This window comes from Kineococcus aurantiacus, assembly GCF_013409345.1.
Lineage (GTDB): Bacteria > Actinomycetota > Actinomycetes > Actinomycetales > Kineococcaceae > Kineococcus > Kineococcus aurantiacus.
In genome coordinates this window covers 115,344-171,290 of the sequence record NZ_JACCBB010000001.1, presented here as the reverse complement: position 1 = coordinate 171,290, position 55,947 = coordinate 115,344, and the positions used below count along the sequence as shown (strand labels likewise).

The 55,947-nt window shown below is 75.3% G+C and carries 57 protein-coding genes and 1 pseudogene (2 of these 58 running past the window's edge); 35 read left to right on the top strand and 23 right to left on the bottom strand.

The window, feature by feature from the left end:
• The 3 genes from pafA to BJ968_RS00840 form a co-directional block, all read left to right on the top strand.
• Nucleotides 1-1,139 carry the 3' portion of a Pup--protein ligase gene (gene pafA / locus BJ968_RS00850; RefSeq protein WP_179748385.1) on the top strand. The gene continues 223 nt to the left of window position 1, outside the view, so only the last 1,139 of its 1,362 coding nucleotides appear in the window; its start codon lies beyond the left edge, outside the window; its stop codon occupies nt 1,137-1,139.
• 74 nt (nt 1,140-1,213) lie between these two features.
• The gene (locus tag BJ968_RS00845) at nt 1,214-2,209 is read left to right on the top strand and encodes an FKBP-type peptidyl-prolyl cis-trans isomerase (RefSeq protein WP_179748383.1); all 996 of its coding nucleotides are present in this window, start codon (nt 1,214-1,216) and stop codon (nt 2,207-2,209) included.
• Nucleotides 2,210-2,289: 80 nt separating this feature from the next.
• Nucleotides 2,290-2,667: an FKBP-type peptidyl-prolyl cis-trans isomerase gene (locus BJ968_RS00840; RefSeq protein WP_179748381.1), complete on the top strand. Its 378-nt coding sequence runs from the start codon at nt 2,290-2,292 to the stop codon at nt 2,665-2,667.
• A gap of 69 nt (nt 2,668-2,736) precedes the next feature.
• On the opposite strand, the gene BJ968_RS00835 is transcribed toward BJ968_RS00840, so the two are convergent.
• Nucleotides 2,737-3,825, bottom strand: a complete 1,089-nt coding sequence (locus BJ968_RS00835; RefSeq protein ID WP_179748379.1) for a DUF3866 family protein — start codon at nt 3,823-3,825, stop codon at nt 2,737-2,739.
• 56 nt (nt 3,826-3,881) lie between these two features.
• On the opposite strand from BJ968_RS00835, the gene BJ968_RS00830 reads away from it, so the two are divergent.
• The 7 genes from BJ968_RS00830 to BJ968_RS00800 all read left to right on the top strand — a co-directional run bounded on the left by BJ968_RS00830 (nt 3,882) and on the right by BJ968_RS00800 (nt 11,583).
• Nucleotides 3,882-4,928 carry a helix-turn-helix transcriptional regulator gene (locus BJ968_RS00830; protein WP_179748377.1) on the top strand — a complete coding sequence of 349 codons (1,047 nt, stop codon included), beginning with the start codon at nt 3,882-3,884 and terminating at the stop codon, nt 4,926-4,928.
• Nucleotides 4,925-5,896, top strand: a complete 972-nt coding sequence (locus tag BJ968_RS00825; protein ID WP_343077732.1) for a helix-turn-helix transcriptional regulator — start codon at nt 4,925-4,927, stop codon at nt 5,894-5,896. The genes BJ968_RS00830 and BJ968_RS00825 overlap by 4 nt, the downstream gene beginning before the upstream one ends.
• A 169-nt stretch (nt 5,897-6,065) precedes the next feature.
• Nucleotides 6,066-6,404 carry a hypothetical protein gene (locus BJ968_RS00820; protein WP_179748375.1) on the top strand — a complete coding sequence of 113 codons (339 nt, stop codon included), beginning with the start codon at nt 6,066-6,068 and terminating at the stop codon, nt 6,402-6,404.
• A gap of 249 nt (nt 6,405-6,653) precedes the next feature.
• The gene (tatA, locus tag BJ968_RS00815; protein WP_179748372.1) at nt 6,654-6,938 is read left to right on the top strand and encodes a Sec-independent protein translocase subunit TatA; all 285 of its coding nucleotides are present in this window, start codon (nt 6,654-6,656) and stop codon (nt 6,936-6,938) included.
• 92 nt (nt 6,939-7,030) lie between these two features.
• Complete coding sequence (gene tatC / locus BJ968_RS00810; protein ID WP_246314058.1) at nt 7,031-7,828, top strand: twin-arginine translocase subunit TatC; 798 nt, start codon at nt 7,031-7,033, stop codon at nt 7,826-7,828.
• 4 nt (nt 7,829-7,832) lie between these two features.
• Nucleotides 7,833-8,741 carry a diacylglycerol kinase family protein gene (locus tag BJ968_RS26205; RefSeq protein ID WP_179748368.1) on the top strand — a complete coding sequence of 303 codons (909 nt, stop codon included), beginning with the start codon at nt 7,833-7,835 and terminating at the stop codon, nt 8,739-8,741.
• Nucleotides 8,742-8,775: 34 nt separating this feature from the next.
• Nucleotides 8,776-11,583 (top strand): DEAD/DEAH box helicase, encoded by a 2,808-nt coding sequence (locus tag BJ968_RS00800; protein WP_179748366.1) that lies wholly within the window; start codon nt 8,776-8,778, stop codon nt 11,581-11,583.
• Here the strand turns inward: BJ968_RS00800 and BJ968_RS00795 are convergent.
• Both BJ968_RS00795 and BJ968_RS00790 read right to left on the bottom strand, forming a co-directional pair.
• On the bottom strand, nt 11,570-12,265 hold the full coding sequence (locus BJ968_RS00795) for an amino acid racemase (RefSeq protein WP_179748363.1): 696 nt from the start codon (nt 12,263-12,265) through the stop codon (nt 11,570-11,572). The genes BJ968_RS00800 and BJ968_RS00795 overlap by 14 nt on opposite strands.
• Nucleotides 12,262-13,200 carry a 5'-3' exonuclease gene (locus tag BJ968_RS00790; RefSeq protein ID WP_218884673.1) on the bottom strand — a complete coding sequence of 313 codons (939 nt, stop codon included), beginning with the start codon at nt 13,198-13,200 and terminating at the stop codon, nt 12,262-12,264. The genes BJ968_RS00795 and BJ968_RS00790 overlap by 4 nt, the downstream gene beginning before the upstream one ends.
• Nucleotides 13,201-13,348: 148 nt before the next feature.
• On the opposite strand from BJ968_RS00790, the gene BJ968_RS00785 reads away from it, so the two are divergent.
• The 5 genes from BJ968_RS00785 (at nt 13,349) to BJ968_RS00765 (ending at nt 19,526) form a co-directional block, all read left to right on the top strand.
• A complete protein-coding gene (locus BJ968_RS00785; protein ID WP_179748361.1) occupies nt 13,349-14,230 on the top strand; it encodes an SCO4651 family lipoprotein in 882 nt (293 codons plus the stop codon).
• A 166-nt stretch (nt 14,231-14,396) separates the two neighbouring features.
• Complete coding sequence (locus BJ968_RS00780; RefSeq protein WP_218884672.1) at nt 14,397-15,248, top strand: trypsin-like serine protease; 852 nt, start codon at nt 14,397-14,399, stop codon at nt 15,246-15,248.
• Between the two features lie 172 nt (nt 15,249-15,420).
• A complete protein-coding gene (locus tag BJ968_RS00775) occupies nt 15,421-16,977 on the top strand; it encodes an amidohydrolase (protein ID WP_179755949.1) in 1,557 nt (518 codons plus the stop codon).
• Between the two features lie 378 nt (nt 16,978-17,355).
• Nucleotides 17,356-19,002 (top strand): apolipoprotein N-acyltransferase, encoded by a 1,647-nt coding sequence (lnt, locus tag BJ968_RS00770; RefSeq protein WP_343077731.1) that lies wholly within the window; start codon nt 17,356-17,358, stop codon nt 19,000-19,002.
• Nucleotides 19,003-19,031: 29 nt separating this feature from the next.
• Complete coding sequence (locus BJ968_RS00765; RefSeq protein WP_179748357.1) at nt 19,032-19,526, top strand: FxsA family protein; 495 nt, start codon at nt 19,032-19,034, stop codon at nt 19,524-19,526.
• A 55-nt stretch (nt 19,527-19,581) separates the two neighbouring features.
• Here the strand turns inward: BJ968_RS00765 and BJ968_RS00760 are convergent, their stop codons facing one another.
• The 4 genes from BJ968_RS00760 to BJ968_RS26200 all read right to left on the bottom strand — a co-directional run bounded on the left by BJ968_RS00760 (nt 19,582) and on the right by BJ968_RS26200 (nt 23,579).
• A complete protein-coding gene (locus tag BJ968_RS00760) occupies nt 19,582-19,929 on the bottom strand; it encodes an RNA polymerase-binding protein RbpA (protein ID WP_179748355.1) in 348 nt (115 codons plus the stop codon).
• Between the two features lie 156 nt (nt 19,930-20,085).
• A complete protein-coding gene (locus BJ968_RS00755; protein ID WP_179748353.1) occupies nt 20,086-21,450 on the bottom strand; it encodes an MFS transporter in 1,365 nt (454 codons plus the stop codon).
• Between the two features lies 1 nt (nt 21,451).
• Nucleotides 21,452-22,252, bottom strand: coding sequence for a glycerophosphodiester phosphodiesterase family protein (locus BJ968_RS00750; protein ID WP_425491451.1), 801 nt, complete (start codon nt 22,250-22,252; stop codon nt 21,452-21,454).
• A 28-nt stretch (nt 22,253-22,280) separates the two neighbouring features.
• Entirely contained in the window at nt 22,281-23,579 is a 1,299-nt protein-coding gene (locus tag BJ968_RS26200) for a D-alanyl-D-alanine carboxypeptidase family protein (protein WP_179748350.1), read from the bottom strand.
• Between the two features lie 269 nt (nt 23,580-23,848).
• Here BJ968_RS26200 and BJ968_RS00740 point away from each other — a divergent pair, with 269 nt between their 5' ends.
• The 7 genes from BJ968_RS00740 (at nt 23,849) to BJ968_RS00710 (ending at nt 29,724) form a co-directional block, all read left to right on the top strand.
• The gene (locus BJ968_RS00740; RefSeq protein ID WP_343077729.1) at nt 23,849-25,015 is read left to right on the top strand and encodes a PucR family transcriptional regulator; all 1,167 of its coding nucleotides are present in this window, start codon (nt 23,849-23,851) and stop codon (nt 25,013-25,015) included.
• A 195-nt stretch (nt 25,016-25,210) separates the two neighbouring features.
• Nucleotides 25,211-26,305: a TerC/Alx family metal homeostasis membrane protein gene (locus BJ968_RS00735; protein WP_179755943.1), complete on the top strand. Its 1,095-nt coding sequence runs from the start codon at nt 25,211-25,213 to the stop codon at nt 26,303-26,305.
• A gap of 155 nt (nt 26,306-26,460) precedes the next feature.
• Nucleotides 26,461-26,637, top strand: coding sequence for a DUF1059 domain-containing protein (locus BJ968_RS26195; protein ID WP_179748346.1), 177 nt, complete (start codon nt 26,461-26,463; stop codon nt 26,635-26,637).
• A 44-nt stretch (nt 26,638-26,681) separates the two neighbouring features.
• Nucleotides 26,682-27,005: a hypothetical protein gene (locus tag BJ968_RS00725; RefSeq protein ID WP_179748344.1), complete on the top strand. Its 324-nt coding sequence runs from the start codon at nt 26,682-26,684 to the stop codon at nt 27,003-27,005.
• Nucleotides 27,005-27,862 carry a nitroreductase family protein gene (locus tag BJ968_RS00720; protein WP_179748342.1) on the top strand — a complete coding sequence of 286 codons (858 nt, stop codon included), beginning with the start codon at nt 27,005-27,007 and terminating at the stop codon, nt 27,860-27,862. Before BJ968_RS00725 ends, BJ968_RS00720 begins: the two co-directional genes overlap by 1 nt.
• 61 nt (nt 27,863-27,923) lie before the next feature.
• Nucleotides 27,924-28,874, top strand: a complete 951-nt coding sequence (locus tag BJ968_RS00715) for a nucleoside hydrolase (protein WP_179748339.1) — start codon at nt 27,924-27,926, stop codon at nt 28,872-28,874.
• Nucleotides 28,875-28,917: 43 nt separating this feature from the next.
• Nucleotides 28,918-29,724: a DNA polymerase beta superfamily protein gene (locus BJ968_RS00710; protein WP_218884671.1), complete on the top strand. Its 807-nt coding sequence runs from the start codon at nt 28,918-28,920 to the stop codon at nt 29,722-29,724.
• Nucleotides 29,725-29,757: 33 nt separating this feature from the next.
• Here the strand turns inward: BJ968_RS00710 and BJ968_RS00705 are convergent, their stop codons facing one another.
• The 3 genes from BJ968_RS00705 to BJ968_RS00695 all read right to left on the bottom strand — a co-directional run bounded on the left by BJ968_RS00705 (nt 29,758) and on the right by BJ968_RS00695 (nt 30,947).
• Entirely contained in the window at nt 29,758-30,243 is a 486-nt protein-coding gene (locus tag BJ968_RS00705; RefSeq protein ID WP_179748337.1) for an SRPBCC domain-containing protein, read from the bottom strand.
• A complete protein-coding gene (locus BJ968_RS00700) occupies nt 30,240-30,560 on the bottom strand; it encodes a metalloregulator ArsR/SmtB family transcription factor (RefSeq protein ID WP_179748336.1) in 321 nt (106 codons plus the stop codon). Before BJ968_RS00700 ends, BJ968_RS00705 begins: the two co-directional genes overlap by 4 nt.
• 162 nt (nt 30,561-30,722) lie before the next feature.
• Complete coding sequence (locus BJ968_RS00695; protein ID WP_179748334.1) at nt 30,723-30,947, bottom strand: DUF4287 domain-containing protein; 225 nt, start codon at nt 30,945-30,947, stop codon at nt 30,723-30,725.
• Nucleotides 30,948-31,057: 110 nt separating this feature from the next.
• Between BJ968_RS00695 and BJ968_RS00690 the strand changes: the two genes are divergently transcribed.
• On the top strand, nt 31,058-31,882 hold the full coding sequence (locus BJ968_RS00690; RefSeq protein WP_179748332.1) for a GPP34 family phosphoprotein: 825 nt from the start codon (nt 31,058-31,060) through the stop codon (nt 31,880-31,882).
• Between the two features lie 20 nt (nt 31,883-31,902).
• Here BJ968_RS00690 and BJ968_RS00685 read toward each other — a convergent pair whose 3' ends face one another.
• Complete coding sequence (locus BJ968_RS00685; RefSeq protein ID WP_179748331.1) at nt 31,903-32,085, bottom strand: hypothetical protein; 183 nt, start codon at nt 32,083-32,085, stop codon at nt 31,903-31,905.
• Here BJ968_RS00685 and BJ968_RS00680 point away from each other — a divergent pair.
• A complete protein-coding gene (locus BJ968_RS00680) occupies nt 32,059-32,490 on the top strand; it encodes an MFS transporter (RefSeq protein ID WP_179748329.1) in 432 nt (143 codons plus the stop codon). The genes BJ968_RS00685 and BJ968_RS00680 overlap by 27 nt on opposite strands.
• A gap of 41 nt (nt 32,491-32,531) precedes the next feature.
• On the opposite strand, the gene BJ968_RS00675 is transcribed toward BJ968_RS00680, so the two are convergent.
• Nucleotides 32,532-33,263 (bottom strand): SOS response-associated peptidase, encoded by a 732-nt coding sequence (locus tag BJ968_RS00675; RefSeq protein WP_179748327.1) that lies wholly within the window; start codon nt 33,261-33,263, stop codon nt 32,532-32,534.
• A 152-nt stretch (nt 33,264-33,415) separates the two neighbouring features.
• Here BJ968_RS00675 and BJ968_RS00670 point away from each other — a divergent pair, with 152 nt between their 5' ends.
• The gene (locus BJ968_RS00670; RefSeq protein WP_179748325.1) at nt 33,416-34,588 is read left to right on the top strand and encodes an aldose epimerase family protein; all 1,173 of its coding nucleotides are present in this window, start codon (nt 33,416-33,418) and stop codon (nt 34,586-34,588) included.
• A gap of 133 nt (nt 34,589-34,721) precedes the next feature.
• Here the strand turns inward: BJ968_RS00670 and BJ968_RS00665 are convergent, their stop codons facing one another.
• From BJ968_RS00665 to BJ968_RS00655, 3 genes are all read right to left on the bottom strand, one after another.
• Nucleotides 34,722-35,156 (bottom strand): N-acetyltransferase, encoded by a 435-nt coding sequence (locus tag BJ968_RS00665; protein ID WP_218884669.1) that lies wholly within the window; start codon nt 35,154-35,156, stop codon nt 34,722-34,724.
• 145 nt (nt 35,157-35,301) lie between these two features.
• Nucleotides 35,302-37,047 (bottom strand): EAL domain-containing protein, encoded by a 1,746-nt coding sequence (locus BJ968_RS00660; protein ID WP_179748323.1) that lies wholly within the window; start codon nt 37,045-37,047, stop codon nt 35,302-35,304.
• A gap of 141 nt (nt 37,048-37,188) precedes the next feature.
• On the bottom strand, nt 37,189-37,968 hold the full coding sequence (locus BJ968_RS00655; protein WP_179748321.1) for an SDR family NAD(P)-dependent oxidoreductase: 780 nt from the start codon (nt 37,966-37,968) through the stop codon (nt 37,189-37,191).
• 101 nt (nt 37,969-38,069) lie between these two features.
• On the opposite strand from BJ968_RS00655, the gene BJ968_RS00650 reads away from it, so the two are divergent.
• Complete coding sequence (locus BJ968_RS00650) at nt 38,070-38,957, top strand: MmyB family transcriptional regulator (protein WP_179748319.1); 888 nt, start codon at nt 38,070-38,072, stop codon at nt 38,955-38,957.
• 42 nt (nt 38,958-38,999) lie between these two features.
• On the opposite strand, the gene BJ968_RS00645 is transcribed toward BJ968_RS00650, so the two are convergent.
• From BJ968_RS00645 to BJ968_RS00635, 3 genes are all read right to left on the bottom strand, one after another.
• Nucleotides 39,000-40,052 (bottom strand): DUF4331 family protein, encoded by a 1,053-nt coding sequence (locus tag BJ968_RS00645; protein ID WP_179748317.1) that lies wholly within the window; start codon nt 40,050-40,052, stop codon nt 39,000-39,002.
• Between the two features lie 59 nt (nt 40,053-40,111).
• Nucleotides 40,112-40,696: a thioredoxin domain-containing protein gene (locus tag BJ968_RS00640; RefSeq protein ID WP_179748315.1), complete on the bottom strand. Its 585-nt coding sequence runs from the start codon at nt 40,694-40,696 to the stop codon at nt 40,112-40,114.
• Nucleotides 40,697-40,790: 94 nt separating this feature from the next.
• Nucleotides 40,791-41,336, bottom strand: coding sequence for a carboxymuconolactone decarboxylase family protein (locus BJ968_RS00635; protein ID WP_179748313.1), 546 nt, complete (start codon nt 41,334-41,336; stop codon nt 40,791-40,793).
• 182 nt (nt 41,337-41,518) lie between these two features.
• On the opposite strand from BJ968_RS00635, the gene BJ968_RS00630 reads away from it, so the two are divergent.
• A complete protein-coding gene (locus BJ968_RS00630) occupies nt 41,519-42,217 on the top strand; it encodes a MarR family transcriptional regulator (protein ID WP_218884668.1) in 699 nt (232 codons plus the stop codon).
• 39 nt (nt 42,218-42,256) lie between these two features.
• On the opposite strand, the pseudogene BJ968_RS00625 reads toward BJ968_RS00630, so the two are convergent.
• Nucleotides 42,257-43,182: pseudogene (locus BJ968_RS00625) on the bottom strand (pyridoxal-phosphate dependent enzyme).
• A 668-nt stretch (nt 43,183-43,850) separates the two neighbouring features.
• Nucleotides 43,851-44,330 carry a lipase family protein gene (locus BJ968_RS00620; RefSeq protein WP_218884666.1) on the bottom strand — a complete coding sequence of 160 codons (480 nt, stop codon included), beginning with the start codon at nt 44,328-44,330 and terminating at the stop codon, nt 43,851-43,853.
• A gap of 367 nt (nt 44,331-44,697) precedes the next feature.
• On the opposite strand from BJ968_RS00620, the gene BJ968_RS00615 reads away from it, so the two are divergent.
• Together BJ968_RS00615 and BJ968_RS00610 are read left to right on the top strand one after the other, a co-directional pair.
• Nucleotides 44,698-45,144, top strand: coding sequence for a helix-turn-helix domain-containing protein (locus BJ968_RS00615; protein WP_179748311.1), 447 nt, complete (start codon nt 44,698-44,700; stop codon nt 45,142-45,144).
• The gene (locus tag BJ968_RS00610) at nt 45,134-46,042 is read left to right on the top strand and encodes a haloalkane dehalogenase (RefSeq protein WP_218884665.1); all 909 of its coding nucleotides are present in this window, start codon (nt 45,134-45,136) and stop codon (nt 46,040-46,042) included. The genes BJ968_RS00615 and BJ968_RS00610 overlap by 11 nt, the downstream gene beginning before the upstream one ends.
• Before the next feature lie 97 nt (nt 46,043-46,139).
• On the opposite strand, the gene BJ968_RS00605 is transcribed toward BJ968_RS00610, so the two are convergent.
• Entirely contained in the window at nt 46,140-47,021 is an 882-nt protein-coding gene (locus BJ968_RS00605; protein ID WP_179748309.1) for an NAD-dependent epimerase/dehydratase family protein, read from the bottom strand.
• Between the two features lie 122 nt (nt 47,022-47,143).
• Between BJ968_RS00605 and BJ968_RS00600 the strand changes: the two genes are divergently transcribed.
• Nucleotides 47,144-47,740 (top strand): TetR family transcriptional regulator, encoded by a 597-nt coding sequence (locus tag BJ968_RS00600; protein ID WP_179748307.1) that lies wholly within the window; start codon nt 47,144-47,146, stop codon nt 47,738-47,740.
• A 73-nt stretch (nt 47,741-47,813) separates the two neighbouring features.
• On the opposite strand, the gene BJ968_RS00595 is transcribed toward BJ968_RS00600, so the two are convergent.
• A complete protein-coding gene (locus BJ968_RS00595; protein ID WP_218884664.1) occupies nt 47,814-49,154 on the bottom strand; it encodes an amidohydrolase family protein in 1,341 nt (446 codons plus the stop codon).
• A 113-nt stretch (nt 49,155-49,267) separates the two neighbouring features.
• On the opposite strand from BJ968_RS00595, the gene BJ968_RS00590 reads away from it, so the two are divergent.
• Nucleotides 49,268-50,260: an isopenicillin N synthase family dioxygenase gene (locus BJ968_RS00590; protein ID WP_179748305.1), complete on the top strand. Its 993-nt coding sequence runs from the start codon at nt 49,268-49,270 to the stop codon at nt 50,258-50,260.
• A 5-nt stretch (nt 50,261-50,265) separates the two neighbouring features.
• Nucleotides 50,266-50,910: an FCD domain-containing protein gene (locus BJ968_RS00585; RefSeq protein WP_179748303.1), complete on the top strand. Its 645-nt coding sequence runs from the start codon at nt 50,266-50,268 to the stop codon at nt 50,908-50,910.
• A gap of 17 nt (nt 50,911-50,927) precedes the next feature.
• Here BJ968_RS00585 and BJ968_RS00580 read toward each other — a convergent pair whose 3' ends face one another.
• Nucleotides 50,928-51,878: a sugar phosphate isomerase/epimerase family protein gene (locus tag BJ968_RS00580; protein WP_179748301.1), complete on the bottom strand. Its 951-nt coding sequence runs from the start codon at nt 51,876-51,878 to the stop codon at nt 50,928-50,930.
• An 81-nt stretch (nt 51,879-51,959) separates the two neighbouring features.
• Here BJ968_RS00580 and BJ968_RS00575 point away from each other — a divergent pair, with 81 nt between their 5' ends.
• The 3 genes from BJ968_RS00575 to BJ968_RS00565 all read left to right on the top strand — a co-directional run.
• On the top strand, nt 51,960-53,084 hold the full coding sequence (locus tag BJ968_RS00575; protein WP_179748299.1) for an ROK family protein: 1,125 nt from the start codon (nt 51,960-51,962) through the stop codon (nt 53,082-53,084).
• Between the two features lie 57 nt (nt 53,085-53,141).
• Nucleotides 53,142-54,677, top strand: coding sequence for a GMC oxidoreductase (locus BJ968_RS00570; protein WP_218884663.1), 1,536 nt, complete (start codon nt 53,142-53,144; stop codon nt 54,675-54,677).
• 197 nt (nt 54,678-54,874) lie between these two features.
• Nucleotides 54,875-55,947 carry the 5' portion of an extracellular solute-binding protein gene (locus BJ968_RS00565; RefSeq protein WP_179748297.1) on the top strand. Its footprint extends 244 nt past the window's final position, so the window shows 1,073 of its 1,317 coding nt (coding positions 1-1,073); its start codon is at nt 54,875-54,877; its stop codon lies beyond the right edge, outside the window.

The following is a 55,947-nucleotide window of genomic DNA, read 5'->3' as shown; positions in this document are numbered from 1 at the left end:
TGGTCGTCCACGACCGCGCCGGTGAGCGGACCCTGGAGGGCCTGCTGACCGACGCGGAGCGGCGCCTGGAGGAGGAGGGCATCGCCGGGGAGGTGTTCCTCTTCAAGAACAACACCGACTCGGCAGGCAACTCCTACGGCTGCCACGAGAACTACCTGGTGTCCCGGCACGGGGAGTTCGGCCGGCTCTCGGACGTCCTCATCCCCTTCCTGGTCTCCCGCCAGCTCATCGTGGGTGCCGGCAAGGTCGTGCAGACCCCGCGGGGAGCGGTCTACTCGCTGTCCCAGCGCGCCGACCACATCTGGGAGGGCGTCTCCAGCGCCACGACCCGCAGCCGTCCGATCATCAACACGCGCGACGAGCCGCACGCCGACGCCGAGCGCTACCGCCGCCTGCACGTCATCGTCGGGGACTCGAACATGTCCGAGACGACGACGATGCTCAAGCTGGGCGCCACCGACCTCGTCCTGCGGATGGTCGAGGAGGGCGTGCCCCTGCGCGAGATGACGATGGAGAACCCGATCCGGGCCATCCGGGAGATCTCCCACGACCTGACGGGGCGCAAGCCGGTGCGGCTGGCCAACGGCCGCGAGGCCAGCGCCCTGGAGATCCAGGGGGAGTACCTGGAGAAGGCCAAGGAGTTCGTCGAGCACCGCGGGTTGCAGACGCCGACGGTCAAGCGGGTGCTGGACCTGTGGGAGCGGGCGCTGCGGGCGGTGGAGACGCAGGACTTCTCCCTCGTGGACCGCGAGGTCGACTGGGTGATCAAGAAGAAGCTCCTGGACCGCTACATGGACAAGCACGACCTGGCGCTGACGTCGCCGCGCATCGCGCGGCTGGATCTGGCCTACCACGACATCCACCGCGAGCGGGGCCTGCACTACCTGCTGGCGCGGCGGGGCATGGCCGAGCGGGTCTGCTCGGACATCGAGGTGTTCGAAGCGCTCAGCGTGCCGCCGCAGACGACGCGGGCGAAGCTGCGCGGGGACTTCGTGCGGGCCGCCCAGGAGAAGCGCCGGGACTTCACGGTGGACTGGGTGCACCTGAAGCTGAACGACCAGGCGCAGCGGACGGTGCTGTGCAAGGACCCTTTCAAGGCCGTCGACGACAGGGTGGAACGGCTCATCGACAGCATGTGACGGCTCCGTCGGCGGCGCCCAGGGTCCGCGGTTAGGGTGGTTCAGTTCGCCCCGACCGATGAGTGAGGACCTCCGTGCGCCGCCGTACCGCCGTCCTGTCCGCGTCCGCCGCCCTGGCGGTCTCGTTGCTGCTGGGCGCCTGCGCCTCCGAGGGCGACACCCCCACCCCGAGCGAGCAGACCTCCTCGGCCTCGCAGGCCGCCGACACCATCGAGCCGGCCGTCACCGACGACGCGCTGCCGGTGACGGTGACCGGCGAGGTGAACCCGACGGTCAAGCCCACCGTGACGTTCACCCCGCCCCTGACCGTGCAGGAGACCTCCCGCAAGGTCGTCGCCGCCGGGACGGGCCCGCAGATCGAGGCCGCCGACGAGGTGGAGTTCGCCTACGCGCTGTACGCCGGCTCGACCGGTGAGGAGCTGGACAGCAGCTACGGCGGGACGAACGCCCGCTTCGAGCTGGGGCAGGTCACGATGGGCCTGGCGCGCGGGTTCGTGGGCGCGCACGTGGGCGACCGCATCGTGATGGCCATCGCCCCCGCCGACGGGTTCGGCGAGGCCATCGAGCGCTTCGGCAAGGAGAACGTCGACGCCGAGACGACGATCGTCGTGGTCGCCGACGTCGTGAAGACCGTGCCGAACAAGGCCCAGGGCACCCCGGTGACCCCGCCGGCGAACCTGCCGGTGGTCCAGACCGACGACCAGGACGTCCCGACCGGGTTCACCATCCCGGACCCGACGCCGCCGGCGGACCTCGTCGTGCAGCCGCTCATCGAGGGCACCGGCCCGGCCGTGACGTCGGGGATGAACCTCAAGGTGCAGTACCTGGGGGCGAAGCTGTCCGACGGGTCGATCTTCGACCAGTCCTGGTCCAAGGGCGAGCCGTTCACCTTCGTCGTCGGGCAGGGACAGGTCATCGAGGGCTGGGACAAGGGCCTGGTCGGGCAGAAGGTCGGCAGCCGCGTCCTGCTGGTCATCCCCGCCGCGCAGGCGTACGGGGACGAGCCGGCCAGCCCCGGGGCCCCGGCCGGTGCGCTGGTCTTCGTCGTCGACGTCCTCGACGCCTACTGAGGCAGCCCCCGGAGCGCCCGCTGGGGCGCCCGCCGACACGTCCACCGGGCCGCCCGCGGGCGGCCCGGTAGGGTCGGGGCATGACTGAGCGCACCAAGCCCGAGATCGACTTCCCCGAGGGCGAGCCGCCCACCGACCTCGTGATCGTCGACGAGATCGTCGGGGAGGGCACCGAGGCCACGGCCGGCCGCACCGTCAGCGCCCACTACGTGGGTGTCGCGTTCAGCACCGGCGAGGAGTTCGACTCCTCCTGGAACCGCGGCACGCCGCTGGACTTCCCCGTCGGGGCCGGCATGGTCATCAAGGGCTGGGACCAGGGCCTGCTGGGCATGAAGGTCGGTGGCCGCCGCAAGCTGGTCATCCCCCCGCACCTGGGCTACGGCGACCGCGGCGCCGGCGGCGCCATCAAGGGCGGCGAGACGCTGATCTTCGTCGTGGACCTCGTCGACGTGAAGTGAGCTGACCCCTCCGGACCCCTCCGCGGTCGAGCGCTCCTGTCCACGGGTGCTCGACCGCGGAGGGGTTCGTCACGTCAGCAGGGTCGCGGCGTGACGGCCGGCGGCGGCGGCGACCAGGAAGCTCGCGCGGTCCTGCTCCAGGCCCCGGCCCATGGTCGACAGGCGCACCGGGCTGGCCGCGAGCGCCTCGTCCAGGCCCGCCGCGGGCACCTCCACGTAGCGGTGCCGCCCGCACAGCGAGCGCGCCTGCTCCCGGACCCCGTCGTAGAAGGCGCCCGGGGCGTCGGGGACGGGCACGTCCACCGGGGCCAGGGCCACGCGGCCCACGGCGGTCAGCGTGTGGTGCGACACCCCGCGGTGGCGGGCGCGGGCGTCGGCCTCGGAGACCCGCAGCGCGGCCACGGGCCGCCCGCCCAGGACGGCCGCGGCGTTCAGCGCCTCCCCGGCGGCCACCCCCGAGAACCCCCAGCGCGACCCGGTGCCCAGGTTGCCCGGGCCCTGGGCGACGACGACGACGTCGGCGCGCGCCACCAGCGTCGCGGCCAGCAGGCCCGTGTGGACGGTCGTGGCCTCCAGGTCCCCGCCGAAGGACTGCCCCGTGGTGACGCAGCCGGTGATCCAGCCCGCCTCCCGCAGCCCGGCCACGGCGCGGGAGAACGCCGCGGGCAGCGCACCCCCGTCGGTCATGACGTAGGTGACGCGGGCGCCGGGGGCCTGGGCGCGGACCCCGGCCACGACCGCCGGCAGCGCGGAGTGCAGGTCGGCCACCACGACGGGGGTGCCGGCGAGGTCGTCGGCCTCGGCGAGCAGGTCGTGGTGCGGCGACTCCTGGTCGTCGACCCCCAGGACCATCGTCTGCAGGGGCGTGTAGCGGGCCTTGACCAGGTGGCCGGGGCCGGGGGCGGGGTCGGGCGGCAGCCGGTCGGGCAGGGCCACGACCAGGGCGTACCCGCCGGTGCCCAGCCCGCGGGCCAGGGCGGAGACGTTGAGCAGCACCCGGTCCCCGGCGGCGGGTTCGCCCACGAGGTCCGGGTGGGCCAGGGCCTTGACCCGCTCACCGGCCCGGGGACCGTCCAGGAGGGTGGCGGACAGCTCCACCGAGCCCGCCCAGCGGGCCCCGACCCGGTCGACCGTCGCCGAGCGCCACGTGATCGTCACGCTGGGAGCGTACGCAGGCTGCGTCCGGGCGCGGTTCCGGTAGCGTCCACCGCACCATGACGAGCACCCAGCCGCACCAGCCGAACTCCGCCGCGGCCCCCGGCGGGGCGGCCGCGGCGGCCCGGGGAGCCCGCCGCACCGAGCGCCTGCTGAACCTGGTCATCGCCCTGGCCGCCACGCGCCGCTGGCTGACCAAGGAGCAGATCCGCGCCGCGGTGCCCCAGTACGCCGACTGCGCCACCACCGTCGCCTTCGAGCGCATGTTCGAGCGCGACAAGGAGGACCTGCGCGAGCTGGGGGTGCCGCTGGAGACCGGCGGGGAGGACCCGCTGTTCGAGGACGAGGCCGGGTACCGCATCGACCGGGACGCCTACGCGCTGCCGGAGATCCGCTTCACCCCCGGCGAGCTGGCGGTGCTGTCCCTGGCCAGCCGCGTGTGGCAGCAGGCCAGCCTGGCCGGCCCGGCCACCCGGGCGCTGGTGAAGCTGCGCAGCCTGGGCGTGGAACCGGACGAGAGCTCGCTGATCGGGGTGGAGCCGCGGGTGCGGACGGCCGAGCCGGCCTTCGACCCGCTGTACGCCGCCACCCGCGACCGCACGCCCGTGCAGTTCAGCTACCGCCGCGCCGGGGCCGAGCCGGCCGTCCGGCACGTCGAGCCGTGGGCCATCGTGTCCTGGCACGGGCGCTGGTACCTCGTCGGCCACGACCGCGACCGGGGCGCCTCGCGGGTGTTCCGGCTCTCGCGGGTCGCCTCGGCCGTCAAGCGCATCGGCCGGCCCGGCTCCTACGAGGTGCCCGAGGGCATCGACCCGCGCGAGGTCGTCGCCGGGAGCGTGGGGTCGGTGCCGCCGCGGCAGGCGCGGCTGCTGGTGCGTGCCGGGGCGGGGCTGGCGCTGCGGCGCCGGGCCCGCGCCGTGGAGGAGGGGGCCGGACCGGGGGAGGGCGAGGACGTGGTGGTCGTGGACGTCACCGACGTGGAGGTGAGCGCCGACGAGCTCGCCGCCTTCGGCGCCGACGTCGTCGTGCTGGAGCCGGCGGACCTGCGCGAGGCGGTCCTGCGGCGGCTGCGGGGCGCGGCGGGCGTGCAGGGGGTGGCCCGGTGAGCACCGCCTCCACCGAGCGCCTGTCGCGGCTGCTGGCGATGGTGCCGTACCTGCTGACCCACCAGGGCATCCCGGTGCCCGAGGCCGCGCAGCACTTCGGCATCGGCGAGGACGAGCTCGTGCAGGACCTGGAGCTGCTGTTCGTCTGCGGCACCCCCGGTCACCTGCCCGACGACCTCATCGACGCCCGCTGGGAGTCCGGGCACGTCTACCTGTCCAACGCCGACCCCATCGCCCGGCCCTCCCGGTTGGCGGTGGACGAGGCGGTGGCTCTGCTCGTGGGGCTGCGGACCCTGGCCGAGGTGCCGGGCCTGCACGACCGCGAGGCCCTCGAGGGGGCGATGGCCAAGCTGTCCGAGGCCACCGGGGAGGCCGGCCGCGCCGCGCGCGCGGTGGCCGTCGACGTCAGCGACGCCTCCAGCGCCGTCGTGCTGGAGGCGGCGCGCCGGGCCCTGCGCGAGCACCGGCGCCTGCACCTGAGCTACCTGGTGCCCAGCCGCGACGAGCGCACCGAGCGGGACGTCGACCCCATGCGGCTGGTCAGCGTGGAGGGCCGCTGGTACCTGGAGGCCTGGTGCCACCGCGCCGAGGGCGTGCGGCTGTTCCGCGTCGACCGCGTCGAGACCGCCGAGGTGCTCGACGTCGACGGCACCCCGCCGCCGCAGGCGCGCTCCCGCGACGTCGCCTCGGACCTGTTCCGGCCCAGCCCCGACGACCTGGTCGTGACGATCGACCTGGCCCCGCAGGCGGCCTGGGTCGTGGACTACTACCCCGTGGAGTCGGTCCAGGAGGCCCCCGAGGACGCCTGGGAGGAGGCCTCGCTGCGGGTCCGGCTGCGGACGGCGGACACGCACTGGGTGCAGCGGCTGCTGCTGCGCCTGGGCGCGGGGGCCCGCGTCGTGGAGCCCGCGGAGCTGGCCGGGCACGTGCGGGAGGCGGCCCTGGCGGCCCTGGCGCGCTACGCCTGAGGGCCCCTCGTCACCGGGTCGGCCCAGCGCCGACCACACGCCGGACCGCCGTGTCAAGGTCGGGCGCAGGTGGCCGTTCAAGGGATCGGCGGGACGTGCCGAAGGAGTGGTTGTCGGACGGCGGGATCGCCGCCGGAGACGGTGAACACCACGACGAGAGGTGCACGACATGACCACGATCAAGGCTTCCTGCCCCTGCTGCGGCGACGTCGAGCTGACCCCCAAGCAGGTCCGCCTCGTGGTGTGCTCGGCCAAGGAGCGCTCCTTCTACGCCTTCGCGTGCCCCAAGTGCACCGACGAGGTCCGCAAGCCCGCCGGTGAGGACGTCGTGGCCCTGCTGGTCTCCGGCGGCGTGGCCGTCGAGCGCTGGGCGATCCCGGCCGAGGCCATGGAGGAGCACCACGGCTCCACCATCGCCTGGGACGACGTCCTCGACTTCGCCCTGGTGCTGGACTCCTGCGACGACCTCGCCTCGCTGGCCGCCCGCGGCCTGCGCACCGTGCGCTGACCCGCCCGGCACCGCACCACCACCTCTCGGAGAGCCGCTCGGCGGACGCCCACCGGCGTCCGCGAGCGGCTCTCGTGCGTCCCCCCGCGACCACCCGGGCACCACCTGGGCCCCACCTGGGTGTTCGCCCCGAGTCCACCTCCAGGACCGCGGACCGGCCCCGTGCGGACGACTCGACCCGCATGCTTGTCCCACGGGCAGCCGCCGTCGACGTACGATGGCGGCGCTACGACCGACCCTGGAGGACTGATGTTCCGCAACCTCGTCGACCACCCGTGGGTGCTCGTCATCCTCGTCGTGCTGCTCATCGCGCTGTTCGGCAGCAAGCGGCTCCCGGACGCCGCTCGCGGCCTGGGGCGCTCGATGCGCATCTTCAAGTCCGAGGTCAAGGAGATGAAGAACGACGGCAAGGAGGACGCCAAGACGTCCCCGACGGCCGCCGCGAAGGACTCCGAGCCCACCGCGCTGGAGGCCAAGCTCGCCGCCGAGCAGGCCGAGCAGAAGGCCGGCGAGCACCAGACCCGCGCGTCCTGAGCCACCCGCGACCCTGAGAGCCAGCCGCTGACATGGCCGTCACCACCGTCCGCCGACGCGCGCCCAGGGACCCCGAGGGGCGCATGCCCCTCATGGACCACCTCCGGGAGCTGCGCAACCGGATCGCGAAGGCTGCCGTCTTCCTGCTGATCGGGAGCATCGCCGGCTGGTTCCTCTGGGGCGGGTGGAAGTACAGCTGGGGCGCCTTCGACGGCGTCTTCCAGTACCTGCAGAAGCCGTTGCTGGACTACGCCGACCGCAGGGGCATCCAGAACGTCTCGCTGAACTTCACGCAGGTGGGGCAGGCGTTCGACCTGCGGGTCAAGGGCGCCATCTGGTGCGGTGTCATCGCCTCGAGCCCGTTCTGGATCTACCAGCTCTGGGCCTTCATCACCCCCGGGCTCACGAAGAAGGAGCGGCGCTACGCCATCGGCTTCATCGCCGCGGCCGTCCCGCTGTTCCTCCTCGGTGCGGGCATCGCCTACTCCGTGCTGCCCAACGCGATGCGCTTCCTCATCGACTTCACCCCGGTCGACGCCGCCAACCTCATCGGCGCGGACGTCTACCTGTCGTTCGTGATGCGCATCATCCTGGCCTTCGGCCTCGGCTTCCTCATGCCCGTGGTCCTCGTCGGCCTGAACTTCGCGCACCTGCTCTCGGGCAAGGCGATCCTCAAGCAGTGGCGCATCAGCGTCTTCCTCAGCTTCCTGTTCTCCGCCCTCGTGACGCCGACGTCCGACATCACCACCATGCTGCTGCTGGCGCTGCCGCTGCTGGTCCTGTTCACCATCGCCACCGTCGTCTGCCTGCTCAACGACCGGCGTCGCGCGAAGAACTCCGACGAGCCGGACTACGGGCACCTGTCCGACGACGAAGCCAGCGCCCTCTGATCCCGTGACCGACCGCAGGCGGGTCGGCCTCCTCGTGAACCCGACGGCGGGTCGCGGGGCCGGCCGGTCCGCGGGGTCCCACGTCCTGCGGACCCTGCGGGCCCTGGGCCACGACGTCAGCGACCTGTCCAGCCCGGACCTGCCCACCGCCGGGCTCGCCCGGGCCGCGGTCGCGCAGTTCGACGCCCTCGTCGTCGTGGGCGGCGACGGCGTCGTCCACACCGGCGTCCAGGCCGTCGCGGGCACCACCACCGCCCTGGGCATCGTCCCGGCCGGCACCGGCAACGACGTCGCCCGCGGCCTGGGCCTGCCCCTGGGGGACCCGGCCTCGTCGGCGCAGCGGGTGGCGCGGGCCCTGCACGAGGGTCGCCACCGCGCCGTCGACGCCGTCCGCGTCCACCACGCCGGCGGGTCGGGCTGGTACGCCAGCATCCTGGCCTCCGGCGTCGACGCCCTGGTCAACGAGCGCGCCAACTCCTGGCGCTGGCCGCGGGGGCCGGCCCGGTACACCCTCGCGGCGCTGCGCGAGCTGGCCGTCGTGCGCGGGGTGGGCGTGCGCGTCACCCTCGACGGGGTCGCCTTCGAGCGCGAGTGCCTCCTCGTGGCCGTGGCCAACACCCGCTGCTACGGCGGGGGCATGCTCATGGCCCCCGACGCCGACCCCGCCGACGGGCTCCTCGACGTCGTCGTCGTCGACGCCCTGCCGCCGGTGGCGGCGCTGCGGCTGCTGCCGACGGTCCGCCGCGGCGCGCACCTGGGCCTGCCGGTCGTCCACGTCCACCGCGCCCGGTCCGTGCGCCTGGAGCACCTCGGCGGGGCGCACCGGCCCCGGCCGCACGCCGACGGCGAGCCGCTGGGGGACCTGCCCGTCACGTGCGACGTGGTCGCGGGGGCGCTGAGGGTGCTGGCCTGAGCGCACCGCATCGTCGGGATGTACTGTCGCCACCATGGCAAGCCCCGCGGAACGCTACGCGGCAGCACGCCGTCGCACCGAGGAAGCCCGCACGGAGCTCGCGCAGTTCGCGGGCACCCTGGGCTTCGAGCTCGACGGTTTCCAGCTGCAGGCGTGCCAGGCCCTCGAGTCCGGCCGCGGCGTCCTGGTCGCCGCCCCCACCGGCGCCGGCAAGACCGTCGTGGGGGAGTTCGCCGCCCACCTGGCCCTGAAGACCCGGCGCAAGGCCTTCTACACGACGCCCATCAAGGCGCTGTCGAACCAGAAGTACGCCGAGCTCGTCGAGCGGCACGGCCAGGCCGCCGTCGGCCTGCTCACCGGCGACAACTCCGTCAACGGCGAGGCGCCCGTCGTCGTCATGACGACCGAGGTCCTGCGCAACATGCTCTACGCCGGCTCGCCGCTGCTGGACGGGCTGGGCTACGTCGTCATGGACGAGGTCCACTACCTCGCCGACCGCTCCCGCGGCGCGGTCTGGGAGGAGGTGATCATCCACCTGCCCGCCGACGTGCTCGTGGTGTCGCTGTCGGCGACCGTCAGCAACGCCGAGGAGTTCGGCGCGTGGCTGGACACCGTCCGCGGTGACACCGAGGTCGTCGTCTCCGAGCACCGACCCGTCCCCCTGTGGCAGCACCTGGCCGTCGGCACCCGCCTGTACGACCTGTTCACCGACCCCGACGGCGACCCGCTGGAGGGTGACGAGGGGTCCCTGGTGCCCGGGGCGATCGTCAACCCCGAGCTGGTCGCGATGTCCCGCCAGCAGATCCGCACCGACCGGCTCGCCATGGCCGGCGGCAAGGGGCGCCGCCGCGGGCAGGCCCGCCCCGGCCCCCGCACCGGCGGCGGCCGCCCCGGCGCCGGGCCCCGCCCGGCCTCGCGCGCGCAGATCCTCGACACCCTCGACCAGGCCGGGCTGCTGCCGGCCATCACGTTCATCTTCAGCCGCGCCGGCTGCGACGCCGCCGTCGAGCAGTGCGTGGCGTGGGGGCTGCGGCTGACGACGCCGGAGGAGGGCAAGGAGATCCGCGCGGTCGCCGAGGAGCGCTGCGCCGAGATCCCCAGCTCCGACCTGACCGTCCTGGGGTACTGGAGCTGGCTGGAGGGCCTGGAGCGCGGCCTGGCCGCCCACCACGCCGGGATGCTGCCCGTCTTCAAGGAGACCGTCGAGCACCTGTTCGCCCGGGGCCTGGTCAAGGCCGTCTTCGCCACCGAGACCCTCGCGCTGGGCGTCAACATGCCCGCCCGCTCGGTGGTGCTGGAGAAGCTCGTGAAGTGGAACGGGCAGACCCACGTCGACGTCACGCCGGGGGAGTACACCCAGCTCACGGGCCGCGCCGGCCGCCGCGGCATCGACGTCGAGGGTCACGCCGTCGTCCTGTGGTCCGGCGGCACCGATCCCGAGGCCGTCGCCGGGCTCGCCTCCCGGCGCACCTGGCCGCTGCGCTCCAGCTTCCGGCCCACCTACAACATGGCCGTCAACCTCGTCGAGCAGGTCGGGCGCGACCAGGCCCGCGACATCCTCGAGACGTCCTTCGCCCAGTTCCAGGCCGACCGCGCCGTCGTCGGGCAGGCCCAGCAGATCCGGAAGCAGACCGAGGCGCTGCAGGGCTACGCCGAGGCGATGACGTGCCACCTGGGCGACTTCCGCGAGTACTTCGCGCTGCGGCAGGCCATCTCCGAGCGGGAGAAGGACCTTACCCGCGCCGGCAACGCCGCCCGCCGCGTCGAGGCGCGCCAGACCATCGAGGGCCTGTCCCGCGGTGACGTCGTGCGGCTGCCCGGGGGCCGCCGCGCCACCTTCGGCGTCGTGCTGGACCTCGTGCCCGGCAAGGGGTTCGCCGGGCCCTCGCCGCGGGTCCTGTCCCAGGACCGCCAGGTGCGGACCATCGACGCCGACGACTTCACCGGTCCCGTCGACGCTTTGACCCGCGTGCGGATCCCGAAGAACTTCAACTGGCGCTCCCCGCAGGAGCGGCGGGACCTGGCCTCCTCCCTGCGCAACGCCCTGGCCGAGGTCGGCGGCGGGGAGGTCCCCTTCCGCCGCCGCTCCTCGGCCGCGGCCGAGGACGCCGAGCTGGCCCGCCTGCGCGAGGCCCTGCGCGCCCACCCCTGCCACGGGTGCGCCGAGCGGGAGGAGCACGCCCGCTGGGCGGTGCGCGAGGAGAAGCTGCGCCGCGACACCCAGGGGCTGCAGCGCAAGATCGAGGGCCGCACCGGCACCATCGCCCGCACCTTCGACCGGGTCTGCGACCTGCTGGCCGAACTGGGCTACCTCACCGACGACGGCCAGGGCACCACCGCCGCCGGGCGCACCCTGCGCCGCATCAACGCCGAGACCGACCTGCTCGTCGCGCAGTGCCTGCGCCACGGCGCCTGGGACGGGCTGAACCCGGCCGACCTGGCCGCGGCGGTCTCCACCCTCGTCCACGAGTCGCGCCGCGACGAGGGCGGGCGCCCCGACCGCATCCCGCGCCGCGCCGAGGCCGCGATCGCGGCCACGCACCGGCTGTGGAGCGACCTGACCGACCGCGAGGACCACCACAAGGTCCCCCTGACCCGCGAACCGGACCCGGGGCTGGCCTGGTCGGTGCACCGCTGGGCCTCGGGGCACCGCCTGGACGAGGTGCTGCGCGAGGCCGACCTGGCCGCCGGGGACTTCGTGCGCCGCTGCAAGCAGCTCGTGGACCTGCTGGACCAGATCGGGTCCGCCTCCACCGAGCCCGGGCTGCGCCGCGCGGCCCGTGAGGCCGTCGACGCGGTGCGCCGCGGGGTCGTGGCGCACACCTCCCTCACCGAGGGCTGAGCCCGCCCAGGGCGTGGTCCACGGCGGCCCGCACGTGCAGCTGCGTGGTGGGGAACACCGGGACGGGGCTGTCGCCGGGGCCGACGAGCAGCTCGATCTCGGTGCAGCCCAGCACGACGCCCTGCGCGCCGCGCGCGACGAGCCGGTCGATGACGTCCCGGTAGGCCCGGCGGGACCCCTCGGTGACCACGCCGCGCACCAGCTCGTCGTAGATGACGTCGTGGACGGTGGTGCGGTCCGGTTCGGCCGGCACGAGCACCTCGATGCCGTGGCCGGCGAGGCGGTCGCGGTAGAAGGCGCGCTCCATCGTGAAGCGGGTCCCCAGCAGCCCCACGCGGCCGACGTCGACGGCTGCGGCGGTGGCGTCGGCGATGTGCAGCACCGGCACCCGCACCGCCTCCTCGACGGCGCCGATCACCTCGTGCATCGTGTTGGTGCACAGCAGCAGCACGTCGGCGCCGGCGGCCTCGACGGCCCGGGCGCGGGCGGCCAGCAGCTGCCCGGCCTCCTGCCACCGGTCGGTCCGCTGCAGCTCCTCCACGTCGGCGAAGTCGACGGAGTCGAGCACCACGCGCGCGGAGTGGACCCCGCCGAGGCGGTCGCGGACGGCGACGTTGAGCAGCCGGTAGTACTCCGCGGTCGACTCCCAGCTCATGCCGCCCAGCAGCCCGATCGTCTTCACGCGCGCTCCTGCGCGAGGGCGGTGAGGACGCGCTCGACGCTGGAGCGCAGGCCCCACCGCTCCACGAGCTCCTCCAGCCGCCCGGGGTCGGCCGGCCCGGCGGGCAGGGCGTCGTCGACGTCGGGCAGCGGCACGTCGCGCGCGGTCCGGACGACGACCGGCGCGGCCCGCAGGTAGTCGCGCGCCGCGAGGAGCTTGGCGCGCTGGCCGGCCGGCAGGTCGCTGCCGGGGTCGTCGGCCGCCGCCAGCAGCCCGGCCAGGTCGCCGTGGCGGGTGACGAGCGCCGCGGCGGTCTTCTCCCCGATCCCGGCGACCCCGGGCAGGCCGTCGGAGGGGTCCCCGCGCAGGACGGCCATGTCGGCGTACCGCTGACCGGTGCCCACGCCGTAGCGCTCCTGCAGCCACCCCTGCGTCACCGCCTCGGCCTTGCGCACGCCCTTGCCGCAGTACAGGACCCGGACCCCGGCGGTGTCGTCGACCAGCTGGAACAGGTCCCGGTCGCCGGTGACCACGTCGACCGGCCCGGGGCCGCGGACGGCCAGGGTGGCCACGACGTCGTCGGCCTCGTACCCGGGGGCCCCGACCCGCGCCAGGCCGAGGGCGGCCAGGACGTCGACGACGACGTCGACCTGCGGCAGCAGCGCGGCGGGGGCGTCCTCGCCGCCGTCGGGGCCGACGCGGTGGGCCTTGTAGGACGGCAGCGCCTCCACGCGGAAGGCCGGGCGCCAGTCGTCGTCCCAGCACGCCACCAGCCGCGCCGGGCGGTGGGTGGTGACGAGGAAGGCCAGGGCGTCGAGGAAGCCGCGGACGGCGTTGACGGGGGTGCCGTCCGGGGCGGTGACCGACTCCGGGACGCCGTGGAACGCCCGGAAGTACAGGGAGGCCGAGTCCAGCAGCATCAGGGGGCCCGGCCGGCCGGGTGCGCGGTGCGGCATGCGGGGGATCCTCGCAGGTGCGGGGGTCATCCGTAGGGATCGGGTGAACGCTCCGGACGGCTGAGGCGCGCCCCCGCAGGATCGGCGCATGCTGGGGGGACGCGCACGACGCACACCCGGTGCACAGCCCGACCAGGGGGGAACCCACATGACCACGATGACCCGGCCGACCACCCGGCGCCGGCGCCGGCTCGGCACGCTGGCCGCCAGCGGAGCGGTCGTCCTCGCGCTCGGCCTCGGCGCCTGCGGCGGCGGTGACGACGCGGCGTCCCCGTCCTCCGCGGCGACCGCCTCCCCGGCCACCGAGCTGACCGCGTTCGAAGCGGTCAAGGCGTCGGCGAAGACCTCCCAGGAGGCCGGCAGCGCCCGGTTCTCCCTCACGGCCAGCGGCACCGGGGAGGCCGCGCAGGTCGGCGGCCTGAGCGCCGACGGCTCCTTCGACGCCACCACCGGGGCGTTCGAGATGGCGGTGGCCCTGCCCGCCGCGGCCGGCGGCAGCCAGGTCACGCTGCGCTTCGTCGACGACGTGGCCTACCTGTCCGGGGCGCCGCTGACCGCGCAGGGGCAGTGGGTGCGGATGCCGCTGGACCAGCTGGGGTCGGCGGGTCTGGACACCTCCGCGATCGACCCGTCGAAGTCGCTGGAGCAGCTGCAGGGCGTGGCCCAGGACGTGCGCGAGCTGCCCGCGCAGGACATCCGCGGGGTCCGGGCCACCGGGTACGCCGGGACGATCGACGCCCAGCAGGCGCTGGCGCAGCTGCCCGCCGACCAGCAGACCGAGGAGGCGAAGCAGGCCGCCGCGCAGCTGGGGACCATCCCGTTCGAGCTGTACGTCGACGACCAGGACCGTCCCGTCCGCCTCAGCGAGACGATCACCGTCGAGGCCTCCACGATGACCGTCCAGACGGACTTCTTCGACTGGGGCACCGACGTCGACGTGGCCGCCCCGGACCCGGCCTCGGTCAAGGACCTGCCGGACACGGGCTCGCTGCCGGACGCGCCGGCGACCCCCGCGCCCGCGGGCGCCTGAGGCGCGTCGTGCGGGTCGGTGCACCGCGCCGACCCGCACGACGGGGTGCCCCGCGGTGCGCCGCACCGCGGACCCGCCGGGTCGGGGGGAAGCGTCGAAACCGCCCGCGCGGCACGGTGCCGGGCGTACGCCCGCACGCCTCTGAGGCAACCCACAGGAGGCGTCCGTGAAAGCCCGCCGCACCTTCATCGCCCTGCTGACCGCCCTGCTGACCGCCCTGGTCACCGCCACGCCGGCCGCCGCCGTCACCGGGGGCGACCCCGACGGCCAGCGGCACCCGAACGTCGCGCTCATCGTCCTGTACGACGCGGCCGGCCGTTACCGCTGCTCCGCGACCCTGGTCTCGCCCACGGTCCTGCTCACCGCCGCGCACTGCACCGCCGACGCCGTCGGCCGCGCAGCGGTGACGTTCGAGACCTCCATCGCCGAGGCGCCCCCGAGCCCGCTGCCGGTCGCCGCGGACCCCGCCGCCGGCTACACGCAGGCGGAGCTGGAGGCCGCGGGCTACCGCTCGGGCACCGCCTACGCCCACCCCGCGTACTCCGGCTTCACCGACTTCGACAACTGGAACGACGTGGGCGTCGTCGTGCTCGACCGGCCGGTCACCGGGATCGCGCCCGCCCCCCTGGCCACCACGGGCACCCTCGACCGGTACGCGCAGCCGGTGCTCAACAAGACCCTGTTCGAGGTCGTCGGGTACGGCACGGAGGTCCGCAAGCCCGACAGCGGCCCGCAGAAGCCGGAACCGATGGGCTACCCGCTGCTGCGCCGCTACACCACCTCCCCCGGCCAGAAGCTGACGCCCCAGCTGCTGCAGCTGAACGGCAACCCGGCCGACACCCGCGGCGGGGGCGGCACGTGCTTCGGCGACTCCGGCGGCCCGGTGTTCCTGGACGGCCGGATCGTGGCCGTGACGAGCTACACCCGGACCGCCAACTGCCGCTACATCGGCGGCTACCAGCGCGTGGAGATCCCCGTCGTGCGCCAGTGGCTGGCGACGTTCGGGCTGCCCGCCTGAGCGGTGCCCCGGCCCCGGGACCCGCGCCGGGCACCCGGGGCCCGGGCACCCGCGCGACGGTCCACCCCGGACGGCTCCTACGCTGCCCGGCGTGGACCGTCGCGCTGCCAGCACCCGTCGGCTCTACCGCGGCGGGGCGGTGTACTCCCCGGCCGACCCCTTCGCCACGGCGATGCTCGTGGAGGGCTCGACGATCGCGTGGGTGGGCCCGGACGAGGCCGCCGGGGCCTGGACGCGCGAGGGCGACGAGGTCGTCGACCTGCGCGGCCGGCTCATCACCCCCGCCTTCGTCGACGCGCACACCCACCTCACCGAGACCGGCCTGCGCCTGGAGGGGCTGGACCTGAGCGCGGCCGCGAGCGCGGCGCAGCTGCTGGAGGCCGTGGCGGCGCGCGCGGTGCCCGGTCGCCTGCTCGTCGGGCACGGCTGGGACGAGTCGGGCTGGCCCGCGGGGGAGGCGGTGCCGACGCGCGCGCAGCTGGACCGGGCCGCCGGTGGGGCGCCGGTGCTGCTGTCGCGGGTGGACGGCCACAGCGCGCTGGTCAGCTCGGCGCTGGCGCAGGCGGCGGGCCTGCGCCGGCTGCCGGGGTGGGACGAGGACGGCCGGGTGCGCGGGGCGGCGCACCACGCGGCGCTGGACGCGCGCTGGGGGGCCCTGGGGCCCTCGCAGCTGCAGGGTGCGCGGCGGGCGGCGCTGGCCGCGGCCGTGGCCGCGGGCATCGGGTCGGTGCACGAGATGTCGGGGCGCTGGCTGGCGCCGGCGGGGGACCTGGAGGCGCTGCAGGCCCTGGCGGCGGCGGAGCCGTCGCCGCAGGTCGTGGGGTACCTGGCGGAGCGGGTGGACAGCCCGGAGCAGGCGCGGGCGGTGCTGGCGGGGTCGGCGGCGCAGCTGGCGGGGCTGGGCGGGGACCTGGTGGTCGACGGGTCGCTGGGCTCGCGCACGGCGGCGCTGCGGGCCGACTACGCCGACGCGCCGGGGTGGCGCGGTGAGCCGTCGCTGGACGTGGCCGCGGTGCGCGACCACGTCCACGCGTGCACGGTCGCGGGGGTGCAGGCCGCGTTCCACGCCATCGGGGACGCGGCCCTGGAGGTGGTGGTCCAGGCGCTGGAGGAGGTCGCGGCGCGGCTGGGGACGGCGGCGCTGGCCTCGGCGGGGCACCGGGTCGAGCACGCGGTGGTGGCCGACGAGTCGGTCGTGGCCGCCTTCGCGCGGTTGGGGACCGCCGTGAGCACGCAGCCGGCCTTCGACGCCACGTGGGGCGGGCCGGGGGGCCTGTACGCGCAGCGGCTGGGGGAGCGGGTCGGGCGGACGCACCCGTTCGCGGCGTGGGCGGCGGCGGGGGTGCCGATGGCGTTCGGCTCGGACACGCCGGTGACGCCGTTCGCGCCGTGGGCGGCGGTGCGGGCGGCGGCGTTCCCGCACGAGGAGGAGCGGGCGGTGTCGGTGCGGGCCGCGTTCCTGGCGCACACGCGCGGTGGGCACCGGCTGGCGGGCCGGGGGCACCCGGGGGTGCTGCGGCCGGGCGCCCCGGCGACGTACGCGGTGTGGGACGTGGCCGAGCTCGTGGTGCAGGCCCCGGACCGGCGGTTGTCGGGGTGGAGCACCGACGCGCGGTCGGGCACGCCGGGGTTGCCGGACATGGGCCCGGGGGCGGTGGAGCCGGTGTGCCTGCGGACGGCGGTGGAGGGCGCGGTGGTGCACGACGTGCCGCAGGGGCTGGTGGGCTGACGACACGCCGGGGCGACACGCCGGGTGACGAGGCCTGATCACGGACGGTCATGCCCGCATGACCTGCCGCGATGCCCCGGAGGTGGTCCGCGGGCCGGTTGACAGCGGGCAACGGCTGAGTAGCGTCCAGGTGCAGCCCACGTCGAGGAAGCCCGGTCGGCCACCTCGCGCCGGCGTCCCGCAGTCGCACCACCTGCGGGGACGCTCGGCGCGGGTGTCCGCCGGAGTGGGCGAGGTCGGGTCCGTGCGCCCTTAGAAAACGGCGCACACCTCGTAGCCGACGAGGTGCGCGACGGCGCGAGGGGTGCGCGGGCTCGACCGGCAGGACCGCCCGGGCGCCGGGAACCGGTCCCGGGCCCCGGCGGTTACCCTCACGTGGTGCCTCCCCGTCCGGTCGACCCCGCGCCCGTGCGCCTCCCGGTCACCCTGGTCCTGGCCGTCCTCGGCGGCCTGGCCGCCTGGGCGGCGTTCCCCGGGGCCGTGACCGCCCCCGGCCTGTGGCCCACCGCCGTGCTCGCCGTCGCGCTGCTGACCGTCGCCACGCACGGTGCGCGGGCGCGCCGCGGGGCCTGGGCGGGGCTGCTGTTCGGGTTCGCCTTCATGTTCCCCCACCTGTCGTGGAGCGGGACGTACGTGGGGCTGCTGCCGTGGTCGGCCCTGACGGTGGCCTGCGCGCTGTTCTACGGCGTCCTGGGCGCCTGCCTGCCGCGCCTGCAGCGCGCCCGCCGGCGGCTGGCCCCGCTGGCCGTGGCGACCGGCTGGGTGGCGCTGGAGGCGGCCCGTGCCCGGGTCCCCTTCGAGGGTTTCCCGTGGGGGCGGCTGGCCTTCTCCCAGGCCGACGCCCCCACGCTGGGCCTGGCCGCGCTGGGCGGGTCGCCCGCGGTGACGTTCGGCGTGGCGCTGGCGGGGGCCCTGGTGGCCTCGGCGGTGCTGGCCCTGCTGCGGCTGCCCGCGCCGGTGGGGGCCCCGCGCGCCGTCCCCCGGCTGCGCCCGGCGGTGGCGCTCCTGCTCGCGGCGGCCGCCGTCACGTGGTCGGGGGCGCTCGTGCCGCGCCCGACGGCGGCCGAGGACGGCACCCGGCGCGTCGCCGCGGTGCAGGGCAACACCCCCGCGGAGGGGCTGGAGTTCAACGCCGAGCGCCGGGCGGTGCTGGACAACCACGCCGCGGCCACCGAGCGGCTGGCCCGGGAGGTGGCGGCGGGTACGCAGGAGCGGCCCGACCTGGTCCTGTGGCCGGAGAACTCCAGCGACATCGACCCCTACGAGAACCCCGACGCGCAGGCGGTCATCGAGCAGGCCGCCCGCGACGTCGGCGTGCCCGTCCTGGTGGGTGCGGTCCTGGACGGCCCGGGCCGGTACGTGTCGAACACCGGCCTGGTCGTGACGCCGCAGGACGGCATCGCCGGGGCCCGCGAGGACGACACGCGGCACTACGTCAAGCAGCGCCCGGCCCCCTTCGCCGAGTACATGCCCTACCGGTCCTTCTTCCGGGTCTTCAGCGACAAGGTCGACCTCATCACCCGCGACTTCGTCCACGGCGACCACGTGGGGCTGCTGACGATGGGGGACGTGCGGGTCGGTGACGTCATCTGCTTCGAGGTGGCCTTCGACGACACCGTCCGGCAGTCGGTGCGGGCCGGGGCGCAGTTCCTCGTGGTGCAGACCAACAACGCGACGTTCGGGACGTCCGACGAGGCGGTCCAGCAGCTGGCGATGTCGCGGTTGCGGGCGGTGGAGTCGGGCCGGGCGGTCGTGCAGATCTCCACGGTCGGCGTCAGCGCCCTGATCAGCCCCGACGGCGTGGCGCACGACGAGTCCTCGCTGTTCACCCAGGACGTCCTGACCGGTGACGTGGTGCTGCGCTCGACGCAGACCGTCGCGACCCGCGTGGGGGCCGCGCCGGAGCTGGTGCTCAGCGCGCTGTGCGTGCTCCTGCTGGTGACGGCCCGCCGGGGTCCGCGCCGCGGCCGGCCGGGGGGCCGCTCGGCGTCGGCGCGGCCGGCCGGGGACCCGGTGCCGGCGTGAGGGCGCCGCGGTGGGTCCGGTGGGTTCCGGTGGGCCTGCTGCTGCTCGTCGTCCTGGAGGTCTGGCTGCTGGTGCAGCTGAGCCACGTCGTCGGTGGCGGGTGGGTGCTGGTGCTGCTGCTGGCCGAGACGTTCGGCGGGGCCCTGGTGCTGCGGCGGGCGGGGCGCCGGGCGGTGGCGGCCTTCCGGCAGACGGCCTCCGTGCCGTTCGGCGCGCCGGTGCCCGGTCAGGAACCGGGGGTCGTCGGCGACGCCGTGCTCACCGGGGTCGGGGGGCTGCTGCTGGTCCTGCCGGGCGTCGTCAGCGACGTCCTGGGGCTGCTGTGCGTCGTGCCCCCGACGCGGCGGTTGCTGCGGGCGGTCTTCGTCCGGCTGGTCCGCCGCCGGTTCGAGTCGGCGGTCCGGGCCGCGGCCGGGCCCACGGTCGTCGTGGGTGACGTGGTCGGTGACGTGGTGGACGGCGAGGTCGTCGACGGCGAGGTCGTGCCCGACGCGCCGCGGGGCCGACGGGAGCTGGGGCGCTGAACGCACGAGGGCCGGCCCACCCGTGCGGGTGGGCCGGCCCCTGCGGGTCCGCCGGTCAGGCGCTGCGCTTGATCAGCTCGCGGCTGCGCAGCAGCTCGAGCCTCTCGTCCAGCAGCACCTCCAGCTCGGCGATGGTGCGACGCTCCAGGAGCATGTCCCAGTGCGTGCGCGCCGGTTTGCCGGCCTTCTTCTCCGGTGCGTCGGTGTCGGCCCGCAGCGCCTCGGCGCCGCAACGGCACTCCCACAGCGGGGGCACGTCGGCCTCCACGGACATGGGCACCGTGATGGTGTGACCGTTCGGGCAGTGGTACGTGACCTGCTGCCGCTCAGCCGGCTCGACGCCGGACTCGCTCTCGAGGCTGGCGCCGCCGAGGCGGGACCCTCGCAGGTTGCGCTCGCTCATGTGAACCTCCCCACCGTCCCCTCCGCACGGCGACTCCCCGCGGTTCCGGGGGAGTGGAAGGGACCTGGTGGTTGAACGCCGTGACGATCCCCGCTGTTCCGCGTCCGACCGCCCCGAGGTGTGGAGGTCGTGTGCGCAGCGAGGTTGGTTGATTACTCAGCGTACTGGATCGGTACCTGACCGTGCCTGCTGAACTCCGGCGTCCACGTCGACCCGGACCAGCAGCACGGCGCCCACGACGAAGAAGGCGAGCAGCGCCACCAGCGCCGGGCGGTACGAACCGGTCAGCTGCGCCACCAGCCCGAACACCAGCGTCCCCAGCCAGCTCGTCCCGCGCTCACCGGCCTGGTAGAGGCTGAAGTACTCCGCCTCGGCCCCGGCCGGCACCAGCCGGCTGAACAGCGAGCGCGACAGCGCCTGCGTGCCGCCCAGCACCACCCCGATGAGGACCGCCAGGGCCAGCCACGTCGTGAACGCCCCGCGCGGGACGGCGAAGGCGGCCAGCACGACGACGATCCACAGCACCAGACCCCCCAGGACCGTGCGCTTGGCCCCGAACCGGCCCGCGAGGCGGCCGAAGGCGAGCGCGCCGAGGAAGGCCACGGCTTGCACGAGCAGCACGGTGGTCAGCAGCTGCGCCGACGAGAAGCCCAGCTCCTCCTGGCCGTAGACGCTGGAGGCGGCCACGACGGTCTGGATGCCGTCGTTGAAGACCAGGTAGGCCAGCAGGAAGCGCAGCACCTGCGGGTGGTGCCGCAGCCCCCGCAGGGTCCTCACGAGCTGGCGCACGGGGGCCGCCGGGGTCCGGTCGACGGCGGGGTCGGGGACCGGGCGGGCCGGCAGCCGGCGCAGCCCCACGACGGGCACGATCGTGAACAGCCCCCACCACAGCCCCGCCGAGGCCAGGCTGACCCGGACCGCCCACTCGGCGCTCAGGCCGAAGGTGGCCGGGGAGGACACCAGCAGCAGGTTCAGCCCCAGCAGCAGGAAACCGCCGAGGTAGCCCGCGGCCCAGCCGCGGGAGGAGACCGCGTCCCGCTCGGCCGGGCCCGAGACGTCCACCAGCAGTGCGTCGTTGACGACCAGGGACAGGGTGAGGCTGACCACGGCGACCAGGGCCAGCACCACCCCCAGCCACCAGCGGTCCCCGCCGACGGCGACCATGGCGGTCGCGGCCCCCGCCCCGACCCAGGCGAAACTGCCCAGCAGGCGGTGCCGGTGCCGGGTGCGGTCGGCCAGGGCCCCCACGAAGGGCAGCAGCAGCGCGGACAGCAGGGTGGCCGCGGTGGTCGTGTAGAGCGCCAGCGACCCGGGCGCCACGGGCACCCCCAGCACCGAGAGGGTGGCCGTGCAGCCCTCGCTCGCGCCCGGGCACGCGGCGCGGCGGGCCACGACGGTGAGGTAGGGGGCCAGCAGGACGGTCTGGGTGGTGGTCACGAAGGCGGAGTTGGCCCAGTCGTAGACGTACCAGGACCGTCGGGCGCGCCGCAGCGTCGCGTCGGTGGTGCTCACGGCACCCATCTCACCCGATCCACTGCCCCCGGCGGGTCAGGACGTCCTTGAGCACGTCGGCGCGGTCGGTGATGATCCCGTCGACCCCCAGGTCGAGCAGGGCCTCGATCTGGACCGGGTCGTCGACGGTCCACACGTGCACCTGGGCGCCGGCGCGGTGCACGGCCGTCACGAACCGCTCCGAGACGACCTCCACGCCCCCGTGCCGGACAGGGACCTGGACGGCGTCCACGCCACCCACCGCGGCCCGGACGAGGAACGGGGCGCGCAGCAGCGCACCGGCCAGGGCCAGGGCGGTGCCGGGGGAGCTGGCCGAGGTGGCCTCCCGCCCGCCGACGGCCGCCAGCGCGGCCCGGCGGCGCCGCTGCCCGAAGGCGGTGACCAGGACGCGGCCGTGGGCGGCGGTCCGGTCCAGTACCCCGGCGAGGTGGGGCAGCGCCGCCTCGGTCTTGACGTCGAGGTTGAACCGGGCCCGCGGGAAGCTGCCCAGGACCTCCTCGAGGGTGGGCACGGGTTCACGGCCGCCGACGCGCAGGCGGCGCACCTGCGACCACGGCAGCTGCGAGAGGTCGCCGCGGCCGTCGGTGACGCGGTCGAGGTGCTCGTCGTGGAACGCGACGAGCTGCCCGTCGGCGGTGGCGCGGACGTCGGTCTCCAGGTACGTGTAGCCCAGGTCGACGGCCGCGGCGAAGGCCGGCAGGCAGTTCTCCAGCCCGCGCAGCGGCCCGGTGGCGCTGAAACCGCGGTGGGCCATCGCGATCGGCCCGTCCCACGCGCAGAACGCGTGGCGCGCCGGCGGCCTGCTCACCACCGTCGGCCCCCCGGCGCCCGGTGCCCCATCAGCCGGTGAACTCCCAGTGCCACGGCTCGAACTGCCCGCCGCGGTTCTGCGCCCACGCCGGGTTGATCCACCCGTACAGGGCCGCGTTGCGGTCCATCCACTGGTGCTGGGCGGAGTCGGCGTTCTGGATGCCGTCGCCGAGGTCGACGGCGATGCCCAGGCCGTGGCGGCTGGTGCCGGGCTTGGCCGCCAGCGTGGGCTTGCGGGCCTTGACGTCGATCTGCTCGGCCAGGGTCCGGTAGGAGTCCGTCACCGAGATGTTCTCGCCGAACTGCGCCGCGTAGGCCTCGTTCAGCGCCGCGAAGGCGTTGGCGGCGTCCGAGCGCAGGACGTGGCCGGGGGCGCTGGCCAGCGGGCACAGGGCGCTGCGGGGGATGAGGCCGTTGCCGTACCCCGACAGGCTGCCGCCGGTGGCGCAGTCCCCGCCGACGGGGATGAGCGCCCCCGCGGCGGCCGAGGCCGCGTACGCCGCGGCGGCGGCGTCGGCCGCCGCCTTGGCCGCGGCGAGGTTGGTGGCGCGGTCGGAGTCGCTGGCGGCGGTACCGGCGGCGGCGGCCTGCAGGACGGCCAGCTCCTGCACCTGGGTGCGCTGCTGGGCCACCAGGGCGTCGGCCCGGTGCTTGGCGTCGGTGGCGATCTCGGCCTGCTCGCGGGCCTCCTCGGCGGCCGCGGCGGCCTTGGCCGTGGCGTCGGCCTGCACCCGCTGGGCCTCCTCGTAGGCCTCCACGGCGTTGCTGCGGCCGTCGCCGATGCGCTTGGCCGAGGCGATGGCGGTGGCGGTGTCGTCGGTGGCCCCGCCCTTGAGGACCGACACCAGGCCGGAGTACTCCGTCAGCGACGCGGCGCCGCGGTAGGCCTCCGAGGCCCACTGCCCCAGGTCCTTCTTGCCCTCGGCCAGCGTCGCCTCGGCCTGGGCGAGCCGGTCGCGCTGGGCGGCCTCCTCGCGCACCGCGGCGTCCTTGGCCTCCACGGCCTGCTGGTAGGTCTCCAGCGCCGCCCCGGCGCGGGCGGCGAGGTCGTCGAGCCGGCCCTGGGCCGCGGCCAGGTCGGCCTGGGCCTGGGCCAGCTGGGCCGCCGACCGCGCGGCCTGCTCGCGGGCCTGGTCCAGCTCGGCCTGCGTGGGCGCGTCGTCGGCGGGGACGGCGGCGGGGACGGCCGGGGCGGCCGCGCTCGCACCGGCGGGCGGGGCGGCCGCGGCGCCGGTCGTCACACCGAGGGCCAGGCAGCCCGTGCTCGTCGCGGCGGCCACGAGCAGCAGCGCGGAGCGGAGGGGGGACCTGGCCGGGGAGGAAGGCACGTCGTGTACGTCCAGTGCGCTCGGGGGCGTGAGCCCGGATCGGCTGTGCGGTGTGACGGGGGCGTCCGGTGTGAGGGGTGAGGCGTGTCGAGTCGTGGTGGAGGTCCTGTGACGGACCGTCCGTGCCGGACCCTACTCCCCGCAACCTCGGCACTTCGAGCACCGCCACGGAGCGGTGGACGGAGTTTGTGACGAGCATCACCTCGCTGTCGGCTGACGGCTCGTCACGTTCCGCATCGCCCCGGGGAGTCCGGTGGCATCATCCGGCGGTGCCCGAGCCCACTCCCGACGCCAGCCCGCTGCCCGCCGTCGCGCAGGCCGCCGCCGACGACGCCGGCGGCCTGGACCCGGCCCTGCTCGGCGACTTCCTCGACGACCTGTGGCGCGCCGTCCTCGACGGCCGCCGCCTGTCCTCGGCCCGGATCGCGCGCTACCGCGCCGTCGGCGAGCGCGCCGCGGGCTCCGGCGTGGCGCTGCGCGCCCTGCTGGACCTGTACCTGTCCGCCGCCTGGCGCCTGTGGCGGCACCTGCCGCCGGTCGCCGCGGCCGCCGACGACCCCGCGGGTGTCGTCACCGCCGGGGAGGTGGTCCTGCGGGCCACCGACGACGCCGTCGCCGTCCTCAGCGAGGCCTACCAGCTGGCCCGCCGTCAGCTGATCCGCCGCGAGGAGTCCGACCGGCGCGAGTTCGTCGACGACCTGCTCGCCGGGACCGCCGACCTGCCCGGGCTGCTGCGGCGGGCGCCCCGCTACGGCCTGGACCTGACCGGCCCGCACGCCGTCGCCGTCGTGCGGGCCGAGACGCCCTTCGTCGACGCCACGGCCCAGCTGGCCGCCGTCGAGCGCCGCCTGCAGGGCGCCTCCGCCGACGCCGACCCCCTGGTCGCCACGAAGGACGGTGCCCTCGTCGTCGTCTTCGCCGCCCCGGACCGGGCCGCGGTCGCCGAGGTCCTGGACCGCCTGCGCGAGGTGCTGGGGTCCCCCGACCGCAGCGGCTGGCGCGCCGGGGTGGGGCGCCCGGGGCCCGGGGCCGCCGGCGTCGTCGGCTCCTACGAGCAGGCCCGGGCCGCCCTGGCCCTGGGGCGGCGGCTCGGTGGCGGGACCGTCTCCGACGCCGCCGACCTGCTCGTCTACGAGGTGCTGCTGCGCGACCGCGCGGTGGCCACCGACCTCGTCGAGTCGACCCTGGGGCCCCTGCGCGGGGTCCGCGGTGGCCTGGCCCCGCTGCTGGACACCCTGGAGGCCTACCTGGGTTCGGGGGGCAACGCGACCGAGGCGGCGCGGCGGCTGCACCTGTCGGTGCGGGCCGTCACCTACCGCCTCACGCGCGTGCGGGACCTGACCGGCCTGGACGTCACCCGCCCCGACCAGCGGTTCGGGGTCCAGGCCGCGGTGCTGGCCGCGCGGGCCCTCGGCTGGCCCGGCTCCACCGCCTGATTGCCGGGTCCCGGCAACCAGGGGTGCTGAACTCGTCCAGCGCTCGACTCGCCGTTGCGCGCCTCCGGCAGTCACCATGGAGACCGGGCGGCAGTCGCCGACCCGCTCACCTCCAACCGACGGGAGCAGGCAGTGGACCTGGACCTCGACGTCCCCGTGTGGGCCTGGGTGGGGCTCGGTGCGGTCATCGTCGTCATGCTGGCGATCGACCTCCTGGCCCACCGCGGCGCCCACGTCATCAAGTTCAAGGAAGCCGCGATCTGGAGCGCGGTCTGGGTCGCCATCGCGCTCGTCTTCGGCGGGATCGTCTTCTGGGCCTACGGCGCCGAGGCCGGTACGGCCTACACCACGGCGTGGTTGCTGGAGAAGAGCCTGTCGGTCGACAACCTCTTCGTCTTCGCGCTGATCTTCGGGTACTTCAAGGTGCCCCGCGAGTACCAGCACCGCGTCCTGTTCTTCGGCGTCTTCGGCGCCCTGCTCTTCCGCGGCATCTTCCTCGGCGCCGGCGTCGCCATCGTCGAGCGCTTCACCGCGATCCTGTTCGTCTTCGGCGCGATCCTGCTGTGGTCGGCCTGGAAGATGGTCAAGGGTGACGACGACGACGTGGACCCCAGCACCAACATCGGCGTCCGGCTGCTCAAGCGGGTCCTGCCGCTGAAGGACGAGTACCACGGCCAGAAGTTCTTCATCAAGGAGGCGGGCAAGCGCTACGGCACCCCGCTGCTGGCCGTCGTCGCCGCCATCGAGGCCGCTGACCTCATCTTCGCCGTCGACAGCGTCCCGGCCGTCCTGGCCGTCTCCGACGAGGCGTTCATCGTCTACTCCTCCAACGCCTTCGCCATCCTGGGTCTGCGCTCGCTGTTCTTCCTCCTGTCGGGTCTGCTCGAGCGCTTCCACCTGCTGTCCAAGGCGCTGGCCTTCATCCTGGCCTTCATCGGCGTGAAGCTGTTCTTCCAGGCCGGGCACGAGGTCATCGACCCCGCCATCCCGCACGTGCCGACCTGGCTGAGCCTGGCCGTCATCGTCGTGTCCCTGACGCTGGCGATCGTCCTGAGCCTGCGCCGCCCGGCCCCGGAGGGCACCGACGGCGAGGGCACCGACGGCGAGAGCACCGACGGCCAGAGCACCGACGGCGGGAGCACCGACGGCAGGAGCACCGACGGCGGGAGCACCGGCGCCGGGACCGCGGCCGTCGGGAGCACGGACGGGCAGGTCGCCGGTGAGCCCACCGGGTCCCGCGGGCTCGACGACGCCCCGGCCGCCGGGGAGGGCAGCGGCACCCGCCGCTGACCCCGGCCGACCCCCCGCGACACCCGCCTCCGCCGATCGGGGGCGGGTGTTGCGCCGTCCGGGTGCGATCGGTGCGGCCCGGCTCAGGTGCCCGCGGCCCGGCGTCGAGGACGCCGGTGACGGACCACCCGACGCCGGTTCCCAGGAGGACCACCGTGAAGCAGTTCACCTGCGGGGACGTCGTGGCCGGCTGCTCGCGCACGTTCGTGGCCGCCGACAGCGACGCGCTCCTCACCCAGGTCACCGGTCACGCCCGCTCCGACCACGGCCTGGCCGACGTGCCGGCCGAGCTCGTCGGGCAGGTGCTGCTGGCCATCCGCGAGGCGGCCTGAGCCCACCGGTGCCCGGCCGGGCCCGGCGTGGTCCACTGTCGGGCGTGCACCGCTCGCCGAGCCCGCTGCTGGTCGCCGCCACGGTCAGCTACGCGGCCAACTGCGCCCTGGGCGCGGCCGTCGCCGCCGGGGTCCTGGACACCTCCGGCGCCCGCTGGGTCCACCACGGCGTCTACGTCACGACCGCGGCCCTGACCGCCGCGGCCGGGGCCGACCTGCTGCGCCGCCGCTCCGCGGCGCTGTGGCCGTTGCTGCCGGTGGCCGCGCCGCTGCTGGCGATCCCGGCGGTGCCGGCGCGTTCGCGCTGGCACCCGGTGCTGGCCGCCACGGCCGCCCCCGCGTACGTCCTGGCCCTGCGGGCGGCGTGATGGAGCTGCGTCAGGCCATCGCCGCGCGCCGGACCACCAACGGCGCGTTCTTGCCCGACCCCGTCAGCGCCGAGCACCAGCGGATCCTCGTCGAGGTCGCCGCCCGCGCCCCCTCGCAGCTGAACAGCCAGCCGTGGCGGTTCGTCCTGGTGGAGTCGCGCGAGACCATCGAGGAGGTCGCCCGCATCAGCGGCGCGTCGATGACGACCGCCATGGGCAACGGCACGTTCTTCGAGCGCTACAAGCGGTACTTCCGCTTCAGCGCCGAGGAGGTGCGGCGCACCGGCACCGGCATGCTCTTCGACCGGCTGCCCGCGCCGCTGCGGCCCTTCAGCCGCAGCGTCTTCACCCGGCGGGGGCAGTTCGCGATGAACCTGCTGCGCGTGCCGCAGCTGCTGGGCCGGCAGAACCGGGCGCTGGTGGCCGGGTCGCCCCTGCTCGTGGGCGTCATGCTCGACCGGGCCGAGTACCGGCCGGGGGAGCTGTCCTCCTTCTACTCCCTGTTCTCGATGGGAGCGGCGATGGAGAACGTCTGGCTCACCACGACGGAGCTGGGCCTGGGGATCCAGTTCGTCAGCTTCCCCATGGAGGTGCCGGGGGCCTGGGACCGCATCACGGACCTGCTGGCCGTCCCGCCGGAGCTGGAACTCATGGCCGTGTACCGCGTCGGGTACCTGCCGCCGGAGGAACGGCGGCCCGTCATCGACTGGACCAGCTCCCAGCGCCGGCCGGTGTCGCAGTACGTGTTCCGCGAGCGCTGCACCACCCCGCAGACGGGGTGGGACGGCCCCCTCGAACCTCTGGGCGCGGACTCCGGTGGAGGTCCCGGCGACGACCCCGGCGAGCGCGTGCGGTGACGGGCGCGCCCGCCCCGGTGCCGTCGGCCACCGGTGAGCGGCCTCTGGGAGACTGCCGGGTGTGACTGCGCCCTTCTTCCTGGACTGCGACACCGGCATCGACGACGCCATGGCCATCGGGTGGCTGGTGGCCTCCCCGGGGGTGGACCTCGTCGGCGTCTCGACGGTCAGCGGGAACCTCGACGCCGCCGGCGGCGCCCGCAACACCCTGGACCTGCTGGCCCTGCTGGGCCGGCCCGACGTGCCCGTCAGCGTCGGGGCCCACGACTTCCTCGACCACGCCTACTCCGGCGGCGCGCCGGAGGTCCACGGCGTCAACGGCGTCGGGGAGGTGCGGCTGCCGCGGGCCGCCGCCGAGCCCACCGGCCTGTCGGGGGCCCAGGCCGTCGTCGAGGCCGCCCGGGCGCACGCGGGGGAGTTGCGGCTCCTGGCGATCGGGCCGTTCACGAACATCGCGCTGGCCCTGGAGCTGGAACCGCGGCTGCCGGAGCTGGTGAAGGAGTTCACCGTCATGGGCGGGGCCGCGATGGCGCCGGGCAACGTCTCGGCGCTGGCCGAGGCGAACGTCGCCAACGACCCGCTGGCCGCGCACCGGGTGTTCACCGCCGGTTTCAACCTGACGATGATCGGCCTGGACGTCACCATGCGGCACGTGTTCGAGGAGTCGCACCGGCAGCGGCTGCTGGCCGTGGGGACCCCCGGCGCGGTCGCGATCGCGCAGATGCTGGAGTTCTACTTCGCGTTCTACGCCCAGCGCTTCGGGCGCCCCTGCGCGGTGCTGCACGACCCGCTGGCCGCGGCCGTCGCCACGGGGGACGTGGAGCTCGCCGTCGCACCGACGGTCCCCGTCGTGGTCGACCACACCGACGGGCCCGCGCGCGGGCAGACCATCGCGGACCTGCGCGACCTGTACCAGGGTTTCCCCCACACCTACCCCGGCGGCACCCGGGTGGCGCTGGAGATCCCCGGCGACTTCGCCGGGACGCTGCTGGACCGGCTGTCGACGCTCTGAAACCCGTTGGCGTCCGGGCCTTCCGGCCGCCTACGCTGCTGCGGTGATCAGACACCCCCACGCCGGTGAGGACGCGCGCCGGATCGCCGAGGCCGGCACCGTGCTGCTGACCCAGGTCGGCAGCGGGGTGCACGGCACGGCCATCGACGGCCAGGACGACCGCGACGAGCTGGGGCTGTGCCTGGAACCGGTGGAGTTCGTCGCGGGCCTGGCCCGGGTGCGGACCCCCGGCGGGCGGGAGATCGGGTTCGAGCAGTACGAGCTGCACACCGCGTGGTCCCGGTCGCGCGGTCTGGCCGAACCCTCCGGGCCCGGGGACCTGGACGTCGTCGTGTACAGCGCCCGCAAGTGGGCCCGGCTCGCCCTGGCCGGCAACCCGACGGTCCTGCTGCCGCTGTGGGTCCCGGACGCGGAGGTCGTGGAGGTCACCGCGGCCGGGGCCGAACTGCGGGCCGGGGCGGAGCGTTTCGCCAGCCGCACCGCCGGCCGCCGGTTCCTGGGGTACCTGCGGTCCCAGCGCGACGCCGTCGCGGCCCGCCGCACCCGCGCGCGGTCCGGTGGGGCGTCCTACGCCGCCAAACCCGCGACGCACGCCCTGCGGCTGGGGCTGCAGGGGCTGGAACTGCTGCGGACGGGGCGGGTCACCCTGCCGGTGCCGCCGCCGGAGCGGGAGCGGTTGCGGTCGGTGCGCCGGGGGGAGTGGGAACGCCGGGACGTCGAGGCGTGGATCGCCGACCTGGAGGCCGACCTCGCCGCGGCGGTGGAGCGCAGCGACCTGCCCGAGCGGGCCGACCGGGTGTGGCTGGACGCCTGGCTCACCCGGTCCCACCGGGAGTTCTGGGCCCGCTGACCCGTCGCGCGCGACGGGCCGGCGGGCTGCGCCTCAGGGCGCCAGGTGGTCCGCGAGGCGGTCGACCGTCGTGGTCCAGCCCTCGCGGACGCCCAGGTCGAGCCAGTGGGCGACCTGGTCCTCGTCGAGGTGCTCGCCGAGGACCAGCGTCGCCGTCATGCGCGTGCCCGCCGCGGTGGGCTCGAACGCGACGTGGATCCTCGGCACGGCGTCGAGGTCGTCGGGGTCGAGGTCGGGCCAGCCGCCGGGGGCGCCCCAGCTGAACTCCAGCCGGTGCGGGGGTTCCACGACGTGGTACAGCCCGCCGGTGGCGTAGCGGCGCCCGCCGGGCCCCTCCTGCAGGGTGACCCGCCAGGACCCGCCGGGCCGCAGGTCGACGGCCGGGTGCGACTCGGCGGCCGGCAGCCCGGAGAACCACTCGAGCTGGTCGGGGTCGGTCCACGCGGCGAAGACCCGCTCGCAGGGCACGGGGTAGTCGCGGACGAGTTCGATGGTGCGCTGGGCGGTGGGGGTGCTCACGGCGTCTCCTTCGACAGCTGATCGGCGAGTCGGTCGAACCGGTCGGTGAAGAACCGGCGGTAGTCGTCCATCCAGGCGTCGACGTCCTGCAGCGGGTCCGCGACGAGCCGGCACGGCCGCCACTGGGCCTGCCGGGTCTTGGCGACGAGCCCGGCCCGTTCGAGGACCGTCAGGTGCCGCGAGATCGCGGGCAGCGTGAGGTCGTGCGGGGCGGCGAGCTCGTTGACGGTCGCCTCCCCGCGCCGGAGCTGGTCGAGCAGGGCGCGGCGGGTCGGGTCGGCCAGGGCCGCGAAGGTGACCGAGAGTCGATCTTGCACTTGAGCACCTCCGCAATGAACGAGTGGCTCAAGTACAACGCGCGCGGTGACCCCGGTCAAGGGGTGGCGGCGAACCAGGCCGTGGCCCGCACGACGAACTGCCGGCCCGGCAGGAGTTCCGGGCACCACCCGGACGTCGACCCCCGGCCTCGGGGGCCCGGCTCAGGACCGGGCGTCCTCCGCCCACGTCGCGGCCACCAGCGCGTTGGCGTGCCCCTGCCCCAGGCCGTGCTCGGCCTTCAGCCAGGCGACCTGCTGCATGTGCTTGACGCCGGGGTTCTGCGCGCGGTGCTCGCGCAGCAGCCGCTGCCAGTGCGTCACGGGGTGGCCGTGCTTCGCCTCGATGGCGGGGAAGTAGGACGCGGGTCCCTTCGGGGTCTCGGGCACGGGACCTGCCTACCGCCGGTCGCCGGCCCCGTCAACGGCGCGCGGCGCCGACGGGGGGAGCGGTGCCCGAACCCCGCCCGCGTCCGGGCCCGACGCCCTAGGTTCGTGCCGTGCTGATCGCCGACCGGGTCGCCCTGCTCCTGCTCGACGACCGCGGCCGGCGGCGGGTGCCCGCCCGGGCGGCGGCCACCGTCCTGGCGGGGGCCCTGCTCAGCGAACTCGTGCTGCGGGGGGACCTGGAGGCCGACCCCGGGACGGGCCGGCTGCTGGCCCGCCCCGGCGCGGCCCCCGAGCGCCGGCTGGCGGCCGCGCTGGCGGCGGTCACCGCCGCCGCGGGGGACGCCGCCCGCAGCGTCTGCGCGCTGGCCGACGGGCCCGTGTGGGACGAGGCCGTGGCGGCCCTGGGGAAGGCCGGTGACCTGCGCACCGAACGGCGGCGCCGGTTCCTGGTGCTCACCACCGTGCGGTGGTTCCGGCGGGAGGAGGCCGTGACCGCGCTGCAGACGCAGGTGCGCACGGCGGTGTCGGCCGCCCGCCGCCGGGGCGGGCGGACGGGCACGGCGCGAGCGGTCGACCCCGCCACGGTCAGCCTCGTCGTGCTGCTGGCCGGCGCCGGGTGCCTGCGCGCGGTGGCTCCCCACCTGCCGGGCGGGATGGACCCCGACGAGGCCGCCGACGTCCTGGCCGACGCCCGCACCCTGCCGCCGCCGGCGCGGGAGGCGCTGGAGGACGTCGAGTCCGCGGTCGCCGTCCGCGTCCACGCCCTCACCGGCGGGGACTCCTCCGGGGACGGCACGGCCGGCGGCAGCAGCAGCGGTGGCGACGACCACCACGGTCACCACGGTCACCACGGCGGCTCCCACGGGGGCTGGGACGGGGGGTCCGACGGCGGCGGGGGTGGTGGTGACGGCGGTGGCGGTGGTGGCGGCGACTGAGCCGGTCGCCCCGGACCGGCTCAGGGGACCACGCGGTCCAGCCGGGCGAGCATCTCGGCGAGGTCGGCCTCGGTGGTGGCGGAGTTGAGCCGGGCGTGCGCGCTGGTGTCGAGGCCGGTGCGCTGCGCGAATTCCGCGCCGTCGCTGAGGTGGACCCGGGCGCGACCCTGCGCGAGGTGGAGCGCCGCACCGAGGCCGCCCACGGACGTCCCCTGCCGGCACCGCGGACCGCCTGGACGGTGTGGTTCTGCCTGCTGGGCGGCTGCTACGGGCTGACCACCTGGATCGGGGAACTGCCGGCCGACTCCGGTCACGACGTCGTGAGGTCCGTCGCGCACCTCGTCCTCACGGCCCTGCGGGGCGTCCCGGGTTTCGCCCTGGCCTCGGCGGTGGCGGAGTTCGTCCACGGGAACTCCGCGGGGCTGACCGGGCTCCTGGTCCCGGGGTCCTTCCTGCAGTTCTGCCTCTTCGGCACGTTCTCCTGCCTCTTCGCCTCCACCCCCGGGCTGTTCCCGACCCGCGCCCGGCTCTTCGCCGCCGGGTCCGTGGTCGCCGTGCTGTTCCTGCCCGAGACGCGCGGGGCGGTGCTGGAGGACATCGCCCGCTGACCGGTGCGCACCCCGGACGGCGGGAGGACCCCGGCGGCGCCTCAGCCGACCGGCTGCACCAGGTCGGGGTCGTCGTGGCGGGGGGAGTTCACCGCGGTCGACACCTCGTGGCTGACCAGCCGCGGTTCGGGCAGCGCGTCGAGGACCTGCCGGACGAGGTCGAGGTCGGTGAGCGCGGGGTCCAGCCAGTCGTCGCGCATCTCGTCGGGGACGACGACGGGCGTGCGGTCGTGGATGTGGCCGAGCGCGTCGCCGGCCCGGGTGGTCAGGATCGTGAACGTCCACAACCACCGGTCGGGGTCGTCCTCCGCCTTGGCGGGGTCGGGCCACAGCTCGTAGAGCCCGGCGAAGGCGAGGACACCGCCGTCGGCGGCGTGCAGGAAGTGCGGGACCTTCTGAGCGCGGCCTTCGCGCTTCTCCCACTCGTAGTACCCGTCGGCGGGCACCAGCAGACGGCGCTTCGCTGCGGCCCGCTTGAAGGCGGGTTTCTCGGTGACGGTCTCCACCCGGGCGTTGACCATGCGGTTGCCGATCCTGGCGTCCTTGGCCCACACGGGCACCAGGCCCCAGCGCACGGTGCGCAGCTGCCGGGTGGGTCCTGCGGTCGCCGCGCCGTCGGCGTCCTCGCGCGGGGCGCGGTCGAGGACCACCCGGACGTCCTGGGTGGGGGCGATGTTGTAGGAGGCCGGCACCGGGGCGCCCACGACCTCGCCGACGTCGAAGAGGTCGACGAGCTCGTCGTCCGGGCGGGAACGCGCGTAGCGGCCACACATGCCTGGCAGTGTCCCCCGGCGCGGCCCGTCCCGCACGGGCGGCGAGGCCGGGACCGGCCCCGGTGCGGGGCGTTGACGCGCCACGGGGCGGGGGCTAGCTTCCTCAACGTTTCCCCAGCCGAGCGACGTTGCTCCTCCAAGGAGAAGACCGCATGTCCTTCACACCCTCCCGGCGCAGCATCGTGCTCGCCGGCGCGGCGGCCACCGCCCTCGTCGGCGCGGCCACCGCCCCCGCGGCCGCCGCCCCCGTGGCCCAGCACGAGCCGTCGTTGTCCGCCGAACCCTGGGGCGCCCTGCCGGACGGAACCCCCGTCGAGCGCTGGACCCTCGCCAACGGCGAGGTCACCGCCCGCGTCCTGACCTACGGCGGCATCCTGCAGAGCCTGGAGTTCCCCGACCACCAGGGCCGGGTCCGCAACGTGGTCCTCGGTTTCGCCGACCTCGAGGGGTACCTCGCCGGCAACAACCCCGGGCCCTACTTCGGGGCGCTCATCGGCCGCTACGGCAACCGGATCGCGGGCGGGAAGTTCACCCTCGACGGGGTCGAGCACCAGCTGCCCCTGAACAACGGGCCGAACAGCCTGCACGGCGGCACCGACTCCTTCGACAAGCGCGTGTGGTCGGCGACGCCGGTCTTCGGCGACCACACCGTCGGCCTGCGGCTGTCCCTCGACAGCCCCGACGGCGACCAGGGGTACCCGGGGAACCTGCACGTGGAGGTCACCTACTCCCTGGACCGGTTCGCGCAGCTGAGCCTGGACTACTTCGCCACCACCGACGCCGCGACGGTCGTGAACCTCACCAACCACAGCTACTGGAACCTCGCGGGGGAGGGTTCCGGCAACGCCCTCGACCAGCTGCTGACCATCCACGCCGACGGTTTCACCCCCGTGGACGAGACGCTCATCCCCACCGGGGAGATCGCGCCGGTGGCCGGGACCCCGCTGGACTTCCGCACCCCGACGCGGATCGAGGCCCGGGTCCGCCAGCCCTACCAGCAGATCCTCTTCGGCCAGGGCTACGACCACAACTGGGTCCTGAACCGGGTCGGCGACGGGCTGGAGGAGGCGGCCGTCCTGGAGGACACCCGCAGCGGGCGCACCCTGCGGATCTCCACGACGGAACCGGGGCTGCAGTTCTACTCCGGCAACTTCCTCGACGCCACGCTCGTGGGCACCGGCGGCGGCACCTACCGCCAGGGCGACGGCGTGGCGCTGGAGACCCAGCACTTCCCCGACTCCCCGAACCAGCCGGACTTCCCCTCCACCGTCCTGCGGCCGGGGGAGGAGTACCGCACGACGACGGTGTTCGCGTTCTCGCGCTGAACCCGCCGCCGTCCACCGGCGCCCCGCGGGGCGCCGGTGGACACGTCGTGGGACGTCCTGAGCACCGCGCACCCGCGGGTGAACCGTCCGCCCCCGACGGGTGTCGCGCCGGGGGCGGCCCCGCGTCGCCGGCTCAGCGCTGGGACAGGGCGTCCAGGTGCTCGCGCCGGACGGCGTGGGTGTGGGCGCGGTACTCGGGGTGGCGGCCGGTCCAGGCCTTGACGAACGGGCACACCGGGACGATGCCCAGACCGGCCCGCACGGTCTCCTCCAGCGCGAAGCGCACCAGCCGGGACGCCAGCCCCTTCCCGCTCCAGGCGTCCTCGACGACCGTGTGGTAGAAGATCCGCTCCCGGCCCGGGCCACCCCCGTCGGGGTCCGCGGCAGCGGTGTCCCGCCGGACCTCGTCGACGTCGAGGTAGTACGCGGCAGCGGCGAGCTCCTCGCCGTCGAGGGCCTCGAACCGGCCGTGTCCCGGCGCGTCGCGCAGGCGGAAGGGCTCCTGCGCCGACGTGGGACCCGGTGCGGTCGTCTCCCGCGGTGCGGCCTGCGCGGACCGGTCGTTCACGCGTCCTCCCTCACGTCGGTGGTGCCGGTGCCGGTGAGCGGGCGGTGCCCGCGGGGCGGGTGGCCGGCGTGCCCCCAGTCTCCCCCAGAGGGCGGTGCCGGTCACCCGTCACCCGACGGCCCCGGGCGGGCGTCCCGGAGGACGGTCAGCCGGCCGGGGTGTGCGTGCGGGTGCGGGCCTCGGCGGCGGCGAGGACGGTGGGCAGGTCGGCGGCGGGGACGGGCCGGCCCAGCCAGTACCCCTGAGCGCGGTCGCACCCGGCGGCGCGCACCGCCGCCCAGTCCCGCGCCGTCTCGACGCCTTCGGCCACCACGTCCATCCCGAGGCGGTGGGCCAGGGCGCTGACCTGGTGGGCCACGGCCTGCTTGCGGGGGTCGGCGTCCAGGCCGGTGATGAAGGCGCGGTCGATCTTCAGGGTGCTGGCCGGCACGGTGCGCAGGTAGGTCAGCCCCGCGTGCCCGGTGCCGAAGTCGTCGATGGCCACCGGGTGCCCGCGCCGGCGCAGTTCGCGCAGCAGGGCGCTCGACGTCCGCTCGTCGGCCAGGGCGGCGGTCTCGGTGACCTCCAGCTCCAGCGCCCGGGCCGGCACCCCGTGCCGGGCCAGGTGCCCCTCCAGGACGTCCAGCAGGTGCGCGTCCAGGACGCGGGCGGAGAGGTTCACCGCGACGACGAGGTCGCGCCCGGCGGCGCACCAGCCCGCGACGTCGGCGGCGACCAGACCGATGACGGTCTCGGTCAGGGGGGTGATGAGGCTGGACCGTTCGGCGACGTCGAGGAAGGCCCCCGGGAGGAGCAGCCCCAGGTGCGGGTGCTGCCAGCGCACCAGCGCTTCCAGGGCGACGACGCGCCCGGAGCTGCAGTCGACCTGCGGCTGGTAGTGCACGGTCACCTCCCCCCGCTGCAGGGCGTGGCGCAGCTGGCCGTGCAGGAGCAGCTGCCGGGCCGAGCGCTGCGCCAGGGCCGCGTCGAAGCAGCGGACCGGCACGCCCTCGCGCCGGCCGGCGGTCAGGGCCGCGTCGGCGCGCCGCAGCAGGTCGACCGCGCCGCTGTCGCCGCCGTCCTGACCGTCGCGCCCCGCGTGGCCGGCCAGCCCGGCCTGGGCGACGACCTCCAGCTGCACGCCGGCCACCTCCCGCGGCTGCTGCAGGTCCTGCAGGACGTCCTCGACCCAGCGCGCCACGACCGGGGACGTGCTCACCGTCCCCTCGCCGTCGACGAGCCCGGCGGCGAGGGCGGTCCCCGGTGCGGGGTGGACCCACAGCACCCCGAAGCGGTCGTCGCCCACCCGCGCCACGGCGCTGCGGGCCGGGGAACCGGTGTCCGGGGTGGCCGGGCTGGCCGGGGTGTCCGGGGAACCGTGGCCCGGCCGGTGCCAGGGGTCCCGTCGGCAGGCCCGGTGCAGCTGCTGCCCGATGCTGGTCAGCACCGCGTCCCCGACCCCGTGGCCGAAGGCTTCGTTGACCTGGGCGAAGCCGCGCAGGTCGAACAGCACGACGGTGGTGCGCCCGGCGGTGGCGCAGGCGGTGTGCACGGCGTCGGCGAAGGCGGCCCGGTTGGGCAGGCCGGTGACGTGGTCGGTGCGGGCGAGGTGGGCGGCGGCGTCCTCGGCGCGCCGGCGCTGCCGGTGCTCCTCGCGCAGCTGCCGGCCCCGCCGGGCGCCGAAGCAGAGCATCAGCAGGTGCGAGACGGCCAGGAAGAGCACCAGCGTGCCCAGGTGGAGGTGCGGGTGGGCGGCGTCCAGGCGGTTCAGCCGCTGCAGGCCACCGGCCAGCTGCACCACCGCGGTCAGGGCGGCGCTGACCACGACGACCAGCACGGCCTCCGCGACCACCCGGGCGCGCAGTCCGGCCGGGCCACGACCGGAGGAGCGGGTGGAGGTGGGCGCAGGCACGTTCTCCGACGTCGGTCGGGACCGGCGCCGCCTGTACGTCTCGGGGCGGGAGTGAACCCGCACGGTCTAGGACGCCGTGACCTGCGACCCGTGGGGCGCCCGCCGCCCGCGCCGGTTCGACCCTCCACGCACCGCCCCGCCTCAGGGGGTGCGGGTCGCGGTGATGCCGCCGTCGACGGCGATCTCGGCGCCGTGCACGTACCCGGCCCGCTCGGACAGCAGCCAGGCCACGGCGTCGGCGACCTCCTCGGGGGCACCGGGGCGGCCGGCGGGGGTGCCGGCGGTCATGCGCGCGATGACGTCGCGGTCGGCGGCGTCGGCGTTGACGGGGGTGCGGGTGGCTCCGGGGGAGACGGTGTTGACCCGCACACCGCGGGGACCGAACTCCGCGGCCCAGCTGCGGGCCAGCTGGATCTCGGCGGCCTTGGTGGCCGAGTACAACCCGACGAACGGGTGCCCGACGTGGGCCATCCAGGAGCCGATGACGACGACGGCACCGGAGCCGCGCTCGGCCATCGCCGGGGCCAGTTCCGCGGTGAGGACGTGCGGGGCGCGGACGTTGACCGCCAGCGTGGCCTCCAGGTCGGCGTCGGTGAGGGTGACGGTGTCGACGGCCGGGCACAGGGCGGCGTTGTGCACGACGGCGTCGAGCCGTCCGCCGGCGGCGGCCGTCGCGGTGCGGGCGAGGTCGCGCAGCACGTCGGGCGCGGCGGCGAGGTCGGAGGGCACGAACACGGCGCGTCCCCCCGCGGCCTCGACGTCCGCGACGACCGACGCCCCCCGGGCCCGGTCGCGGCCGGTGACGACGACGGTCCAGCCGTCGGCGGCCAGGGCCCGGGCGGTGGCGGCGCCGATGCCGCTGGTGGAACCGGTGACGAGGACGGTGCGGGAGTTCCCGGTGGACTGCGGTGCGGTGGTCATGGCGACCACTGCACCGGTTCGCGCCGCGGCGCACCAGGGCGCGCGCTGCCTGGTCACGGCGTGACCAGGTCCGCCGCGAGGCCCCGCCCTAGGGTGGGTCCGTGCCTGCCGACCGTGCCGCCCTGGGCGCCTTCCTGCGGTCCCGTCGCGACCGGCTGACCCCCGCGCAGGCCGGCATCACCGCCTTCCCCGGGCCGCGCCGCGTCCCCGGGCTGCGCAAGGAGGAGCTCGCCGTCCTGGCCGGGTTGAGCCCGGACCACTACAGCCGCCTGGAGCAGGGGCGCCAGCCCACCGTCAGCGAGGACGTCGTGGACGCGCTGTCCCGGGCCCTGCAGCTGGACGACGTCGAACGCGCGCACCTGCGGGACCTGGCCGCGCCGTCGGCGCGTCGGCGCTGGGCCGGGCCGGAGGCGGCGCAACGACCGGACCCGGGGATGCTGCGCTTGGCCGGCGCGCTGGACCACGTCCCGGTGCTGCTGCTGGGGCGGCGCTCGGAGGTGCTGGCGCGCAACGCCTTGCTGAGCGAGGTGCTGGGGGCGCCGGTGGAACCGGGGTCGTCGTTCGCCCGTTGGTTGTTCCTGGACCCGCAGGCGCGCCGGCGGATCGTGAACTGGGCCGACTTCGCCGCGGCGGCGGTCGGGGCGCTGCGCTTCGAGGTGGGGCGCCGTCCCCAGGACCGGCAGCTGACCGGGCTCGTCGCGGAGCTGCGGGCCGCCGACGCCGACGTCGCCCGGTGGTGGGACGACCAGCGAGTCACCTTCCGCACCTCGCTGACCAAGCGGGTCGACCACCCGGCCGCGGGCCGGCTCGAGTTCGGGATCGAGTCGGTCGTCGGTCCGCACGACCCCGACCAGCGCCTGGTCGTGTACACGGTCGAGGCCGACTCCCCGACGGCGCGCGTGCTGCCGCTGCTGGCGAGCTGGGCGCTGGAGCAGCGGGGGGCGGAGCGGGTTCCCCCGGCGGGCCGGTCCCGGCCGCCTGCGCCCTGACCGGCCAGGACCGGCCGGCCCGGGTGCCGGGGTGGTCGGGTCCTAGGAGATCGGCGAGACGTAGGGGAAGTTCTCCGACGGGCTGCGTGGCACCGAACCCCGGCCCAGGCCCAGGCTGATCGGGCTGTCGGCGGCCAGGGTGAACACGACGTCGGGCGCGTCGTCGGTGAGGTTCCGCCCGTTCCAGCCCAGCAGGTCGAACGAGGCGGGTGTGCCGACGGTGTAGGGCAGCACGTTGGGCAGCAGGCGGTCGACCAGCCGCTCGGCGTAGGCGGTGGGGTCGGCGGCGGTCCCGTGGGCGGCGACGAACCCGGCGATCCGCTGCGTGAGCAGGGCGGCGTGGGTGGCGCGGTCGGTGGCGGGGGTCCCCTCGTTGAGGCGTTCGGCGAGGTCGTCGTCGAGCTGGGCGAACAAGGGGTGGATCATCGGCAGGCCGATGCGGTTGACCGGCCGCCAGCCACCGGCGTCGGTGGCCAGCCACGCCACGGCCCACACCCGGATCCTCCCGTCCGCGGCGGTCGAGGGCAGGTGCTCGTCGGGGACCTCGAGCACCAGGGAGTGCACGTCCTGGTCGGCGAAGAGGTTGCGGGCCCGCGCGGGGGTCCAGTCGCCCAGGTCGGGCACCGTGCCCTCGTGGACGGCGTGCCCCACGGCGTGCAGCACGGTGGGTTCGATCGAGAACGGGTCGGCGGCCCGGCCCGCCCAGACCCGGATCCCGCTGTCGGTGCTCGTCCCGGTGTTCGTGCCGGTTCCCGGGTCGGCGCCGGTGCGCGCGCGCAGCAGCACCTCCCCCTCGGCGTGCGGGTCCGCCGCGTCCGGGCCGGTGAGGACCCTCAGGTCGAAGCGCTGGGTGCCGTCCTCGTCGCGCTCGTCGAAGGTGAAGCGGTACGTGAGGTCCTCCACGGCGTCGCCGTCGAGGTCGACCTTGAGCTCGTAGCGGCCCTCGGGGTGCCACCCGGGGGTGGGGGCCTGACCGAGGGAGTGGCAGGTGTTCAGGACGAACGCGCTGCCGTGCCGGCCGCGGAAGAGGTAGAGGTCGGTGGTGTCCAGGCGCACGTCCTGGCGGGCCTGCGGGGAGTCGAGGTGGTGGGACACGGTCGGTGACCTGCCGTTCCTGGTGGGGGTCGGGTGGGTGGGTTCGGGTTCCGGTGCCCTCACACCGGGCAGGCGTCGGGGGTGCACCGCCGGCCGCCGCCGGGAACCGCCCGCGCGGCGGGCGGCTGCGGTGAGGACGGTTCCGCGCCGGCCGGTCCGCCGACCAGCGCCGCGATCTCCGCGCCCGGCTGCAGGTCGGGCAGGTGCCCGAAGACGTGGCGCCGCAACCGGCCTGCGCGGTCGAGGAGCAGGACCGTGGGGGTGCTTTTCATGCCGTAGCGCCGCATCGTCACCGGCAGGGGGTCCCCGTCCTCGCCGGGGGCGTCCACGCCGACGGGGAAGGTGGTGCCGTACTCGTGCACGAAGGCCGCCAGCGACTCCACGCCCATCGCGCGGTGGTGCTCGAAGACGGTGTGCAGGCCCACGACGGCGACGTCCTCGGCGGGGAAGGACGCGTGGGCCAGTCTCAGCAGCGGGACGGTGCGCTCGACGCACGCGGGGCGGAGCACCTGGAAGGCGGCGGCCAGGACCACCCGGCCGGTGAGGTCCGGCAGGTCGAGGGGGTGGTCGGTGTTCAGCCAGTGCGACGTTCTCCAGCGGGGGGCCGGCGGCCACCCGGTCGTGGGTGCTGGTTCGGGTTCCACGGAGTTCCTCCTGGTGGAGCGGGTCCCCGGCGAACCGCCGGCCGGGGTTCGTCGACCCGGCCGGCTGGTGCGGGGCGGTCCGGTCGCGGGTGGGTCAGCGCGCGGTGAGCAGGCGGACCCGGGGGAAGTCCAGCGGGACGGCCAGGGCGACGTTGACGTAGTTGGTGAAGAGGTTCAGCGCGACGTGGGCGATGAGTTCCACGATCTCCTCGTCGTCGAAACCGACGGCGCGCAGCCGCGTGAAGTCCTCGTCGTCGACCTGCGCGCGCTGCTCGACGAGGGCGTGGGCGAAGGCGAGGGCGGCGGCCGTGCGCGGGTCCTCGGAGTGCCCGGCCTGCGCCTGGCTCATCTCCGCGCTGGTCGCGCCGGCCTTGCAGCCCAGGGCGGTGTGGGCGGCCAGGCAGTACTCGCAGTTGTTGCGGTCGGCGACCAGAACGGCGATCTGCTCGCCGAGCTTGGCGGGCAGCCGGCCGCCGCCGAGGGCGCCGAAGGCGCTCCACATCATCTTCAGGGCGGCGGGGGAGTTGGCCACGGCGCGGAACATGGCCGGGGTGACGCCGAAGGCGGCGGTGACGTCGGTGAGGAGTTCCTTGGCCTCGCCGGTGGCGTCCTGGGTGCTGATCGAGGGAACACGTGCCACGGGGATCTCTCCTGTTCACGGGGTTTCACGTCCATCGGGGTTCCGCGCCGGGTGCTCCCGCTGGGAACCGGGCCGGGCGGTCGGCTGCGCTGAGCGCTGGGGGTGCGGATCCGGTCGCCGACAACCGTTAGGACTACTATTTGTCTCGGGGGTGGGGGTGTCAAGAGTGTTAGGATCACGAAGTGAGCAGGACGGCGATCTTCGACGCGCTGAGCGAACCGGTCACCCGGCGCATCACCAGCGGCCTGACGCGGATCGCCCTGGTCCTGCGCACCCAGGCCTGGCGCGGAGCCGAACCCGAGGGCGTCACGCCCACGCAGGCGCAGGCCCTGACGGCGCTGCGCGAGGGCGGCGACGGCCTGCGCCTGTCCGAACTGGCCGCGCAGCTGGGGGTTTCGGCCCCCACCATGAGCGTGCGGGTCAACGCCCTCATCGCCAAGGGTCTGGTGCTGCGCGAGGCGGGGGTCGACAAGCGCTCGATCCGGTTGCGGGTGAGCCCCGCGGGGGCCGAACTGCTCGAACGCTCGACCCAGTGGCCGGACTTCCTCACCCGCGCCGTCGAGGTGCTGGACGACCGCGAGCAGGAGGACCTGCTGCGCTCGCTCGTGAAGATCGTCCGGACCCTGCAGGTGGAGGGGAACATCGCCCCGCAGCGCGCGTGCGTCACGTGCAGCCACTTCCGCCCGTTCGCGCACCCGGGCACCCCGCTGCCCCACCACTGCGCCTACGTCGACGCTCCGTTCGCCGACCGGCACCTGCGCCTGGCCTGCCCCGAGCACGAGGACGCCCCGCCGCCGCAGCAGCAGGACACCTGGGAACGCTTCACCGGGGGGACACCGGGTTCCACGCCGGGTTCCGCGTCGGGTCCCGCCCCGTCCTGAGGCGGCCGGCCGCCGCCGTGCGGCCGGGGAGGGCGCGCCTCAGGCCAGGCGGACGGCGTCGGGGTGACCGAAGAGCCCGGGCAGGCCACCGCTGTGCAGCAGGACCGTGCGCCGCCCGGTGACGACCTCCCCCTCCCGCACCGCGGCGATCAGCCCCGCCGCGGCCCGACCCGTGTAGACGGGGTCCAGCACGAGACCCTCCGTGCGCGCCACCAGGTGGACGGCCTCGGTCACCGCGGGCGTCAGGTGCGAGTACCCGTCCCCCACCTGGTCCGCGCGCAGCCGCAGGGAACCCCTGAACGCCCGGCCGGCCAGGCCCTCGACGAACCGGGTGACGCGTGCGCCGGCGTCGCCCACCGCACCCGTGTCGACACCGAGCACGTGCTCGGCGCCGAGCGCGTGGACGAGCCCGGCCATCGTGCCCCCGGACCCCACCGCGACCACGACGGTGTCCACGTCGGGGACCTGCTCCAGCAGTTCGCGGCCCGCGTCGACGTACCCGCGCGCGCCGGTCACGCTCGACCCGCCGAAGGGGATCACCTCGGTCGGGGTCCCGCGGCGGCGCCACGCCTCGGCCTCCGCGTGGACGCGGGCGTCGAGGGCGTCGTCGTCGACGTCGCCCGCCCAGACCACGTCGGCGCCGAGCAGGTGGTCGAGCAGGAGGTTGCCGCCGACGGTGGCCGGAGCCTCGCCCGCCAGGACCAGGACGGCCCGCAGCCCGAGCCGGGCCGCCGCGGCGGCGGTCAGCCGCGCGTGGTTGCTCTGCGGGGCACCGCTGGTCACCACCGCTCGCGCACCCCGTGCCAGGGCAGCGTGCAGGGTCAGCTCCAGCTTGCGGACCTTGTTGCCGCCGCCCCCCCCGGGCCGCCGAGGTCGTCGCGTTTGACCAGCAGGTCCCCGCTCCCGAGCCCGAGAGCGGCCGCCAGCCGCGGGGCCGCCTCCACGGGTGTCGGCCACGACGCCAGGGCGAGCCGTCCCGACGCCGGTGCGCCGGGCTCGTCGGGGTTCGTCGGTACCGGCGTAGGCACGGGGGCGCTCCAGGGGCGTGGGCGGCTTCGTCGGGTCGAGGCCGTGGTGGCATCGGGTCAGGTCATGGTGGGGTCGGCGGGAGCCGCCCGCACCTCGTCCGCGAAGGGCACCTCGCCCTCGAGGAGTTCCACGGCGCCGCCGGGCCGGCCGGGTGCCGGTGGTGGGGCCCACGGGTGGTGCGCGGGCCGCTGGGTGGCGGCGAGCAGGGCGGCCTGCCGGGCCGGAGGTCGGCGCAGAAGACCTCCCGGAAGGCCGCGAGGTCGACGTGGACGTCGGGGTTCTCCTCCCCACCGCCGGGGAAGGGCCGCGGCAGGACGCTGTCCAGCAGCAGCGACTCCTTGGGGTGCCCGCCGAGCACGAGCGGTGCGGTCGAGGTCGCCAGCACGGAGGCGACGTGCGCTGAGTCGTCGCCGAGGCAGCGACGAGGCCGGGGGCGAGGACTGCGCGGCGACCGGGCTGCTGAGGGGTGACGTCTTCCACGGTGGTTCCTCCTGCTCGTTCCGGATCGCACGGCCTGACGGTCGGTGACCGTGCTGCGGGTGAGGGTGCTGCGGGTCGGGGTGGACGAGGTGCCGCCCGGGTGAGCTGGCCCGCGGAGGGGGTTTCAGCGCGCGGAGCGGGCGATGAACTCCACGCCGGGCTGAGCCACCTCCTTCCCGCCGTGGTCGATGGTCGTGGAGTGGCCGTGGCCGGGAACCGTGACGAACTCGATCAGCCCGGGGTTCCTCCGCTGCAGCCCGGAGATCGCTCGGCGATCTTCACCGGTGCGGTGTTGTTGTTCTCCCCGCCACGACCAGCAGGGGGCCGTGCGGTCGGGGCTGAACCGGTCGACGCGGGTCCCACCCCGGGCGAGGACGTCGGGACCGGCGAAGGCCTCCTCCACGGTGCCCGGGTGGTCCGGCCGGCCGGGGGCGACGGTGGTGCGGCCGTGGGTTTCGAGCAGGTCCCGCCGTGGCTGCCAACTGCTCGACAGCAGCCACAGGCCGTGCACGAGGACCACGGGCTGCAACCCGGAACCGTTGGCGCGTTCGATCTCGGCCAGTTCCCAGTCGGCCAGACCGTCACCCACCACCACACCGCTCACCGCTACCTCCTCGACGCGAGCCCCTCCGGGAGTGGACGACCACGACGCCAGGTGCAGCGCGGGAGCAGGACTCGTCCGTTCCCGCAGTGGACCCAGCACCCCCCTGCGGAGTTCGCCGTCCTGCGGCTCGGGTGTCCCGGGGTCCTTGACAGCCCGACCCCCGCGGAGCAGCCTGTCCGCACGGGTTCGGCGCGCGCAGCCCCAGGGTGCCCTCATCCGCCGGGGCGTGCGGTGGCACGAGGGGGAAACCGTCGTGGTGGAGTTCCGCGCGTCCGTCAGGACCACCCCCTCGCCCCGTTCCTCGGCGTGGTCGCCGCCGGGCGTTCCGTGCTGGAGCAGAACGGCGTCGCCTCGACGGTCGCACCCGTTGGGCTCGGTCGTCTCCTCGCACCTGACCCGCACGGACACCCACGCCACCGACCTGGACGTCCAGCAGTGCGCGGACCTGGAGCGGCCCACGCTGGACCTGGTGCGCGCGCTGCTCGCCGTCACCGCCCGCCGTCACGACACCTCCGGGCGGTGCACCCACCTCGTCCTGTCCGAGTTCGGCACCTCCTTCACCGACCGGGTCCGGCGGCACCGCCTGCAGGGCGCCGCTGCCGATCTCCTCGAACCCCGTTCTGCTCGGGGCGGGATCTCGCAGATCGCCTCCCGCTGGGGGTTCCCCGACCACGCCGACTGCACCCGGGCCGTCACGCGCCACTCCGGGACGAGCCCGAGGGACGTGCGGGAGCGAGCCTCCGAAGACCTGCGTGGCGGGCCCGAGGCACCGGCCGGTCCCCGCCGGCAGCGGTCGAGGACGGGTGAACGGTGACGGAGAGGACCACCCGCGGGAGGTCCAGCGGGTGGTCCTGTCCCACGTCGACGTCCTGGGCCACCGCATGGCCTACCGGCACACCGGTTCGGGCAGGCCGGTGGTGTTCCTGCACGGCAACCCCACGTCCTCGCTCCTGTGGTCCGGCGTCGTGGCCGAGCTCGCTGACGCGTACCACTGCCTCGCCCTCGACCTGATGGGCATGGGGGAGTCCGACAAGCTGCCCGGCACCGGGGACGAGCGGTACTCCTTCCGCGAGCACGCGCGCTTCGTGGACGCCGGCCTGAGCGCCCTGGGTCTGGAGGAGGACGTCGTGCTCGTCGGGCACGACTGGGGTGGGGTCCTGGCCGTCGACTGGGCCCGCCGGCACCCCACGGCGGTGCGGGGGATCGGCTACTCGGAAGCCGGTGTCGTCCCGGTCTCCTGGCGGGACGGCACCGGACCGGACCAGGACCTGTTCGGTGCCCTGCGCAGTCCTGCCGGTGAGCGCATGGTCCTCGAGGAGAACGTCTTCATCGAGGTGGTCCTGCGAGCCGGCACGGTCCGGGAGCTGACCGCGAGCGAACTCCAGGCGTACCGCCGTCCGTTCTCCGCACCGGGAGAGGACCGGCGGGCGATGCTCGCGTGGGCTCGTCAGGTCCCCATCGACGGTGACCCCGCTCCCGTGCACGAGGTGGTCGCCGACGGGGCCGCGTTCATGGCCGGGAGCCAGGTGCCCAAGCTGCTGATCCGCGGTGAGCCGGGGGCGGTCATCACCGGTGACGTCCTCACCGCGTGCCGCCGCTGGCCGCACCAGGAGGAGGTCGTGGTGCCGGGGACCCACTTCCTGCCGCACGACTCCTCGCCGGCGATCGCCGCCGCGCTCAGGGACTGGCTCGACCGGACCGTCGGGCGGTGAGGCCGTCGACCGCCGGACGACGCGACCTCGGACGGGTCCTGGTCGTCACCGAGCTCCTGGCCCGCCGGCCGTGGGGCTCACCGCCCGACGGTCCGGTTCAGCCGGTGTAGTGACCGGCCCGCAGGTCCTCCAGCAGGGTCGGGCCGACCGGTTCCCACCCGGTGAGCCGGCGCGTGAGGGCGCTGGAGGCGGGCTGGTCGGTGCCCAGGAGGGTGCCGAAGACGCCCAGGGGCCCGGGGTCGACGGGCCCGGCGGGCAGGCCGGTCCGGTGCGCGACGACCTCGGCGACGGCGCGCAGGGGAACGCCCTCCTCGCCGACGGCGTGCAGCACGGCGCCGTCCGGCGCGTCCTGCAGGGCCAGCAGGAACAGGCGGGCCGCGTCGTGCAGGTGGACCGCGGGCCAGCGGTGGTGACCGTCACCGACGTAGGCGGCGGTCCCCAGTTGCCGGTCGAGGCCGACGAGGCCGGCGATCAGGCCGTTGCGGTCCCCGGCGCCGTGCACGGACCGGGGCATGCGCACCACGGCGGAGCGGATGCCGTGCCGGGACAGGGCCAGGACCGCGTCGGCGGTGCGGGCCCGGGCGCCGGCGGGTCCGGCGGGGTCGAGGACGTCGTCCTCGGTGGCGGTGCGCCCGGGCAGGATCGGGGTCCCTGAGGCGGCGACGAAGGTCTTCCCGCTGCCGTGCAGGGCTTCACCGAGCGCGGCGAGGAGGGCGACCTCGTTGTCGACGGTCTCCTCGAACCGGGCGAAGTCGAGGGTGAACGCCAGGTGCGCCACGGCGTCGGCCTGCCGGGCCTGTTCGATGACGACGTCGTGCTGGCTCACGTCGCCGCGCACGGCGCGAGCGCCCAGCGCTTCGACGGTGCGGGCGGAGGCGGCTGAGCGGGCCAGGCCGACGACCTCGTGGCCGGCGGCGGTGAGCTGGGTGGTCAGGGCGGTGCCGATCCAGCCTGAGGCTCCGGTGGTGAACACGCGCACGGTGGTCCTCCTCGGGGGGTGGTGGGGCGGGGTCCCGCAGGGAGCCCGGGACTCCCGATGTGACTCGGTCTCATCACCGTACCTCCTGATGTGACTCGGTCGCATCACGTAGGGTGGGTGCCGTGGCGCGATGGGAACCGGACGCACGGGGGCGGCTGTGGCGCGCCGCCGTCGACCTCTTCGTCGAGCAGGGCTACGAGGCCACCACGACCGCCCAGATCGCCCAGCGGGCCGGTCTGACCAGGACCACGCTGTTCCGCCTCTTCCCCGACAAGCGGGAGATCCTCTTCCAGGGGCAGGACGCGCTCGTCGGCTCCGCCGTCGAGGCGATCGGCCAGGTCCCCCCGGGTGCCCCACCGGTGCGGGCGCTCGCCGCCGCGCTGGCCGCGATGGCGGGGGCGCACCCCTCCGACCGTGACGGCAGCAGGCGCCTGACCGCGCTCATCGCGGCCAGTCCGGAGCTGAGCGAGCGCGCCGGTGCCAAACGGGTCGCCCTCGCCGCCGCCCTGCAGGACGCGCTGCGGGAACGGCTCGGTGGTGCCCGGCGCGCCGGTCTGCTGGCCGACGTGGGGGTCAGGGCCTACTACGACGGGTTCGACACCTGGATCGACGCCGACGAGGACCGGCCCCTCACCGCGTGCGTGCAGGAGGAGCTCGACCGGTGCGCACACGCGTTGCGCGACGTGCTCGGGCGACGACCGGTCGGTGCCGGGGACTGAGCGCGGCCGGGCCGGCACCGGCCCGGCGGTCCCACCGCGCGGACCGGACCCCGCGGCCCGCTGCGGCGGCGCGTCAGGCGCGCAGGGCCGCGACCAGCCGGTCCTCGTCGATGCGCGTGCTGCGGCCGTCGCGCACCACGACCTCGCCGTCGACCATGACGGTGTCGACGATGCGCGGGCTGCCCGTGGTCAGCAGGGCGGCGCCGGGTTCGCGCACCGGCAGGCACCCGAAGTCGCGGTCGAAGCGGACCAGCGTCAGGTCCGCCGGGGTGCCGACCGTCACCCCGCCACCGGGCCGGCGGGGCAGCCCCAGCACGCCGCCGGCCCCGTCGACGGCCATCGCGACCACGTCGGCGAAACCCAGCAGGTCGGCACGACGGTGCGTCGCGCGCTGCACGTAGGCGGTGGTGCGCAACGTCTCCAGCATGTCCTGCCGGTCGTTGGAGGCCGCCCCGTCCACCCCGAGCCCCACCGGCACGCCCGCCGCGAGCAGCGCGGGGACCGGCGCGACCCCGGACCCCAGCCGCATGTTCGAGACCGGGTTGTGGGACAGCGCGGCACCGCGGTCGGCGAGCACGCGGATGTCCTCACCGCTCAGGGCCACCCCGTGCACGGCGAGCACCCGGTCGCTGAGGAAACCCGCCTCGTCCAGGTACTGCACGGCGCCGCGGCCGGTGTGCTCGCGGCACATGACGTCGTCGGTCTCGGTCTCCAGCAGGTGGATCGAGATGCGCAGGTCCCGCTCGCCGGCGAACCCGGCGACGGCGCGCAGGCCCTCGGGGGTGAGGCTGCGCGGGTTGGGCACCGCCAGGGCGGGGGTGGTGCGCGAACCGCGGGTCCCGGCGACGAGCTCGTCGACGTGGGCCAGGACGTCCTCCAGCGGTTCCATCAGCCGCGGGTCGAAACCCCACCGGCGGCTGGGGTCGGGGCGGTCGGCGATCCCGCGCCCGACCAGGGCCCGCACCCCGACGTCCTCCAGCCCCCGCAGCAAGGCGGCGTGCACCTCACGGGACGGGTGCGGCCACAGGTGCTCCACGAGCGTCGTCGTCCCGCTGCGCAGCCCCTCCAGCGCCCCCGCGACGGTCGCCAGGTAGGCCGACTCCGGCGTCACGGACGCCATGTGCTCACCCACCGACAGCAGCCAGGCCAGCAGCGGCTGGCCCTCGCCCACCCCGCGGCAGGTCGCCTGCTGCAGGTGCGTGTGGGTGTTGACGAACCCCGGCAGCAGGTGGGCGCCGGAGCCGTCGAGACCGGGTGAGCCGGGGCGGTGGTCGCGGATCCCGGTCACGGTGCCGTCCTCGATCAGGACGTCCTGGTGGTCGGTCCAGCCCGTCCCCGTCCACACCGACACGTCGAGGACGGCCGGCGGGGGCGGGGTGGTCGTGGGGCTGGCGGTCAGCTGCGGGGTCGGCACGTCGGCACTCTCCCCGGTCCCTCCCCACCGCGACAAGAACCCCGGACTGCATGCAACACGATGTTCACACGGCAGGTCTTGGCGGTCATCGCATGCAGCGGCACGATGGCTGCATGACCGCCACCCCTCCCATGACCGAACTGCAGCGCGAGTCCCGCATGGGCGCGCTCGGCACCGAGCGCGACCGCGAGATCCCGCAGGTCGACCTGTCCGACTTCGAGGCCCGCCGGGCCGAGATCACCGAGGCGCTGTGGTCGGCGGCCACCGAGGTCGGGTTCTTCCAGATCGTGAACCACGGCATCCCGGCCGCCGAGGTCGACCGCGCCTTCGCGATGGCGAAGGCGTTCTTCGACCTCCCCGTCGAGGTCAAGCAGCAGTTCCCGCTCGACAAGCCGAAGAACTCCGGGTGGGAGTCGGGCACCCAGGTGCGCCCCTCGGTCGGCACCCCCGACCGCAAGGAGTCCTACCAGATCACCCGCCCGCACATGGCCGGCCTCCTGCCCTCGCCGGAGCAGCTGCCGGGGTTCGCCGAGTTCATGCTCGGTTTCGAGACGCGCTGCTGGGAACTGGCGATGCGGGTCCTGTCCTGCTTCGCCGACCGCCTGGGTCTGGACCGCGACTTCTTCGCCCGCGCGCACGACCCGGCCTCGGACACCTACCAGTCGACCCTGCGGATCCTGCACTACCCCGAGCTCCCGGCGGACGTCGCCGCCGAGCCGGGGGTGTGGCGCGCCGGGGCGCACACCGACTTCGACTGCCTGACGCTGCTCTTCCAGCGCACCGGGCAGGGCGGGCTGCAGGTCTGCCCCGGCCGGGACCTGGAAGCCCCGGAGTGGACGTCGGTCGTCCCCTCCGACGACGCCATCACGTGCAACATCGGCGACATGCTCATGCGCTGGAGCGACGACCAGCTGCTGTCCAACTTCCACCGCGTGCGGATGCCCGGCGCGGGGGAGTACACCGGCCCGCGCTACAGCATGCCGTTCTTCGCCCAGGCCAACCGCGAGGTGCTCATCGAGACGCCGCAGGGCACCTACCCGCCGATCACCGCGGCCGACTACCTCGCCGAGCGGATCCGCGCCAACTACGGCACGCCGAAGGCCTGAACCCGGTGACCGAGGTCGAACTCCTCGTCGACAGCGTCTACTCGACGCTGCTGGACCGGATCGTCGACGGCCGGCTCTCACCGGGATCGGTGCTCAGCGTCTCCGCGCTCGCCGTCGAGCTCGGCGTCAGCCGCAGCCCGGTGCGCGAATCGGTCCAGCGGCTCGTCGCCGAGGGCGTCGCGGTGACGGTCGCGCACACCGGGGCCCGGGTGGCGACGGTGACCCTGGCCGACCTCGAGGAGGTCCTGCGGGTGCGGGAGGTGCTCGACGGGCTCGCCGCCGCGGAGGCGACCGAGGCCGTCGGCGCGCGCGACGTCGCCCGCCTCGAGGAGCTGGTCGAGGCGGGTGAGCGGGCCGTGCGCGGACCGGTCGACCCGGCCGGCGACGCCGCGCTGGACCTGAGGTTCCACGCGCTGCTGCGCGAGCTGTCCGGCAACGCGACGCTCGCGGAGACCCTGCGCCGCCTGGAGGTCCGCGCGCACCTGTTCGGCGCGGGCCTGTGGGCCGACCAGCGCCACCGCGAACTCGCCGTCGCCGAGCACCGCGGCATCGTCGCGGCGGTCGCGGCCGGCGACGTCGCGGCGGCCCGCACCCGGGCCGCCGCCCACGTCGCCGCGCTCGCCGTCCGGATGCGGCGCGCCGCCCGCTGAGGTGGTCGCCCGTCCGGTCAGCCGGCGACCGGGGCGAGCCCCTCGGCGACGGCCCGCGCCGCCCGCAGCTCGGCCACGGGGTCCGGCGCCGCGTCCAGTTCCAGCAGCCGCACCCCGGCGGTCGGCGTGGTGGCCATCACGGCGGCCCAGGCCGGCCAGTCCACGACGCCCTGCCCCATGGGGCGCATGAAGCGCCGGTGCACCGCGTGGACGTCCTCGTCGAGGACCAGGTCGGCCGGGAAGGGCCCGGCGGCGTCCTTCCAGTGCGAGACGAGCACCCGGTCGGCGAACTCCCGGGCCAGCGCCACCGGGTCCTGGCCGGACAGCGTGAGGTGCGCCGAGTCCGGGCACAGGCCCACGAGCTCCGGGTCGGTCAGCGCCATCAGGGTGCGGACGTCCTCGGCGGTCACGGTGACCGAATGCGACTCGGTGTGGACCGCCAGCCGGATCCCTGCCTCGGCCAGCGACGCGCCCACCGCGTCGCACACCCCGGCCAGGTGCCCCAGCAACCGCCGGTGCTCGTCCGCGGTCATCGCCGGCACGGGCGCGTCCGGGCCGCCGGCCAGCATCGGGGTGCCCAGGACGAGGATCCCCGCTCCGGTCCCGCGCAGGAAGGCCGCGTACTCGGCCACCTCCGCGACGGCCTCCTGCGGGCTGAGCCCGCCCCAGTGCGTGCCGTTCAGGAACCCCGACAGGACCCGCACCCCGCGGGCCCCGAACGCCTCCAGCACGCCGTCGACGGAACCGAACGCGGCGAGCGCGCTGCGGAAGTCCAGGGGCGGGAAGGTCAGCTCGATCCACGGGACGCCGGCTTCGGCGAGGGCGTCGAGCATGCGCTCCCACATCTCGCGGGGGTGCTGCGCGCACCAGGCGACCATCTCCTCGGCGGTGGACACCCCCCAGAAGCCGGGGTGGTAGAAGGTCACGAGGTCGACGCCGTACTGCGGCTCGGAGGAGATTTGCGGCATCCCCGCACATTAGCCTCCGCAGCCGTGTCGCGGGAGTCCTCGCGGGCGCGGCGCGGCGCGGCCGCCGTCTAGGCTTCCGGTGTGCCACCCGTGGACCCCGCCGTCATGCGGCGCCTGAACGCCACCCTGACGTTCCGCCTCCTGCGCGAGGCGCCCGCCCCGCTGACGATGACCCAGCTCACCCGCGGGACCGAACTGTCCCGACGCACCCTCGAGCTCATCCTCGACGACCTCACCGCCGACGGGTGGGTGCGGGAGGTGACGGTCGGCTCCAGCGGGGTCGGGCGCCCGCCGCGGGCGTTCGAGTTCCAGCCGGGCAACGCGCTCTTCGCCGCGGTCCAGCTGGACTCGCACGCGGTGCGCGCCGTGGTCGCCGACACGCACGGACGGCTGCTGGCCTCCGAGCGCAGGGTCCTGGGCGACTACCTCGACCCGGGGACGACGCTCGACCAGGCCGTCGACGCGCTGAACGCCGCACTGGTCGCCTCCGGGCGTCAGGTGGGGGCCGTGCGGGCCGGGGCGGTGGCGATGCCCGGTCTGGTCGACGCCGAGGGGCTGGTGATCGGGCTGGTCGACGCCCCGGTCTGGACCGGCGTCCGGCCGTCAGCCGTTCTGGCGCAGTCGTTCCCGTTCCCCTTCGTCGGGGACAACGACGCGAACCTGGCGGCCGTCGGGGAACGCTGGAAGGGTGCCGCGCAGGGGGTGGACAGTTTCACGTGGCTGCTGGCGGGGGCCCGCAACGGTGCGGGGATCGTCATCCGCGGCGAGGTCCACCGGGGTTTCCGCAGCTCGGCCGGTGAGATCGTCCGCGCGCCGGCGGTGGGCATGTCCGAACTGCACGAGCACCCGCTCGGCGGCCTGACCCACCCCGACCCGCGCCACCGGGCGCGCGCCGCGCAGATCGTCGAGCGGATCCGTTCCGGGGACCGCGAGGCCGGTGCGCTGCTCGACGAGTTCGCCGCCCCGCTGGCCCGGGTGCTGGCGACGCTGGTGTGGACGATCGCCCCGCCGCTGGTCGTGCTGGGGGGCGGGCTGGAGCTGGCCGCCGACGTCCTCGTCCCTCGGCTGGAGGCCGCGCTGGCGGCCGGAGGGGCACCGGCGGTGCCCGTCCGCGCCACGTCCCTGCAGGGGGACGCCGTGCTGCTGGGGGCTCTGCACGAGGCGCGGGCCAGCGTCGACGAGGACCTGCTGCGAGCGAAGGCCTAGACCCGGCCGACCCCGGGCGCCTATTGTGCGACTTCCCCGCATATTGGAGGTCGTCCGTTGACCAGCCACACCGCTGCCGCCGACCTGCTCATCGTCGGCGGTGGACTCATGGGGGCCGCGGTCGCGGCCCGGGCCCGGGCCGGACGCCCGGGCACGCGGATCGTGATCGTCGACGCCGGCCGGCCGATCGGGACGGTCGCCGGCGCCCACCTGCACGACTCGGCCGAGCCCGACGTGCGCGAGACCTACCTGCAGCGCGTCGAGCCGGGCGTGCAGTCCCTGTACCTCGGCGCGGACCCGACGCCCTCCCTCGGGGGCAGCATCCGCGACGCCCGCCCGGGCATGTACAACGTGTCCGCCTTCGGCTCCGACGCCGCCGCCATGCCCGCCGCGGCCGTCGGGCTCAACGCCGGGGGCATGGGCGTGCACTGGACGGCGGCGACGCCGTGGCCCTGGGGCGCGGAGGTCTTCGACGAGGACGCCGGCGCCTTCGCCGCCGACCTGGCGACCGCGCAGCGGCTGCTGCGCGTGCAGGCCCGGCCGTTCGCCCCCACCGAGGTCGGCGACCGCGTCCTGCAGGTGCTGGACGGGCTGTTCGGACCCGTCAGCGCACCGGGGCGGCACCCGCAGGCCATGCCCATGGCGGTGGCGCCGGGCCGGGTCGGGCCGCTGGCGCGCACCGGTCCCAACGTGGTCCTGCCCCGCCTGCTGGACGGCCCCGGCGACGACTTCGAGGTGCTCACCGGGACGGTGGCCCTGCGCCTGGTCCACGACGGCACCCGGGTCGCCGGGGTCGAGGTCCGCGACACCCGCACCGGCGAGGAGCGCACGGTCACCGCCGCCGCCGTCGTCGTCGCGGCCGACACCTTCCGCACGCCGCAGCTGCTGTTCGCCTCCGGCATCCGGCCGGAGGCGCTGGGCACCCACCTCAACGAGCACGCCTTCCTCACCGGTCAGGTCCTGGTCGACCTGCCGCGGCTGGGGGTGGACCTGGAGTCGGTCCCGCCGCCGCTGGAGGGGGAGTGGGTCGTCGGTTCCCACTGGCTGCCGCACAGCGGGGACGCGCAGCCCTTCCACGGCCAGATCATGGACCGCCTGTTCGTCGACGAGGCCGGAGGGCGCCTGGGGTACTCGACGGGCGCCTCGCTCTACGTCCCGACCGACGTCGACCCGGCCAACCGGCTGGTGTTCGACGAGGACGAGGTCGACGCGGCGGGTCTGCCCCGGCTGCGCGTGGAGTACCGGTACACGGCCGGTGACCTGGCCCGCATCGAGGAGGGCCGGGCCACCCAGCGCCGGCTCTGCGAGGCCCTGGGCGACTTCGAGCCGGACCGCGACTCGGCGCTGCTGGCGCCGGGTTCCTCGTTGCACTGGACGGGGACCACCCGCAGCGGCCGGCACGACGACGGCACCTCCGTGTGCGACCCGTCGGGCCGCGTGTGGGGTTTCTCCAACCTGCACCTCGCCGGGGGTTCGGTGGTCCCGACACCGGTGACCGCGAACTCCACCCTGACCGCGGTGGTCACCGCCGTCCGGGCGGCCCGCGGAACCCTCGACGCCCTCGAGCAGGAGACGGGCGCGCTCGTCCTCTGAGCACCGCCGCGTTTCGTCCCGGTAAACAGTTCCGGGGATCGGTGAGAACCGCGCAAAACTCTTGTACCGTTGCCGCAGAAGCGATCGCGTGCACCGGGACGGACCGTCACGGCCCACCCTCCCGCTCCCGTCCGGTGAGCACCAGCGAACGGCTCCACCCTCGTTCCTCCCACTCCACCCGACCCTAGGGGGCTCCCATGCTCGTCCGTCCTGACCGGTCCACGTCCCGCCGGACGGTGCTCGCCGGCGCCTCCGCGGCCGCCCTGACCGCGGGTCTTGCCGCGTGCGGTCGCAGCGACGCCGGTGAGTCCGAGTCGTCGGCCACGATCAGCGTCGACGACGCACCGGCCACCGGGACCGTCGAGTTCTGGGCGGGAGCCCCGGACGGCGACTCGCTGCCGCCCTTCGTCGCGGCGTTCAAGGAGGAGAACCCCGACGTCACGGTGAACGTCACCACGATCCCGTCGTCGGAGTTCGACACCAAGCTCACCGCGGCCATCGCCTCCGGCCGGGTGCCCGACCTGGTGTCCCTGTACTCCCAGACCCAGTCCTCGATCCTGGCGACCGGGGCGTTCCAGACCGTCCCCGAGGGACTGCTGGACATGAGCTCGTTCTTCGAGCCCGCGCTCGCCGGGGTCACCACCGCGGACGGGGCGCACAAGGCCGTGCCGTGGTACGCCTACGCCCGCGTGAACTACTACCGCAAGGACGTCGTCGAGGGCCTGGGCCTCACCCCGCCGACCACGTGGGAGGAGAACGAGGCCTTCTGCCGGCAGCTCGTGGACGCCGGTCACCCCACCCCCCTGGGCATGTCGGTCGAGTGGGACGAGTACTCCGCGGAGGCGCTGTCGGAGTACGTGCGCCAGAACGGCTCGTCCTTCACGACCGAGGACGGCACGGGGTGGACCATCAACGCCCCCGCCAACGTGGAGGCGCTGGAGTACTTCGCCTCGCTGTTCACCTCGGGGTACTCCTCGCCCGACGGACCGGCCTTCCTCGACGTGGTCCCGTGGCTCACGTCGGGGAAGAACGTCGCGAACATCTCCAACGGCCCGTGGCTGCCGGGCTGGATCGACGAGGCGGCGGGCGAGGGGTACGTGGCGAAGAACATCGGCGTCTACGCGCAGCCGGCCGGGCCCGGCGGGGTCAAGGCCTCCGCGCTCGGCGGCGGCAGCCTCGGCGTCCTCGACCGCGGCGGCAACGCCCAGGCCGCCTGGAAGTTCGTGGAGTACCTCTCCCGGCCCCAGGTCCAGGTGCAGTGGTACCAGGC

What these genes read in the sequence shown, in the direction of transcription:
- BJ968_RS00775 (WP_179755949.1), top strand. Translation starts at nt 15,421, where the DNA reads ATGCTCGTGGAGGGCTCGACGATCGCGTGGGTGGGCCCGGACGAGGCC.
- BJ968_RS00590 (WP_179748305.1), top strand. Translation starts at nt 49,268, where the DNA reads ATGACCGCCACCCCTCCCATGACCGAACTGCAGCGCGAGTCCCGCATG.
- BJ968_RS00755 (WP_179748353.1), bottom strand. Translation starts at nt 21,450, where the DNA reads ATGGGTGCCGTGAGCACCACCGACGCGACGCTGCGGCGCGCCCGACGG.
- BJ968_RS00840 (WP_179748381.1), top strand. Translation starts at nt 2,290, where the DNA reads ATGACTGAGCGCACCAAGCCCGAGATCGACTTCCCCGAGGGCGAGCCG.
- BJ968_RS00720 (WP_179748342.1), top strand. Translation starts at nt 27,005, where the DNA reads ATGGAGCTGCGTCAGGCCATCGCCGCGCGCCGGACCACCAACGGCGCG.
- tatA (WP_179748372.1), top strand. Translation starts at nt 6,654, where the DNA reads ATGTTCCGCAACCTCGTCGACCACCCGTGGGTGCTCGTCATCCTCGTC.
- BJ968_RS00820 (WP_179748375.1), top strand. Translation starts at nt 6,066, where the DNA reads ATGACCACGATCAAGGCTTCCTGCCCCTGCTGCGGCGACGTCGAGCTG.
- BJ968_RS00580 (WP_179748301.1), bottom strand. Translation starts at nt 51,878, where the DNA reads ATGCCGCAAATCTCCTCCGAGCCGCAGTACGGCGTCGACCTCGTGACC.
- tatC (WP_246314058.1), top strand. Translation starts at nt 7,031, where the DNA reads ATGGACCACCTCCGGGAGCTGCGCAACCGGATCGCGAAGGCTGCCGTC.
- BJ968_RS00830 (WP_179748377.1), top strand. Translation starts at nt 3,882, where the DNA reads ATGACGAGCACCCAGCCGCACCAGCCGAACTCCGCCGCGGCCCCCGGC.
- BJ968_RS00800 (WP_179748366.1), top strand. Translation starts at nt 8,776, where the DNA reads ATGGCAAGCCCCGCGGAACGCTACGCGGCAGCACGCCGTCGCACCGAG.
- BJ968_RS00785 (WP_179748361.1), top strand. Translation starts at nt 13,349, where the DNA reads ATGACCACGATGACCCGGCCGACCACCCGGCGCCGGCGCCGGCTCGGC.
- BJ968_RS00670 (WP_179748325.1), top strand. Translation starts at nt 33,416, where the DNA reads ATGTCCTTCACACCCTCCCGGCGCAGCATCGTGCTCGCCGGCGCGGCG.
- BJ968_RS00790 (WP_218884673.1), bottom strand. Translation starts at nt 13,200, where the DNA reads ATGCCGCACCGCGCACCCGGCCGGCCGGGCCCCCTGATGCTGCTGGAC.
- BJ968_RS00760 (WP_179748355.1), bottom strand. Translation starts at nt 19,929, where the DNA reads ATGAGCGAGCGCAACCTGCGAGGGTCCCGCCTCGGCGGCGCCAGCCTC.
- BJ968_RS00655 (WP_179748321.1), bottom strand. Translation starts at nt 37,968, where the DNA reads ATGACCACCGCACCGCAGTCCACCGGGAACTCCCGCACCGTCCTCGTC.
- BJ968_RS00735 (WP_179755943.1), top strand. Translation starts at nt 25,211, where the DNA reads ATGCTGGCGATCGACCTCCTGGCCCACCGCGGCGCCCACGTCATCAAG.
- BJ968_RS00675 (WP_179748327.1), bottom strand. Translation starts at nt 33,263, where the DNA reads ATGTGTGGCCGCTACGCGCGTTCCCGCCCGGACGACGAGCTCGTCGAC.